Below are 41,451 nucleotides of genomic sequence, written 5' to 3'. Positions count from 1 at the left end.
TAAAATACAAAAGATAATCATTTAAATCTCTAATAAATACCCACCTTGCCACTACTGAATCGACATAGACAAAATGAGCACTTATGCAAATATTTGTCTATATTTTTAGTTATAGTTAATTACTCTCCTCCGAGAAGACCTTTCCATGGGTTAGACATTAAGTCATCTTGATCTTCAATAGTGACTTTAATTTCATCATTCAATAATTGTCTAATCAAATGAACCTTATCATCTGGGATGAGCATCAGTTGAGCATTTAGTCCTGCCGCAATAATTTCTAAGGTATCTAATCGAGGATTGCCTTGACTTTCCAGTTTTTGGTACTGCTGTCTTGAAATGCCTGTACGTGATTGCATATCAACTTGCTTTAAACCCAATAGGGTTCGTCTTTTTTTGACTTGCTGTAGTAAAGACTTATTTAGTATAGACATATTTATTGCTTTTTGGTGGTATAAGAAGCATATTAGTTGCTTTTTTATTAAGAAGCAATGACAGAAATTATTAACAGGCTCCGCGGCATCAATATTTAGGATCTAGGCAAGCTGATCTTGTTTAACATAAGCCACTTAGTAGTAGCTAATACTATCTTTTGTTTTGGAGTTTTTTTTATCTTGTATGATTGATACTTTGGAGCATCATCTACACGGTTTTTTGTTCACAGTTTTGAAAGAGCACTTTTGTAAACTTACTTTTTTAAGTATAAAAATTTCTTATGAAGTAAAATATTGAATAAAACAACAATAAAAAAGCCCCAGTCATTCAACTGAGGCTTTTAGAATCTGGAGCGGGAAACGAGACTCGAACTCGCGACCCCAACCTTGGCAAGGTTGTGCTCTACCAACTGAGCTATTCCCGCATGCGGTGTATAATACATTATGCAAAAATAGGGTCAATCCATTTATGCAAAAAATTAGCTTAATTGCATAAATAAACTACATTTTTCAGAACAACTGGCGATGAGATCGCCAAATTTAAGTAGAAAAACACGCTGTAACGGCACGAAGCACGAATGATTCTACCAAAGTGCTGAGAATTGTATAGAACGCAGTTATACTGCTAGGCAGCCTTTAAACCATTTTGGGAAATACAATCATGAGTTTAGAACAACAATTGTTGCAACGCTTAGCTGCTTTAAATCCAAGTCATTTAGACGTTGTGAATGAATCTGCAGGGCATGGCGGTTATTTCCCAGGAAAAGAATCCCATTTTAAGGTGGTGATGGTGAGTGATGTTTTTCAGGGCTTACGTTCGGTACAACGTCATCAAAAAATTTATGCCGCTGTGGGTGATTTACTTGCACCGAATAAAATTCATGCGCTTGCGATTCATGCCTTTGTTGCCTCTGAATGGCAAGGCCAAGATACGTCTAGCCCTGAATGTGCACATGCACCAAAAAATGCGTAAGGGAAGGCCATAGATGGAAAATTTATCATTGCTGAATAACATTCACGTTGCTGCAGTGGCTTTGTTGCTGTTGGTGATTGTGGTGCGTGCCATGACTTTATTTAAAGGTACATTGAATCACTCTCCAAACCCTAAAGCATGGAAAGTCTTTGTGGCTTTACAGCATTCGGCACTCACGTTGATTGTGGTGACAGGAGTCATTGCCTTATTTCTGAAGGATTTTCAGGTCGAAGCTTGGTTTTATGCCAAAATTATTTTATTTTTTGTGATGCTTTCTTCTTTGATTAAAGCGTATAAAAAAGATGAGCGTATTTTGCTGGTGCAGCGCCGTGTTGGTTGGGGACTGGCTCTGATTGCCTTCATTGCCATTTTAGGTTTGGTCATGCTTAAACCAAGTTTTGGCTAGGGCAAGTTTAAGGATTGTTAGACACTATGTACCAACAATCATAGCGGGTCGGTTAAACTGAACATATAACAAGAACTGAAGTCATTCAACGAGGGGCGACAATGCGCACACGTGTGGTGTTTAATCAGAAAGGTGGTGTTGGAAAATCCAGTATTACCGTGAATTTGGCAGCAATCAGTGCTCATCAGGGGCTAAAAACACTGGTGATTGATCTCGACCCGCAAGCCAACTCTAGCCAATATTTACTGGGCGATGATGCGACCTATTCTGCCGATAAACCTGCACTTGAACCCAATATTGAAAATTATTTTGAAGAGGTTTTGGGGGGCAATCAGTCCAAAGGTTTATTGGGCAATGCGCTAGGCTCGATTTTAAAAAACCGCAGCAAAGGTTTAGAAGCCTATGTGCATCAGTCACCGTTTAAGAATCTGGATGTGATTCCTGCAAGTCCGCAATTGGGTGGTTTGGCACATGCCTTAGAATCTAAACATAAAATTTACAAACTACGTGATGCCCTGCAGCAATTGTCTGATCAATATGACCGTGTATTTATTGATACTCCGCCTGCATTTAACTTTTTTACGCTCTCTGCCCTAATTGCGGCAGATCGGGTGCTCATTCCTTTTGACTGTGATGTGTTTTCTAAACGTGCCTTACAAAGCTTGATTGAAAATGTATTGGAAACCCAGGATGATCATAATCCGCATCTGGAAATTGAAGGGATTGTGGTGAATCAGTTTCAGGCACAAGCCAAGTTGCCGCGTGAAGTGGTTCAGCAACTTAAAGATGAGGGATTGCCTGTCTTGAACAGCATGTTGCCGCCTTCAGTGCTGATGAAAGAATCGCATCATAAAAATTTGCCATTAATTCATTTGGCAACAGATCATAAATTGACGCAGGCCTATCAATCGTTGTTCAATGAAATTGAGCAAGCGTGATACAGAGGTAGACATGAAAACATTTGCAATTGGTCTTGTCGCGGCAAGTAGTTTATTGCTAGGGGCTTGTGCGACCACAGTGAAACCTAGCTATGTGTCGCCTACACATTATCAGGCTTTGAATTGCCAACAATTACAAAGTGAATATAACCGCATTCAACAATATATTGAAAGTGGTGTGCAGGCACCCAAACGTACAGGCGTTGGTGTAGGTGTGGGCTTAGGTGGTGGCTGGGGTAGCCGAGGTGGTTGGGGCATTGGACCAAGTGTTTCGGTGAATATGGGACAGTCATCCAATACCAAAAATACCGAATTAGCACGTTTATTGGGTGAGCAAGAAGCAATTGTGCAGGCTGCAAAATTTAAAGCTTGCCCGATTATTGTTAAGCCCAAACCTGTAACATCTTAAATTTTAGGATTTGCGAATATTTTGTCTATGGTGCTGCCATTTGTGCAGCACCATTGCTTAAAAAATGTAGCAAGATAATTCAAGGTTGATTTCAATCTAATATTTTAAAAACAAAAACTTAATTTTATTTTCTGTTTTATTTACACCCTTGGGTCAGTCCTGCTAGATAGAAAAACTTGTCATTTTCAATGGCTTTCATATAAGGTGTGCTCCTATTTTTGATTTGCATGCTCTGGTGTTTATGATTGAAAGTTGGCTCTTTGTCCTAGCAATGATTGCGGTCTTGATGATTCCTGGCCCGACCAATGCGCTATTGGCAAGCTCAGCCCACCAACAAGGCATTGCCAAAACCAGTCTGCTGATTCCCGCAGAGTTTTTTGGTTATATGTATGCCATTAGTCTGTGGGCGTTATTCATTCATTTGAGTGCGCCAATTTGGCCTTATTTAATTGATATACTGCATGTTTTAAGCGCAGGCTATGTGTTTTGGATGGCTTTTCATTTATGGAAGCAGTCACATTTAGAGCAACATTGTCAAAAACACTCTGCCATTCGCCCTGCACAATTATTTTTTTCGACTTTTAAAAACCCAAAAGCCTTGTTATTTGCTGCAGGTATTTTTCCTACAGAAACGTGGGATAACCCGACCAACTTTGCTATGGTCTATGTCTTATTTGGTCTGATTTTATTGCCAACAGCGTTATTTTGGATGTCTTTTGGGCGAGCAGTTTTGGCGCGAGAAACCAATAAAGTGACTGCAGATCTGTTATATAAAGGCTCGGCTTTGCTGTTGGTGGTGTGTATGCTGCCTGTGGTGGCACGTTTTTTCTAAAGATTTAGAGATTTTTGGTGAGTTGAGCACTCATCTCACCTATTTTGAATGGATAAGGGCAGCACTGTTCAACAGGCATGCCCAAAAAATTTCACAACTTAAGCAGTTTTTTTCTTGAGTTTTTGGCGAATAAAACCAATCACCCCAGGCAAGACACTTAAAATAATAATGCCGAAAATTAAATGGGTGAAATTGTCTTTCACAATTGGCATATTGCCAAACAAATAACCGAGTGTAATAAACGACGCGATCCAGCAAAAAGCGCCAATTACGTTATAGGTTAGGAAGTATTTATAATTCATGCTGCCTGCACCCGCCACAAAGGGCGCAAAGGTACGCGCAAAAGGCACAAAACGCGCAAAAATAATGGTTTTTCCGCCGTGTCGCTCAAAAAACTTCTGGGTTTCGATCAAATGTTTTTTATTGATAAAACGTGATTCCAGTTCAAAAACCCGTGGACCAATATATTTACCAATGTGGTAATTCAGGGTGTCACCGAGTACCGCAGCAGTAAACAATAAAATACCCAAAATCCACGGATCCATCACTCCTGTCGATGCAGCCAATGCGCCTGCCGCGAACAGTAAACTATCGCCAGGTAAAAACGGCATGACCACCAAGCCCGTTTCTACAAAAATAATCAGGAATAAAATAGCGTAAATCCATACCCCATATTGGGTGATGAATTCGAGCAAATGTTCATCGACGTGTAATATAAAATCAATCAGTTCCATGGGAAAAAACAAGCGAAAGTGTGCTCAAATCCTAGCAGTCCACAGGCGGAAAGTCAGTATGAAAAGGTAAATAATTTTCACAGTGATTTTAGGGATGCTAGACCAGCCACATCGGTTCTTTTTCGTTGCATAGATGCAACAACATGTCTTTTAAATGCGTATTTATCCTGAATTTTGAAAAAACTAAGATGTATTTGTCTTCAAGAATGAATCAAAAATATAGGTGATCTGATGTTTAATCCAAATGTTGTGTTAAAAAGTGTGGTCGAAAAAGCAAGTGTGCAAGCCATTGTAAGTTTGTTTGCACGTGCTTTTTTAGCGTATTTATTTATTGTATCTGGTTGGGGAAAAATTGCAGGCTATGATGCAACAGTGGGCTATATGCAAGCTATGGGTGTTTCAGGTTCATTGCTACCTTTGGTGATTTTGCTAGAACTTGGTGGTGGTTTGGCAATTCTATTCGGTTTACAAGCACGTGTCGTGGGTTTGGGTTTAGGTGTTTTTAGTCTTTTAACTGCATTTTTATTCCATGCTGCACCAGAAGATGCGCTGAATTTTATGAAAAATATTGGTTTGGCTGGCGGTTTCTTCTACATCATGCTTTACGGTGCAGGCAAAATAAGTCTAGACCATCTTTTGGAAGCAAAAAAGTAAGTCATTGATTTCCACATCAGCTCAACAATTTAAGCAATCTTCAAGAAGGTTGCTTTTTTTATGCCATAGAAAATGCATAGTCTTTTAAAACTTAGAGTATGTGGTCACTGCAATATCACGAAGAAAAATAGCCATTTTTAGGATTGTCTGAATAGTGTGCGCAAGGCGTGGAAAAATGCTAGAATAGCGCGCTTAATTCGTTTGCCTTTCTATAGTTGTTTGTCATGACTACCAATACTCAAATTACTGAAGATCGTATCCTGATTCTGGATTTCGGTTCGCAATATAGCCAGCTGATCGCACGTCGTGTTCGTGAAGCGGGCGTATATTCTGAAATGTATGCCTACGATATGTCGGAAGAAGACATTCGTGCATTTAATCCAAACGGTATTATCTTATCGGGTGGACCTGAAAGTGTTCACCAAGCGGGTAGTCCACGCGCACCTGAAATTGTATTTAACTTAGGCGTACCTGTACTGGGTATCTGCTATGGTTTACAAACCATGTCAGAACAACTGGGCGGTAAAGTTGAAGCGGGTTCAGTACATGAATTCGGTTATGCCGAAGTCGATATTTTGGTACGTGACAAACTGATTGGTAACTTGCAAGACCGTGAAAACCAATTGCACGTTTGGATGAGCCATGGCGATAAAGTGGCACGCATTCCAGAAGGCTTCCAAATTACGGCTAGCACACCAAGCTGCCCTGTGGCGATGATTTCTGATGAAACACGCCGTTTCTATGGTATTCAATTCCACCCAGAAGTAACGCACACGGCTAAAGGTGCAGAATTACTGTCTAACTTCGTACATCAAATTTGTGGATGTCGTGGTTTGTGGACACCAGAACACATTATCGACTTGCGTGTAGAACAATTACGTCAGCAAATTGGCAATGAGAAAGTATTACTTGGCTTGTCTGGTGGTGTCGATTCATCTGTGGTTGCTGCGTTATTGCACCGTGCCATTGGCGATCAATTAACGTGTGTATTTGTAGACAATGGTTTGTTGCGCTTGAACGAAGGCGATCAAGTGATGCAAATGTTTGCAGAAAACATGGGGATTCGCGTGATTCGTGCCGATGCAGAACAACGCTTCTTGAGCGCGTTGGCAGGTGAAGTTGATCCTGAGAAAAAACGTAAAATCATTGGTCGTGAATTTATTGAAGTCTTTGCCGAAGAAGCGCGTAAATTAGATGGCGTGAAATTCTTGGCACAAGGTACGATTTACCCAGACGTGATTGAATCTGCAGCCAGCAAACAAGGCAAAGCGCATGTGATTAAATCACACCACAACGTGGGCGGTTTACCAGAAGATTTAGCTTTTGAATTGGTTGAACCATTACGTGACTTGTTTAAAGATGAAGTTCGTAAGCTTGGCACCACTTTAGGCTTGCCACACAGCATGATTTACCGCCATCCATTCCCAGGTCCAGGTTTGGGCGTGCGTATTTTGGGTGAAGTGAAAAAAGAATATGCAGACATTTTACGTCTAGCTGATGATATTTTCATGCAGGAATTACGTGCAAGTGGCTGGTATGACAAAACAGCTCAAGCATTTGCAGTATTCCAACCTGTAAAATCTGTTGGTGTAGTAGGTGATGGTCGTCGTTATGCATGGGTAATCGCACTACGTGCCGTAGAAACAGTGGACTTTATGACCGCACGTTTCGCACACTTGCCGTATGACTTGGTGGATCGTATTTCAACGCGCATCATGAATGAAATTGCAGAGGTTTCACGTGTGGTTTATGACGTATCGTCTAAACCACCTGCAACCATTGAATGGGAGTAATTCAGGGATTTCACGAAGCACTGCTTCGTGCCTGAATTACGCCAAGCGCTATACGCGCGGCAGTGAGGGATTTCACGAAGCACTGCTGCTTGCCAGTTTTACGACATGAGCCCATTTTAAAGCACAGCTTTTAAAATGGGTGCAAGATGCCCGCGGCATTGAGGGATTTCGGACAGCACTGCTTCGTGCCTGAATTACGCCATGAGTCTATTTAAAAGCACGGCTTTTAAGATAGGCGCAAGATGCTTGCGGCAACTAGTTTTTCTCTTGCACATAAAAAAGAGCACTTCATGTGCTCTTTTTTATGTCAGCTAAACAATCCAAGATTTAATTTCTTTTTTTACCGTAGATTTAGGGGGCTCAGGCATCCCCACATCAAAACTGATGACACAATTTCGTCCACGTTGTTTGGCTTGGTATAAGGCCAAATCGGCTTCTTTAATTAGGGTCTGTAAGTCGGTTTGTTGTGGTTTTAAACTGGATACTCCAATGGAGACAGTGAAATTAAAACATTTTTTATCAATGCACATTTCATGCTGAGCAATTTTTTGTCTTAAGCGTTCTGAAATCATCAGTGCTTCATCTAAGCTGGTTTCACTAAGCAGAGCGATAAACTCTTCACCGCCAAAGCGTGCCAAAATATCCTTGCGGCGCATTTCTTTACGAGCAATGTCTGCAATATTTTGTAAGACCCGATCTCCAATATCGTGCCCATAGGTATCGTTAATTTGTTTAAAAAAGTCGACATCAAACATTAGTAAGCAGACCGATTCAGATTTAGGCCATGCATGAATTTTGTGTTCTGCCATGTGTACAAACTGACGTCGGTTATTGAGTTGGGTCAGTTCATCGGTGTGTGCCAAGGCTTGCAAGGTATGAAAATTCCAGTCATCCAGCAAACTGCGTAAAAAGTGATGGCGGGCATTTAGGGTGTTGATCCAACTGATATACAAACTCAACAAACATACAGGGATATACACCACCATAAAAACTAAGGCATCCTGCAAATTGGTGAGGGAAATCACCCCCAAAAACATGAGTACGCTCATGACCAATGAATTGTAGACCGCAGGGCGGAAACGCACTTGAATACATAGGTTCGCCATGAGCACAAAAATGACCGAGGCATACACATAAGTGGAAATCCAAGGGCTTTGTGATTGCGACAGGATATAGAACCAAATACCGCAGCACAGTGTGGCGCTGACCGGTAAAATTAAATCTAGCAGGCGAATATCTTTGATCAATTTAAAGCAGAAATAATTGCCAATCAGCGCCAATACAACAGCACTGAGACGGAGTGTGGCCGAGAGTGTAGTGACATCTGGAATGATGAAATAATCGATAAAGAAATACAGCAGGAACGTCATTTGCCCAATGTAATTGACTTGGCGTAAATAACGACGCTGATGTAAATTCTGGTGTTGATAAAAATGTGTTTCAAATTGCGGCGGGAGTTGCGCAGCAGGGTGCTGCAATGCTTTTTCAATTGCTTGTCGGTTTTCAAGATCACACTCAGTTGTTTTTAAAAGTTTTTCTGAGGCTTCCTGATTGCTTAAAATCTTCGAACGGGTCTGTTCCCCCATTCGAGCTTTTACAGACATAGCGATATTTACTCAAATTGACAACTTATAGTGAGGATTATGCGCAAAATGCAGAAAAAATAACCTCCCTAAATTTGGGTATTTTCTCTATTTTTTTTAAATTTTGGTCAAAATTATGCCATATATTTTAAGGTGTAGTTCAAGTTTGAACCATAAAAATCAGAACAACAAATTTCATCTTGCTCTTCGTTAGTGATTTACTATATTTAATAGTCAAGGAATTTACAGAAATATAAGAGGTATAGGATGAGCAACAGCAATTATACCGAGCTTTCCAATTCAGACGATTGTGATAAGTACGTCAAGCAATTTATACAGGAATTTCCACTGCGTAGTGCTGAAATTGGGCAGGGAACTTTAATTAAACGTGCTTTACCGAGTCGGCATAAACGCATGATTGGGGCATGGTGTTTTCTAGATCACGCAGGTCCTGTTAATTTTCCACAAGGTGAAGGCTTAGATGTCGGGCCGCATCCACATATTGGTTTGCAAACATTCACCTGGATGATTGAAGGCAGCATTATGCATACCGACAGTTTGGGTACTAAGCAATTGATTCGTCCCAAACAGGTTAATTTAATGACCGCGGGTTATGGTATTTCACATACCGAAGTTGCTCCCGACACCGAAACACACATGCATACAGCGCAACTGTGGATTGCTTTACCTGATGATCAGCGCAATATGGCGCCACGTTTTGATCATTACCCTGACTTGCCTGTGGTTTTGCTAGATGGAGTGGAATTTACCATCTTAGTTGGTGAATTTTTAAATACCACTTCACCAGTATTAGTACATAGTGAGTTGCTAGGGGTAGATATTTATAGTGAAACCAGCACGACAACCCGTTTGCCGCTGAATCCTAAATTTGAATATGGTTTGATGATGCTGGAAGGCACAGCCACTGTGCATGGGCATGAATTAAACGATGAAAATATGCTGGTGCTTGAACCGGGCTTAACCGAAATTCAGCTAGATTTACATGCGGGTGCGCGTCTGTTGCTATTGGGCGGTTTACCTTTTGAGTCGCCAATTTTGTTGTGGTGGAATCTCGTCGGTCGTACCCAAGAGGAACTCAGCATTGCACGTGAGCAATGGGTCAATCATGATCCTCGTTTTGGCACAATACCAGACTACGATGGACCACGTTTAGAAGCGCCGACTTTCCCCGCAAAAATGCGTGCATCAAAATAAATGATGGAATATCAATCTATAGGGAGCATCTTATGGCCAAGATTGGCACAGCACAGGTACGCAGTTTAGACACGGCATGGCAAGGTCAGATCCAAAGTGGTCAGCACCAATGGAAGGTAGATGAGCCTGAAAAGTTAGGTGGTCAAGATGCAGGTCCTGCACCTTATGATCTGTTATGTAGCAGTTTGGTCGCTTGCACCATGATTACCTTGCGTATGTATGCACAGCATAAGGGTTTGGATTTTGGCAAAATTCATGTCGAGGCGGACTTCTTTACCAATCAGGAAGGGCAGGAGTGGATTGAACGCCGTGTGCAAACTGAAGCAGCGTTAGATGCAGAATTACAGCAAAAAGTACTGAATATCTGTCAAAAAACACCTGTGACGAAAACCTTGTTACGCAGTGTGGAAATTCGTACTGAATTGGGTTAAACCTAGAGTTGAATCCGTCTCTTATAAAAAGGCATGCAGGACATGCCTTTTTATAATGTTGCGTGAAACAGAAGATATAACAATCACTTAAAACAGATGTAATAAAAACAAAATAGGACGTTTATGATTACTTTACACCACCTTGATCAATCCCGCTCTTTCCGCATTTTGTGGGCGCTCGAAGAGCTGGGTTTGGACTATGAAATCAAGTTTTACCACCGTCAGCCCAATTTAAGTGCGCCCAATGAATTGAAGCTGATTCACCCATTGGGTAAAGCACCAATTTTGACGGATGCAGAGCAGACCATTGCAGAATCTGCAGTCATTTTGGAGTACTTGCAGCAGCATTATGATACGCAAAGGCAGTTTAAACCGCAGCAGGCTTCAGCACAGCAAGCATATCAATACTGGATGCATTATGCCGAAGGCTCGCTAATGCCATTGTTAGTGATGCAATTGGTGATAACCAATGTGCCGCAGCATGTGCCATGGTTAGTTCGACCAATGGCGCAAAAAATTACTGCAGGTGTTAAAGCAGGGTTTATTCAGCCTCGTTTAAAAGATCATATTGCTTATTTAGAAGATTATTTGGGCAAACATGATTATTTTGCAGGGGATTTTTCTTTTGCCGATATTCAAATGGGTTTCCCGCTCCAAGCATTGCAAAGCCGTACCGGGCATCATTATCCACAGATTGCGGCTTATTTGGCACGCGTGGAACAGCGTCTTGCATTTCAGCGTGCACGCGAACGTGAGCAGCAGTTAATGCAAATCTAGCGATGATTTTTGTGAGTACATCGTTCTATAGACCTAAAAAAAGATGCCGAGGCATCTTTTTTTAATTGATTTTGGTCGATTGATAACAATGAGGCTTAGCGTTTCACGACAATTGAATCAATTCCACTATGCTGCAAAGTTTGCTGAGCAATCACTGCAGCATCGGCTGAATCATAAGGGCCTGAAATCACCCGATACCAAGTTTCACCACCTTCTACACTTTTCACTACATCTGCCGATAAACCATTCAAAATAATTTCGGCACGACGTGCATCTGCAGCATCTGGGTCGGTATAGCTACGCACTTGTAGAATATAGCTGGCTTGTACCACAGGGGCAGGCATTTCTGTCAGACCAACATTGGCTTCGCTGGCCGCTGGCGCCTCTACAGCAGCAGGCGCTTCAACAATGACTACGGTATTTTGTTGCTGTGTTTCAGGCACCGCTTGCTCAGGAATTGGGGTAACCTGTTGCTGTGGCAGCAAATCATAAAAACGATAGTCTTTGTTGGTATCTTCCTGATAATGCTCAGAATTGATTTGCCCTTTAGGCTGTACAGGTGCCCACGGTTTCCATAGCATTAAGGCTACAGCAAAACACAACACGATTAAAATCACCACGAGTGTGCCTAACCACGTTGGAATTAGTGGTTTTTTGGGCTTATTCGGTCGTTCAGATACACCGCGTTGCGTTTTTCCAAACACGTGGACTTCCTCTTGTTATGCTTTTATTTGGCTTTTACATTGTTTCTGGTGCAGAGACACCTAATAATTCTAAACCATTACGCAAGACTTGTTGTACGTTTACTGAAAGCAATAAGCGTGCTTGAGTCAAGGCTGCATCATCATTCAGAACTTTATGCTCATTGTACCAACCGTGGAACAATGCTGCTAATTCTTTCAAATAGTTACCTACCTGATGCGGTTCGTGGCTGTTGGCAGCACGTACTAAAATTTCAGGATACGCAGCCAGTTTGGCTAAAATTTCAGTTTCAGCATCTAGCTCAAGTTTAGCGGCAAACTGACGTGCAGTTGTCGCATTAAAATTCAATTGCGTAGCAGCAGCTTTTTCGAGCATACGACAAATACGTGCATGAGCATATTGAATATAGTAGACCGCATTGTCTTTACTTTGTGAAACGGCCAAATCTAGGTCAAAGTCAATGTGCTGTTCAGATTTGCGCATGACGTAATAGAAACGTGCAGCATCGTTGCCGACTTCTTTACGCAAATCACGCAAGGTCACGTACTGACCTGAACGGGATGACATTTGTACCATTTCACCACCACGCCATAAGCTCACGAACTGCACTAACAGTACCGTTAATTTTTTCGAGTCGTAGCCTAGTGCATCAATGGCCGCTTTCACACGTGAAATATAACCGTGGTGATCTGAACCCCAAATATCAATTAGGTCTGTGTAGCCACGTTGTAATTTATTCAGGTGATAAGCAATGTCTGAAGCAAAGTAAGTGGTTTGACCATTGCGGCGTTTCACCACACGGTCTTTTTCATCGCCAAATGCGGTCGATTTAAACCAGATATTGCCGTCTTGTTCGTATAGATAACCACGTTGATCTAGTGTTTGCAGAGCTTCATCAATTTTTTCAGTCAATGACGCTTCGCTAAACCATTGGTTAAAGGTGACACCAAACTCGCCCAAGTCATCTTTAATGTCGGCCAAAATAGCATTCAGCGCAGCCTGATGGAACACGCGGTAATCATCACCCAAGAGCGTTTGTGAATTGAAAATCAAACCATCAATGTGTTTTTCTTTGTCGCCCGACAAGACCACTTTGTTGCCATCGGCATCGAGTTCTGCCGCATATTGCACATCTTCAGGCACATTGTTATATACATCTGCAACAGGGCGTACATGGCGTTCACCATCCTGTTTTAAAATGCTTTGTGCGATGTCTTTAACGTAGTCACCCTGATACGCATTTTTGGGGAACACCAGCGTTTGACCTGCCAGTTCCAAATAACGCAAGTAAGTTGAAGTCGCCAAAATATCCATTTGACGGCCAGCATCATTGACATAGTATTCACGGTCAACTTTAGCACCTGTGGCTTCAAGTAAATTGGCAACTGTCATACCATAAGCAGCACCACGACCATGACCCACGTGTAGGCTTGAGGTTGGGTTAGCAGAAACGAACTCGACCTGAATGCGTTTTTCTGCATTGATTTGGCTGCGTCCAAATTGTTGTTTTTGTGCTTGAATTTGATCTAAAACACTAAAACGCTGGTCGGCATTTAAAAAGAAGTTAATAAAACCAGGGCCTGCAATCTCTGCTTTGCTGATGTCTGCAACTTCAGGCAGAGCAGCAAGAATTTTTTCGGCTAAATCGCGTGGCTTCATGCCTGCGGCTTTAGAGGCAATCATGGCAATATTTGATGCGAAATCACCGTGGCTGCGGTCTTTGGTACGGGTTAAATTACTCGTATTGTTCCAGTCAGATGGGAGTACACCTTCAGCTTGAAGGGATTGCACTGCATGATCGAGCGCTGCTTGTATTGCCGTATTCATATTTAGTCGAAAAATAGATGTGCAGAAAAACGCTAAATATAGCAAATTTCAGGGGCTTTAGGGGAGTGCAATTGTATGCTTTATCGAATTTCAGAGATTGTAGCTAAGCATGAACAAATTGCCTGAAAAATCATCCTTTAAGCAAGCAATTCATGGCATAGTATGCGGCATTCAGTGAGGCGAAAAGGCTAGAGCATGAAACAACGTGCAATGATTTTTGGCAATGTACCCAAATTACCCATGAAATGGGCCACGGTGGTAATGCCTTTCTTTTTATCATGTTTGATGAGTGGCATCATTTCGTTGATTAATATGATCCGAAATTTGGGCTGGATTGAGGGATTTTTTACCCTGTGGTTGCATAACTGGATGATTTCTTGGGCGTTTGCTTTTCCAGTCGTATTATGTGTGCTGCCTTTGGTGCGTAAGTTCACTGGCTTAATTGTAGATATGACGCCACTGCAACCACCCAAATAAATTAGGTTCGATGCCTATATAACATGGGCTATCAGAAATAAAAATCATTCAGATTTGGTTATCAAACTTCTAAATGCCCTATTTGCTGCAATTCGGGCTAAGCTAGTCAGATGTCAGATGGTGCATCTCAATCCATGCGCCATCAGCAACCGATTAGAATGAGATGAACAATGACAACCGCAAATTTGCAGCAGAAACGTCCTTTATATATTCCCTATGCGGGCAACGGCCTTTTAGAATTGCCTTTATTAAATAAAGGTTCTGCATTTTCAGAAGAAGAACGCACCCGTTTTAACTTGCATGGCTTAATTCCACATGCAATTGAAAATATTGAAGAACAAAGCCAGCGTTCGTATCAGCAATATTCTGCTTTTAGCGATGCCATCAACAAGCATATTTATTTGCGCAACATTCAGGACACCAATGAAACCCTGTTTTATCACCTGATTGAACAGCATTTGAGTGAAATGATGCCTATTATTTACACCCCAACTGTAGGCGAGGCATGTCAGCGTTTTTCCGATATTTACCGCCGTCATCGGGGTATTTTTATTTCCTATCCAGACCGTGCCCATATTGATGATATTGTACAAAACATCAATAAAAAGAATGTCAAAGTGATTGTGATTACCGATGGTGAGCGTATTTTAGGCTTGGGTGATCAGGGCATTGGCGGCATGGGTATTCCAATTGGAAAACTGTCTTTATATACAGCATGTGGCGGTATTAGTCCTGCCTATACCTTACCCATTACCTTAGATGTAGGCACCAATAACCCACAATTACTGAATGATCCGATCTATATGGGCTGGAATCAGCCACGTATTAGTGGTGAGGAATACTATCAATTTGTCGATCAGGTGATTGATGCGGTGAAACGCCGTTGGCCAAAGGCATTGATTCAGTTTGAAGATTTTGCTCAGAAAAATGCCATGCCGTTATTAAACAAATATCGTGATCAAATTTGTTGTTTTAATGATGATATTCAAGGCACGGCAGCCGTTTCTGTGGGCAGCTTAATTGCAGCATCACGGGCTGCAGGCAAACAACTGAAAGATCAAACCATTGCCTTCTTGGGCGCAGGTTCGGCAGGTTGTGGTATTGCCGAGCAAATTGTGGCGCAAATGGTGGTGGAAGGCTTAAGCGATGCTGAAGCACGTGCTCGTGTGTATATGGTGGATCGTTTTGGCTTATTCACCAGCAATCAGCCAAACTTGCTCGATTTCCAACGTAAATTGGCACAAAGTCCTGACCGTGTTGCACATTGGGGCAATCCTGAAGGTGTGATTTCTCTGTTGGACGTCATTCAAAACGCCAAGCCAACGGTATTGATTGGGGTTTCGGGGCAACCGGGTTTATTTACTGAAGAGGTGATTAAAACCTTGGCTGCCAATTGCGAGCGTCCAATTGTGTTGCCATTGTCAAACCCAACCTCACAAGTTGAAGCATTTCCTGCCGATATTTTGGAGTGGACTGAAGGCAAGGCCTTAATTGCAACAGGTAGCCCATTTGAGCCAGTGAACTATCAGGGCAAACTTTATAATATTTCCCAATGCAATAACTCGTATATTTTCCCAGGTATTGGCTTAGGGGTAATCGCTGCAGGGGCAACACGTGTGACAGACAGTATGTTAATTGCATCCAGTAATGCGCTGGCGGACTGCTCACCATTGTTGCAGGATCCAAATGCAGATTTATTGCCTGATTTAAATGAAATTCAGCAGGTGTCTAAATTTATTGCATTTAGAGTCGCAAAAGCAGCAATGGATGCAGGCGTTGCAGCTGTCATGAGTGATGAGGCATTACGAGAGGCAATTGAGGCTAATTTCTGGAAGCCTGAATATCGTGATTATAAACGTGTGACGTTTTAAGCAAAATTCATTCGTGTATTGTTAATGAAATAAGCCACAAGGCGTGCTATTGCACGCCTTGTTTTTATTTGGAATAGGATGGGGTTTGCGATGTGATTACTTGGAATTTAAGTCTTCAACTCACACTAAGCAATATAGTTCTGTTTTGGATTTAAATCGGCACAATTCAAAGGATTTAAGGCACATTGCAATTCATCAATTTGCTGCTCACTGACATAGCCTTGTCCAATCAGGTATTTTGCAACGTGGTCATCTCTCAGGCTTATAAACGCAGCATCGTACACGCCTAAATCGACAAATAAGGCTGCCGTTTCAAGACTGTTAAAACGGTCTAAATACACGTCATTGCCATACAGTAGAAAAATATGTTCAGTGGGTGCATGCGCATCGACTTTTAAGCGTTCTGCCAGCTCAAAAGGTGAGGTTTTAATGAACAGCAAATCGGACAATTCATCAAATTGAGCTGTATCGAGTTGTGCCTCATCTGTTTTGACTTTGCCTAACCATGCTTTAAAGACCAGTACCGCACCACCACGTAATAACATACTCCAAATATGCTGGCGGGTGCTTTGATCTAAGCCTTGCGCTTCTTGTTCCAAAACATCCAGTAATTGCTCCTCCTGTGCTGAAAGTTTGTTGAACAGACCTAAACCTTGTGGTTGATACGCCGCAGGGCGAAACACATCAAAATTGAGTTCTTCAAAGACTTGTAGGGCTAAGGGTACTGCGGTTTGATACAGGGTATTCAGCGCTTGTAGATGAGGAGCTTTGAGTTTGCTGTTTTGAAACAGACGATCCCAGTGAATTTCGGGCAATAGCGCATTTACGCCATATTGACGCTGTAGCTGCTGTGTTTGTTCTGCGAGCTGCTGTTCATGGTTCACGGTATTCATGAGATTCTTCCTAAAACGTGGAAACAGGTCGATCAACGCTTAATAGGGCAGGAAATTTGTTTGGATGTGGCTTGAAGATGAATGCGCTGATCATTTCTTGTACTTAGTTATGCGCGCAGATAGTCAATAGATGTATAAGACTAAAGTCTAATGTATTGCAATGTGCTCAGAAAAGCCTTTACAAACTCGGCAATTAAAGAAATTGTAAGCAAGTTTGGGTGTATTTGCTTACGATCTTGTCAGACTTTGCCATAGCGAATCTGACCATGATATTTAATGTGAATTGTAGCGCATCAAAAGGCAGTGTTTTTGAAAAGTTTGGTCAATTGGTGTGCTGCATCAGGTCAATCGCTGTCAATATTGACAGCAAATGTGTTGGATTTTCATTGTAGCCATATTTCGCTATGTAAAGTGAAGCTTGGTCATCAGACTAACAAATGTAACCAAACCAGAAAATGTAACAAGGTCGGTGCGTTCATCTCAGCTTTATCTCTGTGGGATGAGCGCCCCAAATTAGCCAAAGTTAGGTATGTGAATCAAGTCTCCGAAATTTTCAGACCCGATAACCAAGAACGTAGCGATGCTGGTTTTAATGGTTTTTTCAGCAAGACGATGTTGAGTTCTTTTAAGCGTTGCGGTAGTTCTGGATCAGAGTCAGCAGTAATTAACGCCACAGGTACATCGGCTTGACGATGTTCCAGAATAAAATCTAAACCGATTTTATCGTCATTTAAGTGCTGATCGACCAACCAAACTTGAATGTGCTCACGTTGAATCAACTCAATTGCTTGTTCAGGTTCGGTGGCTTTAAATACGTGATAGCCCCATTTACTCAGCAGGGTCGCCATGCCTTCCAAAATGGTTTCATCATTGTCTAAACACAAAATTTTATAGGCTTTGGTTTTCAACGGCACCACTTGCACAGGTGCAGCCACTACTTTTGGAGCTTCGACAATCGGCACTTCAATCATAAAGCACGAGCCTTTGCCCAATTCCGAATAGACATGCACAGGGTAGTTCAGCAAACTGGTCATACGCTGCACAATCGCTAACCCAAGACCTAGACCTTGCTCACCCCAAGGCGACGTATGTCCGCAACGCTCAAATTCCTGAAACAGTTTAATACGTTGTTCTTCGGCAATACCCGGACCTGTATCCCACACCCCAATTCTAATATGTTGTGGATGTTCTGCAGAACGTAACACGCCCACGACCACACGCCCTTTGGCGGTATAGCGCAGCGCATTGCTGACAAAGTTTTGAATAATACGACGAATCCATTGTGGGTCGGTATCAATCCAGAACTGTACGTCATGCACACGGAATTCAATGCCACGTTGTGCCGCAATGGATTTAAATTGCAGGCTTAAATCGCTGAGTAAGTCATGCAGTGGATAAGCCTGACGTTTCGGCTGAATCGTACCGCCTTCCAAACGGGCAATATCCAACAAGGCCGAGAGCATACTTTCTGCACCATGCAGGGCACGATCCAGTTGTTGTAGGGTTTTACGGTCTTCATCGGACTGAATACTTTGCTCTAAAGCCGTACTGAATAAGCGCGCTGCATGCATTGGCTGTAATAAGTCATGACTGGCAGCGGCAATAAAGCGGCTTTTGGACATATTGGCTTTGTCGGCTTGTTCACGTGCCAATTGCTGTTCTGCCAAAGCATCGGCCAATTGTTGTGTGCGATCTTGTACCCGTGCTTCAAGTACGGCTTCGTTTTCACGGAAAGCGGTAATATCGGCAAAGGTGGTCACGAAACCACCGCCTTCAATTGGATTACCACGCATTTGAATTACACGACCATCTTTACGGATGCGTTCAAACTCGTGTGCACTGCCCATTTTCATCCAGTGAATACGTTTACGCACGTGTTCTTCAATTGAGCCCGGACCACATTCACCACGTTCTGCGTTATAGCGAATCAAATCGGCAATTGGGCACCCGACATAGACAATATCTTTAGGATAATCAAATAGTTTGAGATATTGATTATTCCATGCTACCAAACACATATTTTCATCTACCACACTCACGCCTTGGGTCATGTGGTCAATCATGGTCATGATTAGGTTTTGGTTAAAGCGTTGCCATTGTGAGGCTTGGTCAAGAATATTCGCAACTTGCCCTAAAGCGAGTCCGTTATTGACCATGGCAGTGGTGAGCAAAGTACGCGCAGATGCTGCACCAATGGTGCCTGCCAAATATTGTTCGGTAAAACGCCACCACATGCCGTTGGCATTGGCATTTTCATTCAGCACCACATTATTTTGCTGACTAAACTGCTCAAAGGCTTGTCGGGTTGGAGATTCGCCTGTAATGCGTTTTGCCAGTGTGATTAAATCGCCTACTTTTAAACGCGCTACATCCTGATGTGAATAGCTGACCTCGTTGCTCATGTTCTGAGTTGGCAAAGGCTTGGTTTCATAATAAAAGAAACTTTCGGCCTGAATCTGTTCTGCCACACTTGGGCGGAAAATACGTGACACCCAAACATATAACAAAATATTTAAACCGAGCGCCCAAACCACCCCATGTGTGAGCGGGGCAAAAGATTCAAAGCCAAGCAAGGCTTCAGGGCGTAACCAGTTGATGCCTAAAGGTCCCAGCAATAAAAATTCACGGGTAAACTCGCTGAACTGACTTGGCAGGCTGCGTAAAATAGTCGGAAGTAGCAGGGTATAGGCCCACATCGCAAATCCAACAATTAAGCCTGCATAAACGCCCTGTTTACTGCCACCGCGCCAATACAAACCACCAATCAGGGCAGGGGAGAACTGCGCCACTGCACTAAAGGCCAACAAGCCAAACACAGAAAGTTGATCAATATCGTTAAAGAAGTTGAAGAACAGGAAGCCGAGTAGCATTACCGCTAAAATACAAATGCGTCGGGTGAATTTCAGTACCAAAGGCAAGCGCTTGTCATGGCGTGAGAAAATGCCCATGCGCCACAAGGCAGGCATGATCAGGTCATTACTCAGCATGATCGACAGTGCTACTGAAGATACCAATAGCATACCTGTTGAGGCGGAGAATCCTCCCAAGAACGCCAACAGCGTCAACCAGTCTTGGTTATAACTGAGTGGCAAAGACAAAACCGCTACATCTGGGATGGCTAAATATTGCGGAGCTGCGTGCAAAGCCCAACTGGCAATTGGAACAATCGCGATGGTGGTTAAAATCAGATAAACGGCAAACCAGCGACGCGCGCCACGAATATGTTTTTCATCGCGCAGTTCGACCACGGCAACGTGGAACTGACGTGGCAAGCAAATAATTGCTAATGCCGCCAATAAGGTTTGCACCCAAAAGGTTTCAGGTACGCCAAATAGCTGTACTTCATGGAAGGTAATTGAAACATCATTGGCAATTTGATGAATATTGTCAGGCGCTTCAAATACAAAGAAGAAGGCCACAGCCAGCAAGGCAAATAGTTTGACAAAGGACTCAAAGGCAACCGCAAGCATTAAGCCGCCGTGTTGTTCGGTATTGGCAATTTGTCGAGTACCAAACAGCATCGCCAAAATAGCCAATAAACCTGTCAGGAATAACACCGCATTGGTGGTACTTTCAACATTGGTGCTTTGATCCAAAATCACTGCGGCACTCAGCGCAATTGCGCGTAATTGCAAAGCCAAATAGGGAATAATTGCAATCACCGCCAAAATTGTGACCAGTGATGCCAATGGCCCGCTTTTACCGTAACGTGCAGCAACAAAGTCAGCAATCGATGAAATGGCGTGGTGTTGTCGCACTCGACCTAAACGTCGCCAAATATCATAACCAACAGCGACAAACAGCAATGGCCCTAAATAAATGGGTAAAAAAATGATCCCTTCACGAACGGCTGCGCCCGTTGCACCATAAAAAGTCCATGATGAACAGTACACCCCTAAAGTTAAGCTGAACATGAGCATGCGCCCACGCGTGCTTAAACGACTGGCGTGTTTTTCCCCATAGAAAGCACAGATAAAAAGTAATGCGATATAGAGGGCTAAAACCCCCATAATGAGCCAGCTGTTCATGATGCCTTAAAAGTATCGACAATAGGGCTATGATAGCCTATTCCATTGCCTTTGCGCTGAGGTTGATCATTTTTTTAGCGACCAAAGTCTAAATTGCAAATCGGCTCCAACATTGTTAATTTTAAGTTCGAAATAATTCGAATTAAAAATTTGCGCCTAAGGCAGGGCGCTTGAAGGAGCAGGTTATGGATGAGGTACAAGTAGAACGCATTCTACAAAACCCAAAATTCAAAGAAATGGTTCGCAGAAAAAGTAACCTAAGTTGGACATTAACAGCAATCATGTTGTTTGTGTACGTAGGTTTCATGCTTTTAGTGGGCTATAACAAAGAATTCTTATTGAGTTCAATTTCTGGCGGTGTGACGACTTGGGGTATTCCATTAGGTCTGAGCATTATCGTTTTATCTTTCATTTTGTGTGCTGTTTATTCATCAATTGCGAATGGCAAACTTGACCAATTGAACGAAGAAGCGATGCGTGAAGTTGAAGCAATTACACATGAGAAAGGAACGCACTAAGATGAAATGGAATTCATTGAAAGCACTGGCTGCGTCTACTGTATTAATGTCAGGTATGGCATTTGCAGGACCAGATTTAGGTGCAGCAGAACAGCAGCCAACCAACTGGCCTGCAATTATTATGTTCTTGATTTTCGTGGGCGCAACTTTGTTCATTACTAAATGGGCAGCGAAGCAAACCACAAGCACTAAGGACTTCTACACCGCAGGTGGTGGTATTTCAGGTTTCCAAAATGGTCTCGCGATTGCAGGTGACTATATGTCAGCAGCGTCGTTCCTGGGTATTTCCGCAATGGTGTTTATGTCAGGCTTTGACGGCTTGCTATACTCACTGGGCTTCATGGTGGGCTGGCCAATCGTATTGTTCTTGATTGCTGAACGTTTACGTAACTTAGGGAAATATAACCTTTCTGACGTGGTCTCGTTCCGTTTATCTGAAAAGCCAGTACGTACCCTTGCAGCATTCAGTTCGCTTGTCGTAGTTGCATTCTACCTGATTGCACAAATGGTAGGTGCGGGTCAGTTAATCAAACTTCTCTTCGGTTTGAACTACAACCTTGCTGTAGTGATCGTGGGTCTACTCATGATGGCTTACGTAATGTTCGGTGGTATGTTGGCAACAACTTGGGTACAGATCATCAAAGCGGTGATGTTACTTTCAGGTGCAACTTTCATGGCCTTCATGGTAATGAAAGGTGTGGGCTTCAGCTTCACTAACATGTTCGAGCAATCGATCCAAGTTTTCTCTAAAGTACATGACTTGAGCTTGGCAGATGCTGCAAACATTATGGGTCCTGGTAAATTAGCATCTAACCCAATTGATGCAATCTCACTTGGTCTTGCGTTAATGTTCGGTACTGCAGGTTTACCACACATCTTGATGCGTTTCTTCACAGTAAAAGACGCGAAAGAAGCGCGTAAATCAGTTGTAGTTGCTACAGGTTTCATTGGTTACTTCTACCTATTAACGTTCATCATTGGTTTTGGTGCGATCCTTTATGTATCCAACAACCCACAATTCCTTGATGTTGCGAAAATGGCAGTTACTGGCAAGTTAGAACTTGTTGGTGGTAACAACATGGCTGCGGTGCACTTGTCTGACGCAGTTGGCGGTGACTTGTTCATGGGCTTCATTTCAGCGGTAGCATTCGCAACAATTCTTGCGGTTGTAGCTGGTTTGACATTGTCTGGTGCTTCAGCAATCTCTCACGACTTATACGCTAACGTATTCAAGAAAGGTCAAACGACTCCTGAATCTGAACTTCGCATGTCTAAAATTGCAACTTTAGGCTTAGCAATCTTCGCAATGATCTTGGGTATTCTTTTCGAGAAACAAAACGTTGCGTTCATGGTAGGTTTAGCATTCTCTGTAGCAGCATGTGCAAACTTCCCAGTACTTGTACTATCTATGTACTGGAGAGGCTTAACGACTCGCGGTGCAGTGATTGGTGGTGTAGCAGGCTTAGCTTCAGCAGTAACCTTGATTGTATTGTCTAAAGCAGTTTGGGTAGATACGCTTCAAATTTCTGACACACCAATCAACCCATTCAATGGTCCTGCGATCTTTGCAATGCCACTTTCATTCTTCTGCTGCTGGTTGTTCTCTATCACTGACAACTCTGCGCAAGCACAAGCTGAACGTAAAGCATTCGATGCACAGTTCGTACGCTCACAAACTGGTATTGGTATCTCTGGTGCATCTGACCACTAAGGTCTGAAACACCTCAAAAAAGTCCCAGCAATGGGACTTTTTTTATGGCTGAAATTTTGTGGATGATCTATCTAGCATCTAGGAGGGCTATTTCATCTAAAGCATAGAGAGAGGTTTTATATATGCAATTTTGATACAGAGTCCATGCATGCAGTGATCTGGCAGCATGTTATGTTAGAAATCAAAACAATAAAAAGGCAGCCGAGGCGTATGCAAGCACTACAAAATGTATGGAAAGGTTTTCGGATATTACCTTCGGCATGGCTGTTGTTCTTACAATTTGTGATTTTGCTGCTCTCACTTTTTGCACATCACAACATGCCCTATAAAGTCATAACATGGATGGTCGGCGTACTGGTCTTGTTATTGATTGCTAAAGTGATTCGACAAGCGCCAATGTTGAGTGTTTTGGGGCTCAGTTTTGTTTATGCGGCTTTGTTCTTTTCATTCTTTATTTTACTAGGTGTGCGGCATCCTCTTATTTTGGTGATGAGTCATGCTTGTGAAGCTGCAGCCTATTTTAGTGCAGCCTATGGCTTATTGCGCTATATGTTCCATGATCGTTATTTAACTAAAGATGAGCTGTTTGCTGCTGCAGCGGTGTTTACCTTAATCGCTTGGGGTTTTGCCTTTTTATATAGCATTTGCCAGATTCTGATTCCGCAAAGTTTTCAGAACCCAAATGCTGTAGGTTTGCAAAGTTGGCTAGATTTACTATTTTTAAGTTTTAGTTTGCAGTCTGCGACAGGCTTATCTGATCTTATACCGATCAGCCCAGAAGCACGGGTGATTGCCATGTTGCAAATGTTCTGTGGCGTGATGTATTTGGCATTGATCGTGTCACGTTTAATCGCATTGCAGTACATTCGCCACTTACCACATCATCACCATGATGATTCGGCTGAGTAAAACAGCGTGCAAATTTTTCATGACATATTTCAGGCATAAAAAAAGACGCTCAGATGAGCGTCTTTTTAACTTCGGTATCTAATGTGAAATTAGAAACGGAATTTAGCGTTTACACCAACAGTTTGAGTGTCAAGTACATCAGCGTCTTCTTCTGCTGCTTTAGCTGCTTCGAAGTTTGCATTTACATAGCTTGCACCTACTGAAACCGCAGGAGTGATGAAGTAGTTTACGTTCGCGCCCCAAGCTTTATTTGGAGAATCGTTGTAGCTTGACTCCATGTATGACGCACCAACGCTAAGTGCTGGTGTTAAATAAAGATCAGTTTTTAAGTTATAAGCAGTGCTTTCACCGTAAACTAGACCTGCTTCAAAACCAACAGCCATATTGGTGCCGTCAATTGCACCTACGTATTTTGTACGTGCAGTGATTGCATCTTGGTCTTCAGCAATTGTGCCTGACTCAAGCGCTGCTTTAGCAACACCATTAGAAAGGATGTTGAAAGCATCATAAGAAGTTTGGTCTGCAACGCTTGTATAACCTACAGCAACTAAGAAGTTAGGCGCTACTACTGCACCAAGTTCTAAGGCATAACGGTCGCCATTGTCATTATCTTGACCGCCTTTACCATCTGTGATGGTGTGGCTATATGCTGCACTTGCATAAACAGGAACCAATTGAGTTGGAATATACGCTTCAGCTTTAGCACCATAAACATGAGATACGAAATCTGCTTCGTCAGCATCTACATCGTATTCACCATAGTTGTATGCTAAAGAGAAGTTAGACGCTTGGTTTAAGAACGCAGCTTCAGCCAATGGACCTTTAGTCGCATCAACATTTTTGAAGTAGTAAGTACCTTGAACAGCACCAGTGAAATTCTTATCATTTACTGTATTGTCGATGTATTCAGATTGACCTTGAACTTCGAATTGGTACGCTTGAGCACCGGTCATGGCTAATAATAATGCAGTGGCTAAACCGAGTTTTTTCATGATAGTTACCAGTTTTGTTAAAAATGGATGAAACATTGATCATTTTAGTGTAACAAATTATTAAGTCAATGAACTAAAAGGACTTTATTTAAGAATTAAGTCCAATTGACTTTGTTGTTTAAAAAATATTCAAATAAAATTTTTGCTGTCAACCTAAAAACTGTATGGATAACAAGTCGATATGTTCGTTTTTGCAACAAAAGTAGAAATAATAAGCAAAGCATTAATTGGATTAATCGATCATTTTTATTGAAATTATCTTTAATAATAATTCTTGGAATGTGAAGAATAACGGAAAAATTCACCTGTTTTAGGGTGAAATCATGATATTTGGGTAAAAAACAAGCAATAAAGAAGGCTTGTTTAGACTGAATTTGAGTGGAATATTTGAATTAATGTGAGTTTAGTCACATTAAATTTTAATATTTGTATAAAAATAAATCAGACTGGTTGACTAGGCTTGACATAAACTGTGATTTATTTCATAATTCCACCATGAAGTCCTACTACTTAAGTCGGGTTTGTAAATTATGTGACTTATCTCATAATTTAACCATCAAATCCTAAGCTTGGTTCATCCAGTAGTGCGATCTGATTCTCCATAATTGTTTGCTTTTTATCTGCCCAACTTTCCCCAAGGTTGGGTTTTTTTTTGCATGTGAAAACGCAAATGGTTTTGCGAAAATTGCACTGATATGGTGCAGTTTGAGGGTGTGATATGATCAAAACCCATAAAAAAATCCCAGTTTTCTTTCAAAAACTGGGATTTTTCGCCAAAATTTGCGGGTAAATTTAGTTTACTGCTGAGGAAAAACTAAACTCGCCCTAATGAGGTGCATTATGCACCCAAATGTTGCATCTGTAAAATATTTTCTGCATGCTGAAACATTATTTTTTGTATTTGTTGTTTTAAGAAAATCGGCACAGGGTATGGTTTTGGACGTTTTCTTGAATAAGATGCTCTAGTTAGACAGGTTTAAAATATCAGATCCAATTTAGCTATTATGATTTGGTGATAAAAACTAAATAATTCAAAATATAAGTGAATTAATTATCTTTTTTGTAAGTAATTTAAAGATTGCTCATGTAATATAATCGCCGATTAAGTGATCAAGTCCACGATTTTGCACAGTTATAATGACGTAGGTGAAACTTAGCATGATGATGAAATTGCGCACAGAGCATATCAGTCAGCGACTGTTGATCTCGATGATCATTATTATCGTGTCATTGCTTTTTATTTGCGTTCCTCTGATGGTGAATAGTTATCAGAGTTATCAAAAAACAAAACGTGCTTTAATTGAAATTTCCGTATTAGGCAAAGTGGCTGAACTGACCAATAGTATTTCGCGTGAACGAGCGCCTGCGAATAAAGTCATGTCGAGTTCAGCAGCTGAATTTCAGCAAAATTTACAAGAATTGAAAGCGTACCGTGCTGGCGTGGATCAACAAGTAGAACAGACCATCAATATTTTAAGAAAAGAAGGTTTTATTATCCATGCGCATCATTTATCGCATCAATTAAAGACCGCTTTAGAACAAGGGCGTCAGGCGGTCGATGAATATGCAGCAACTCCACAGCATTTGCGTAGCTCTCAACAGATGGATCATGCGATTCAAAAAATGTTTGCGGCATGGGACAGTTCTCAGCATGTGCTGAAACACGTCATGCTCGATTCAGTGGCAAAAGACTCATCGGTATCGACCTATTATAGTGTGATTTTTGTTCTTTCAGATTTGCGTGATCAAGCGGGAAGGGTGGCATCCAATATTATTGCCGCGGTAACGTTTGCTGAAAAAATTCCTGAAACCAATTTGGCGAGCTCTTTGCAAACCCAACGCCAAGCTTATTATTTGTGGGATTTAATCCATACCATTTTGCCTGAAGCACATAAAATTCCTGAATATAATATTTTGCATAATCAATTAAAAAAGGAGTTTTTGGATGAGGGAATTCCTATCGTTAATCAATTGATTCAGCAAAGTATTCATGGACAACCTTATTCATTGACAGGTACTGAACTCACTCAAAAAATTGTGGATAAATTCAACACTGTGGTCAGTTTGCAGTCATTTATATTAGCGCACAGTTTGCAGGTTGCACACAAAGATTATCATCAGGCTCAGCGTACTTTTATTTTAACGCTAGTGGTGTCAATTATTTCGTTATTGGCTGCGATTTTCACTATGGTCTATGCGCGTTCGAAGGTCTTTATTCCCTTAATTCAGGCGCGCAGTCAAATTTTACGTTTGGCAGCTTATGAAGATGAAGCTCAAGGTACGCAAAATCCAGACAAGGTAACGCTCTTTGAGGCTATTCAAAAACTAAAACAACGCCTAGAGCAACGCGATATTTTAGAATTTCAGCTGCGTAATATTGCCAATACCGATGCCTTAACTGGTGTTTCCAACCGTTTGGCGCTTGAGGAATACATCAAATATTTAGAACATCGACCTGAAAAATTGAGCAAAACTGGTCTGATTATTATGGATGTGGATAAATTCAAACACATTAACGATACCTTCGGGCATGTGGTAGGTGACCAAGCTTTAAAATGTATTGCCGATACTCTCAAAGCGCATGTCCGTGCCTCAGACTTGGTGGTGCGTTATGGTGGCGATGAGTTTTTGGTTTTGATTGAGCAAATAGAATTTACTGAGGCGCTGTATTTGGCAGATAAATTGCGCTGCCATATTGTGAATCAAGAAATTTTTATTCCAGAACTGAATGATTATATTCAAGTGTCGGTCAGTGCTGGCGTGGCGGTGGGTGCTGCGTCATGGAGCAGATTGTTGGAAAAAGCCGATAAACAATTATTTAGAGCCAAAGCACGTGGGCGCAATGCCGTTGCTGGTGACTAAGTCACAGTAATTGATCCACGAGCATTTCCGAAGTGATAAAAAGCCTAGAGTGAAAGATTCAGCACAAGTTTGTGCTGAATCTGTATTTAAACTTGAATGGGCTTAAAAACTGAAATAATCTATTTTAGCCTTTTAACATCGGTTTTAAGAATTTTGCCGTATGTGAAATTTTAGATTTTGCGACAGTTTCAGGTGTGCCTTCGGCAATGATTTGTCCACCGCCTGCACCACCTTCAGGGCCTAAATCGACAATCCAGTCTGCAGTTTTAATCACATCTAGGTTGTGTTCAATCACCACAATGGTATTACCCTTGTTGCGTAGCTCATGCAGGATGTCGAGCAATTTGGCAATGTCATGGAAATGCAAACCAGTGGTCGGTTCATCCAGTACATACAGGGTTTTGCCTGTATCTCGTTTGGCCAGTTCACGCGCCAGTTTTACGCGCTGTGCTTCACCGCCAGATAAAGTTGTAGCTGATTGACCAAGGCGGATATAACCCAAGCCAACCTGATTTAACGTTTCCAACCGACGATGAATCACAGGAATGGCATCAAAGAAATGCATGGCATCTTCAACGGTCATTTCCAAAACATCAGAAATATTGCGACCTTTATAACTGACTTCCAAAGTTTCGCGGTTATAGCGTTTACCATGACAGGCATCGCAAGGCACGTACATATCTGGCAAGAAGTGCATGGCAACTTTAATCATGCCATCACCCTCACAAGCTTCGCAGCGTCCACCTTTAACGTTAAAGGAGAAGCGTCCTGCTGCATAGCCACGTGCTTTAGCTTCAGGGGTTTGCGCAAACAGCTCACGAATTGGAGTGAACAAGCCTGTATAGGTCGCGGGGTTCGAGCGTGGCGTTCGCCCAATCGGGCTTTGGTCAATATCCACCACTTTATCTAAATATTGCAAACCATCAATCGAGTCGAATTTTTCTGCGGTTAATGTAGTTGCGCCATTTAATTGTGTTGCAGCCAAAGGCAACAAAGTACGGTTAATTAGGGTGGATTTTCCTGAACCCGACACGCCTGTGACACAAGTCATTACCCCTAAAGGCAAAGTGAGATCCACTTTTTTCAGGTTATGTCCTGCTGCGCCCATTAGCTTAATTTGTTGTTCGGGATGTGGCGGTTGGGTGCGCGTTTTCGGCACTTCAATTTTTAATTTGCCCGATAAATACTGCCCTGTTAGGGAGTCTGCATGTTCGGCCAGTTCTGCATAGGTGCCTTCGGCAATAATATGTCCACCATGCACACCTGCACCTGGGCCAATATCAATAATATGGTCGGCAGCGCGAATCGCATCTTCATCGTGTTCTACCACCAACACCGTGTTACCCAAGTCACGTAAACGAATCAGGGTTTCCAACAGGCGATCATTGTCACGCTGGTGCAAGCCAATTGAAGGTTCATCTAGCACATACATCACGCCCATAAGCCCCGCACCAATTTGAGATGCCAAGCGGATACGTTGTGCTTCACCGCCTGAAAGAGTTTCGGCGGAGCGTGACAGACTTAAATAATTCAAACCCACCGACACTAAAAAGTGCAGACGTTCACGAATTTCTTTAAAGATTTTATCTGCGACTTCACCTTTAGCCCCTTCAAGATTTAAGCCTTGATAGTAGTCTTCGGCATCGCCAATCGACATTTGGGTAATTTGAGCAATGGTTTTGTCTTTCACGCGGACATTACGAGAGATTTCATTTAAACGTGAACCACCGCAGGCATCACAGGCAGCATTAGATAAATACTGCGCCAAATCATCACGTACATAATTACTTTCGGTTTCACGGTAACGACGTTCTAAATGCGGTAACACGCCTTCAAACGCAATCACACGTTTATGGTGGCGTCCACGTTCATCAGTATAGCTCAGGTCAATTTTGTCTTTGCCTGTACCGTACAGAAATTTCTTCTGGGTAGTGCTGTCAAGCTGATTCCACGCAGTTTCTAATGAAAGTTCATAATGTGCTGCGACTTTTTCTAGCATGCTGTAATAATACGGACGCTGTCTGTCCCAACCGCGAATTGCACCCTGACTGATTGAAAGTTCAGGGTTTGGAATTAGTTTTTCTGCGCTGAAATGGCTACGTGTCCCCAAACCATCACAGGTTTGGCAGGCGCCAAACGGATTATTAAACGAGAACAAACGTGGCTCAAGTTCAGCAACGGCACGATCACATTTTGGACATGAATGTTTGGCTGAAAAAATACGATCAGGCTGTTCGGCATTCATCCACGATAAAATGGCCAGATCGCCACCTAAACGCAGTGCCGTTTCAAAGCTTTCGGCAATACGGTTACCCAAATCATCTCGGACTTTAAAGCGGTCTACCACTACCTCAATCGTGTGTTTTTTCTTTTTGTCGAGTTCAGGCGGTGGGTCTATGTCCATGACTTCGCCATCCACTCGGGCACGTACAAAACCCTGACTTTGTAGCTGTTCAAACAGATGCACATATTCGCCTTTACGCTCACGAATCACTGGTGCAAGCAGCATCAAAGCAGTGCCTTCTTCCAGTCCTTTTACCGCATCAACCATTTCTGATACGGTTTGTGCCACCATCGGCAAGTCATGTTCAGGGCAGTACGGTGTACCGACACGGGCATACAGTAAACGCAAATAGTCGTAAATTTCGGTAATGGTACCCACCGTTGAGCGTGGGTTATGACTTGTCGATTTTTGCTCAATCGCAATTGCAGGGCTTAGGCCTTCAATTGAATCGACTTCAGGTTTTTCCATTTGTGATAAGAACTGGCGTGCGTAGGCAGAAAGTGATTCGACATAGCGACGTTGCCCTTCGGCATATAGGGTATCAAACGCCAGTGAGGATTTTCCTGAACCAGATAAGCCCGTAATCACCACAAATTTATCGCGTGGAATATCAAGGTTCACGTTTTTTAGGTTATGGGTACGTGCACCTCGAATACGGATATGACTTTGGCTCATAAAAAATTCTCGAAATTCTACAAATGAAAAACTTATATATGATAGCGCATGAAAATTGTTCAAGTGTTATTTTTCACGCTTTATCGGTCATGAGCTGTCGCACTGTATAGAGAAACGCCAATACAGTGCGCACTTAAAGCAGCTGAGGTTTAAACTTGGTCTAAGCCTAGCCATTGACGCTGATGGTAAGCACTGTCCCAGAATAGCCATTCCAGTTCTGCCGCTTTGGTATAGGCTTGATGCATTTTTTCAAGGGTGTCGGCATCACAGCGCGCAGCAACACGGTCTATGGTTTGAATCACATTATTGACTGCGGTGTGGAATTCCTCGCCCGAATAGGTATCGACCCATGCCTGATACGGATTATTCGGTGCAGAATTATTGACGATATCTTTACCAACTTCGGCATAAATCCAGAAACATGGCAGTAGTGATGCCAATACCACAGGATAGCTTTCTGACCATGCGGTTGCGACTAAATAAGAAGTGTAGTGATGACAGGCAAGGGTCAGCGGAGTACTTTCAAATTCCTGTTTGGAAATATCAAACTCCTGCATAAAGCTGTCATGTAAGGTACGTTCCACCACAATTGCGATTTTGGCGGCATCTGCGAACTGAATAATATCATCTGCATCAAAAGCTTTAGCCGCACAGACTGCCAGTGCACGCCCGTAGGCAATTAAGTAATGTGAATCTTGAATCACATAATGTGCAAAAGCAGCTGTACTTAAGGTGCCTTGTGCCAACTCCTGATTAAATGGTAAAGCGAGCGTCTTGTGATAAAGGGCAAGGTTACGTTGCCAAGCGTCTTGAGAAAAGCGCATCCTAAATTCCTAATATGTCGTTGCATTTCACTATAGCAGTTTGGGAATGAAAAACACGGTTTTCACGGTATCTGATCGGGAAACCAAAAATCATACGAAGAATTTTGCCGAAGTTGAGGAAAAAGCGTCATAATTGCAGCATAAAATTTTACATTCTCAGTTTTTGTCCGATTTAAAATTCGGGCAATTCAATTTTCAGAATTTTTGTATCTGTTAAAGCTTAATCAAAACTGTACTTTGCGTTGATGGTACAGATTCGGCAGATGAAAAGTTCAGATCAAAATATAGTGATAGGTCGTTTCTCATGATGAAACATTTTGGTTTCTCAATCGTATTTTCGATTGTGTGTCTTGCGCTATCTGCATACTGGGGCTATACCCATGGCCCAGAAGCAGGTGTGCAAACCATGCTTACCGCACTAACCATTACCGCAATTTTGGCGATTATGGAAGTGTCGTTGTCGTTTGATAACGCGGTGGTGAATGCGTCAGTGCTGCGCGGTTGGGATCATTTCTGGAAAATGCTGTTTTTAACCGTGGGGATTATCATTGCAGTTTTTGGTATGCGTTTAATTTTCCCTGTGGTCATTGTGGCGGTCACTGCTGATATGGGCATGATGGAAGTGGTGCAACTGGCATTGAATGATCCGAAGCAATATTCGGCTAAACTGATGGCACATCACCCTGAAATTGCTGCTTTTGGTGGCGCATTCTTGTTGATGGTTTTCCTAAACTTTTTCTTGGATGATGAAAAAGACACGCACTGGTTTAGATGGTTTGAGCGTCGTTTGAGCAATCTGGCAAGCGTGCCTGCCATGTCGGTATTTTTGGCCTTAGTGACTTTGTTAATCATGGCGGCCAATGTGGTGGAAGATAAGCGCCTTGTGGTGACGATGGCGGGTATTTGGGGCATCGTGATTTATATTGGCGTACAAGTGCTGAGTCACATGTTGGGCGGTGAACCAGAGGTCGATGAACAGGGCAATGCTGTGCGTCATGACGAAAATGGCGTACCGACAGGCGTGGTGAAAGCGGGTATTGGGGGCTTTTTATATCTGGAAGTGCTAGATGCCTCGTTCAGTTTTGATGGTGTCATTGGTGCATTTGCAATCACCTCTGATGTGGTGATCATCATGTTAGGCTTGGCGATTGGTGCAATTTTCGTGCGTTCGATGACGATTTATTTAGTCGAAAAAGGCACGTTGGATGCCTATATTTACCTTGAACACGGTGCGCACTATGCGATTGGTGCGTTGGCCTTTATTATGATTGCCAGCGGTACAGGCTTGCATGTGCCAGAAGTGGTGACAGGTTTAATTGGTGTTGCCTTTATTGTTTGGGCGGTGATTGCATCTATTCAATTTAAAAAACGTCAGGCAAAAGCGGGTTAATGCTATGGTGATGCCCGTTGCTGTATTGCCGCGAAATCACAGAGCAATACGGTGATGAAGACTGTATAAAATATAAATTTGGGTGCACAACGTTGCGCCCTTTTTTATTGAAAAAGTAGGGTCTGTTGAATAAACATCGGGAAAAATCAGCATCCTTAAGCTGAATGTTGTAGGATATCTGCAAATTCAAAATTATTTAGTTTTAGTCGATTGATATGATGAATGCCTTAGAACGCCGCTCGACCTTTGCTTTAAGCAGTATTTTTGCATTGCGCATGTTGGGTCTGTTCATGATTATTCCTGTATTTTCAGTAGCAGGGCAGTCATATCAATACTCAACTCCTGCACTGATTGGTCTTGCCGTTGGTGTTTATGGACTCACCCAAGCCATTTTACAAATTCCGTTTAGCTTAATTGCAGACCGTTATAGCCGTAAGCCATTGGTGGTTTTTGGCTTATTACTGTTTGCTTTGGGTGGTGCAATTGCAGCCATGTCTGACACCATTTATGGCGTGATTATTGGTCGTGCCATTGCAGGTGGTGGCGCAGTATCTGCCGTGGTGATGGCATTACTGGCCGATGTGACCCGCGAAGAAAACCGCATGAAAGCCATGGCGGTGATGGGGATGAGTATCGGTATGTCCTTTGTGGTGGCCTTTAGTTTAGGGCCATGGCTTACGGGCTGGGTTGGTATTTCAGGGTTATTTTGGGTCACCACAGTGATGGGACTAGCAGCGATTCTCATGTTGTTATTGGTGCCTAAAGTCACGCGTCATCATCGTAATTTTCAGCAAGGCTATATCACTCAGTTAAAGCAAGTCCTGAAAATGGGCGATTTAAACCGTCTGCATGTATCGGTATTTACCCTACATTTATTGCTGACTGCCATGTTTATTTATGTGCCTTCGCAATTAATCCAATTTGCCGATATTCCTTTGCAGCATCATGGTTGGGTGTATTTGCCATTGTTGTTGGTCAGTCTGTTCGTGGCATTTCCAAGCATTGTTTTGGCAGAAAAATATCGCAAAATGCGTGGCATTTTCCTGACCGCGATTGCAGGTATTATTTTAGGGCTGTTGGTGCTGATTTTCGGGTTTGAATCGAAATACATCCTTTTATTGGGTTTGGGTTTATTCTTTATTGCCTTTAACGTTATGGAAGCCTTATTACCTTCGTGGTTGTCAAAGGCTGCACCAATTCAATCTAAAGCCACCGCGATGGGTGTAAATGCCAGCAGTCAGTTTTTGGGTGCATTCTTTGGTGGGATGATTGGCGGACAATTATTGATGCTCAACCACACCGCAATCGGTTGGAGTATTTTGACCGCGATTGCTATAATTTGGCTATTCGTTAGTTTTGGATTGGCGCAGCCGCGCTATCTTTCGTCTTTGGTGTTGCGTTTGCCTGAGAACCGAGAAACAGATGAATGGACTTCTCAACTTTTGGCAATTCGTGGTATTGAAGAGGTCGTGGTGATGTCTGACCAGCAAGTGGCTTATGTGAAAGTGGATAAACAGCAAATTGATGATGCTGCGCGACAACAATTAACGCACTTGTTTGGGAAAGAGGTAGCCATTTAAGCATAACTCTTATAAAGTAAATAATAGAAACAAATAGGAAGAAAACGTCTAATGCGTGGTGTAAATAAAGTCATTTTAGTGGGTACTTTAGGTCGTGATCCTGAAACAAAAACTTTCCCAAATGGTGGTTCTCTCACTCAATTTTCTATCGCAACCAGTGATGTCTGGACAGACAAAAACACAGGTGAGCGTAAAGAGCAAACAGAGTGGCATCGCATTGTTTTACATAACCGTTTAGGCGAGATTGCACAGCAATATTTACGCAAAGGTTCTAAAGTATATATTGAAGGTTCATTGCGTACGCGTCAGTGGACAGACCAAAATGGTCAAGAGCGTTACACCACTGAAATTCGTGGCGATCAAATGCAAATGCTCGACTCTGCTAACCGTGGACAATCTGACCAGCAAGATGGTGGCTTTGCTCAACCACGTTTTAACAATAACCAAGGCGGTTATGGCAATCAGAACCAAGCTCCAGCCACAGGTTATGCGAATCAAAATCAAGGCGGTTTTAACCAAAATCAGGGTGGTGGCTATGCCAACAATAACCCAAGTGGTTTTGCACCGAAGCCACAAGCTGCGCCTGCAACCGCACCTGCAGATTTAGATGATGATTTGCCGTTCTAAGACATACTAGAGATAGCCATTTGATTCAAAATGGAAAATCATCATCCAAACCCTTTGTTTCGACAAAGGGTTTTTTATGCAGATATTTAGCAAATATCTATTTTCTCGATTAAATTTCAAACTATGATAGGATTTATAATTCATAAATCCGATTATTTTTATAAAAAAACACTGTTTTACCGATTCTTTCGATTTTCGTATTCTAGCTACACAAGATAAGCAATCCCCGAAACGAATTGAGGAGTCATCCATGAGTTTAATCAATACCCAAGTCAAAGCATTTAACGCAACCGCTTACCACAATGGTCAATTTATTGACGTATCTGAGCAAGACTTTATTGGTAAATGGTCAGTGGTGTTTTTCTACCCTGCAGATTTCACCTTTGTTTGCCCAACTGAACTTGCCGATTTAGCCGATCAATATGCTGAATTCCAAAAAATGGGTGTGGAAATTTACTCAGTATCTACAGACACACACTTTACCCATAAAGCATGGCACGACACCTCAGAAGAAATTAAAAAGATTCAATATCCAATGATTGGCGACCCAACTTGGACATTGTCTAAAAACTTTGAGGTGCTGATTGAAGCAGAAGGTTTGGCAGATCGTGGTACTTTCGTGATTGACCCTGAAGGTAAAATCCAAATTGTAGAAATCAATGCAGGCGGTATTGGTCGTGACGCGCAAGAGTTGTTGCGTAAAGTAAAAGCAGCGCAATATGTGCATGCACACCCTAGCGAAGTTTGCCCTGCCAAGTGGAAAGAAGGCGATGCAACCCTAGCACCATCTATTGATTTGGTGGGTAAAATCTAATCGAATCATCGCACTCAATTTTAAAAATCCAGAACCTCGCTTCTGGATTTTTTATGCTCATGATTTGTTTAACAATGTATAAGTTTCAGCAAGATTATTCCATTCTTGCAATGCTGTATGCCAAATTTGCACTAGGTTGTGGTGCGATGAGCGATTAAGATCAAAACATCTATTCTCCTAGCAATAGGTGTAACACATGAAAAAAATAATCGGTTTATATCGCAACCAAAACATGCATTGGGTGGGCGATGGTTTTCCAGTCAAAAATCTATTTTCTTATGACCGTTTAGGGCAGGCGATCAGTCCATTTTTACTCTTGGATTATGCAGCGCCGTATCATTTTGATGCGACTACCGCACAACATGGTGTTGGTTCGCATCCACATCGCGGTTTTGAAACGGTGACGCTTGCCTATCGGGGCGAAGTGACGCATAAAGATTCGGCAGGTGGTGGTGGCACCATCAAAACAGGCGATGTGCAGTGGATGACAGCAGGTGCGGGTGTGGTGCATGAGGAATTTCACTCCAAAGACTATGCAGCACAAGGCGGATTGTTTGAAATGGTGCAGCTTTGGGTGAATTTGCCTGCCGCAGACAAAATGACATCGCCACGTTATCAAGCCATTGAATCTCAAAATATTCCGAAAATTGAGTTTGAAAATCAGGCGGGGCATTTACGCATTATTGCAGGTCAGTACGCAGAGCAATCTGGGCCTGCCAGCACCTTTAGCCCTGTCAATGTTTGGGATGGACAATTGAAAGCTGCACAGACCCAAGCGCTGCATGTGCCGGTAGATCACAATACTTTATTGGTGGTGTTGGCAGGTGAAGTGCGGGTCAATGGCAGTCAACTTGTGCAAGATCACTCAGTGGTGTTATTTGCTCAAGATGGCGAAGCGTTAATTCAGCTTGAAGCACTGCAAGATACGCAATTTTTAGTGCTGACAGGCAAGCCATTAAATGAACCTATTCAAGGCTATGGTCCATTTGTCATGAATACCAAGCAGGAAATCATTCAAGCTTTTGAAGATTTTAATCAAGGCAAGTTTGGTGAAATTCCGATTCAACATCAAGCGGGTTAAGCTTTAAAAAATCTTAGCCAAGAAAAAAGCCTCATGTCGATGTCCCGACCGAGGCTTTTGTTGTTCTGGCGCTGTCAAATTTCTAGTTTTAGCGGATTGATCATATTCCTTATGATAATTATATGTGATGTAGCTATCATTTTTGTGCTTGGTATCATAGCGTTTAGAGATTTATTTGTAAAACGAAAATTATAAAATTGGTGAATTTATCTACATGGTTTAGAACACTATTTATAGTATTAAAGAAATAATATGAATAAATTCTAAGGCTTATTTAAGCACTTTCTGATTGTTAAAAAATGTAATCATATTGCCAATGTACTTTGTGTTGTTTCTCTGTGAAAAGTACACAATCTGGTAGTTTTTAATAGCTCATTTTCCTTAGGCATGGTTCATAATTTCATAAAGTATGTAAAAAGATGGATGATCGGTTTGGATATCGCAGTGATCGGTAGTGGTATGGCTGGACTGGCTACCGCAAGAATTCTTAAAGATGCAGGGCATAACATTACAATTTTTGAGGCGCTGCCTGGTCGTGGAATGGACAGTCATAGCATCGAATTTGAGGATGGTTTAATTGATGCGCCGTTACGGGTCATGAACCCACATTTGTGGAAAAACACCCTCAGCTTGGCCACACATTTAGGCATTAAAACTTATCCTGTGCGTACTTATATGGCGTGCAGTTGGTTATTTGAAGATCGTACCGAAACTTGGCTGACCACAAGCCGTACCCGTATTGGTAATTTCCCAATCATTAACAACCGTAAAGGCATACAACAATACGGCTGGCGTTTGGTAAAAGGCATGTTGCAGTTAAAAACAGCCATCGCTAAATTTTTCAAATCTAAAAACCAAGACATTACCCTTGCGGAATTTATCAACCGTAACGAAATTGAAGAAGTGTTTTGGCATGGTGCAGTGATGCCAGTGCTTTACACCATTTGTACTTGTGACCCTAAAACCATTGGTGAATGGCCAGCAAAACCATTGTTGGTATTTTTACGCCAATTGACTGATGGTGATGCATTATTGCGTTTACAAGGTGGCACGCCTGCATTGGTTGATAAGTTGATTGAAGGTATTAATATTCAAAGTGGTGCAGCGATTACTCGTGTTCATCAACAAGAAGATGGTGTAATTGTTGAAAATTCTGAGGGTCAGTCGCAAACATTTGACCGTGTGGTAATTGCAACGCCAACCACGAAAGTTCAAGACTTCCTAGATAATGAACAATTTTCTGAAGATATTGAATTGCTTAAACAATTCAAATTCGAGCAGGGTGATTTGGTGATTCACACCGATCAAACGGTGATGCCGCCAAAACGTAAAGACTGGTCAGTTTTAAGTTATATGATGGATCGTAAATTTACCCGTCAGCAATTTACGGTATGGCTTAACTCGATTGAACCAACGTTGGTCGGCAAATCTCCAGTGTTCCAAACATGGCGTCCAGTCACACCAATTGATCCGAAAAAGATCATTTCAACGGTAACTTTAACCCGCGCTGTAGTGGATTCAAAGACGGTGGCATTAAACAAAGAATTGCAGCAACGGCATCATCAAGACAATCGTAAAGTGTTCTTCTGTGGTTCATGGTCGTGCGATGGTTTGCCTATTTTAGAATCTGCAGTGACCTCAGCCATGCATATTGCAGAAATTTTTGGTGCACCATTACCGTTTATTGATTTGAAACCACAAGTTGAGGTTGCGCCACAATTAGGTTATTAAGTTTAGGGTCTGTTGATATTTCATAAATGGTTTGTGCTGTAGGCTAAAACTGAGCAGATCAGGCATGAAACGCAGGGAATAGCGAGACTATTGCCAAGTTTCATAACGCAATCTGAGAAAGTTTTAGCCACAGCCTTTCAGGACAAGCATATTTTTTGCTGCTATTGCGTTATGAGTCAGTCATTTAGAATGACTAAATTTCCTGCCTCATGCCTTATATCAGCTAAAAAATATGCGTTGTCGCAAACATAGATGAATTATCAACAGCCCCTCTTTTTTGAATTAGACTGAGTCAGTATGAAATGGCAACAGGCGATACGACAGCATTTTCCAAAACATAAATATGCCATTCAAGCGGCATATTTGGGAGATACTTCCGCACTGCCGTGGAGCAATTTAGGTTATTGGTCAGATGCAGTGGGATCTGATTATCCCGCTGCATGTCAAAATTTAGCAGCGCATTTGGCCGCAGCAGTGCATTTAAATTCAAAAGATGTTGTACTGGATTTAGGCTGTGGGCAAGGTGCCAGTCTTAAATATTGGTTGGAACACTATCAAATACAACGACTTGAAGCTGTTGAGCTACAAGATCATCATGTGCAGTCGATTCGACAACATTTAAATTCAAATATTAAAATTCACGCTGCTTCATTTTTAAATTTAAAAGCACTTTTTCCACAACCACGTTTTGATGTGGTGTTCTGTATCGATGCAGCATATCACAGTCATTTGAATTCATTTTTAAGTCAGGTCAGTGCGGTTTTGAATTCAAATGGACGTTTGGGCTTTCATTATTTAATTTGGGCAGAACAAGCGCCAACGCATGCGTTCAAACAGCTGCAATATCGTGCCTTATTAAAATCTGCCGCTGTCAATTTTAAAGATCTGATGTCTGAAAGTCAGCTTCGAGCGGTTTTAGAACAGTTTGAATTTAAACAGATTCAGGTGGAAGATTTGTCGGCACAAGTTTTGGCGGGTTTTGCTGACTATGTGAATCAGCATCTCAAGCATCGAGTACAAACGCGAGATACAGACTGGTTTAAAATTGCCATGACCGCACGTTTATGTGCCAAGCTCTATGCGGATGGCTGGATTAAATATGTGCAGGTGAGTGCGGAAAAAGCTTAATCTATCGTAATCAGCTGCTAGATAATGAAGTTTTTCGGTGTTTGGATGTTCATAATTGGCTTTAAATCCCACCCACCACATGAAACTGTTTCGGTAAAATTTTTGCGCCACACGTCAATTGATCCCCGACATAACCCACGGCTTTGTCATCAAAAAGAATATGATCGTGACTTTTTATAATTGTGGACCAACGCTGGCACTTAGGGCAGAAATGTCCATTACCCGCCACTAAAAATAAATTTCCCATTTGAGAAACACGCATTTGATTGGCAAGGATGATTCCACCATGATTGGTCATGGAATGATGCGTTGCAAAGCTTTGAGCCATGAGGTATTCCTTAAACTAGAAAACTTTAGAGAAGCATTGTTTTTTATACTAAATTTTCTAAGACTTATAATTTTAAATTTTTATTTTAATTCACAAAAATATTTTTAAATGTCAGTCTATATGGATGAAACATCAACAAAATAGACCATCAATATAAAAATAAGCTCTGAAATATGTGTATTGCATTCTAAAGTATAAAATACATTTAACAAGCTAAAAATCACAATCCCGTATTGCGGTTAAAGTTTTGCAGATAGATAGACGCCCTGAATAAATTGGAGATTCGGGCAGCATGAGTAAGATAAAAATATACGTTTATAAAAACAAAAAACCTCATAAATTTTTAATTTATGAGGTTTAATATGGTGCCGGCACACGGATTCGAACTGTGGACCTACTGATTACAAGTCAGTTGCTCTACCAACTGAGCTATGCCGGCGTTGTGTAGAGAATTTTACAGAATTTTTACGTGTGCGCAAGCCAAAAAGTAACCGTTTAATGCATGGCATAGATTTTTTGCAGATTTTGTATGCAGGGTTTTGGCGCGTTACAAACGAGGAAATCACACAGAAGATTTTGTAGGAAATGAGCCCAGCGGGTGGGCTCATTGAAGAAAACAACCTGAAATGAGGTGTGAAAAAGCGATTATTTATTTCTTAAGATACGATCTAAATCCTGTGCACATTCTTCTAAGGTAAAGGCCATATCAAGTTGCATTTGTGGTTTGAGTTCATTTGCGAGCGTTCTCCATTGTTCAATTAGGCGAATGGCTTTTTGAATCTTATGTTTGTTGATGTCTTTGGCGATGGTAGGCGTGTATCCTCCACGTTTAGCATTTTTAATTTGTTTGACATAATTTTGGCTGTTATTCATGTTCGCTGTTCCTTAAAATGTAGTCAAACATAGTCAAGGACTAATTCGCACTCTGTTAATGTCTTGTTGCCAAGCGTGTAACTAGAGCCTGAGTCGGTCAGTTCCGACTTGTAGCGGTCAGTCCGTTCTTGCAATATACGCTTTACAGTT

The 41,451-nt window shown here is 42.0% G+C and carries 34 protein-coding genes, 2 tRNA genes and 1 pseudogene; 23 read left to right on the top strand and 14 right to left on the bottom strand.

The features are described 5' to 3' along the window. Positions 1-119: 119 nt before the first annotated feature. Complete coding sequence (locus FTV28_RS11865; RefSeq protein ID WP_179990567.1) at positions 120-431, bottom strand: helix-turn-helix domain-containing protein; 312 nt, start codon at positions 429-431, stop codon at positions 120-122. 349 nt (positions 432-780) lie between these two features. Further along, positions 781-856, bottom strand: a tRNA-Gly gene (locus FTV28_RS11860). 236 nt (positions 857-1,092) lie between these two features. Between FTV28_RS11860 and FTV28_RS11855 the strand changes: the two genes are divergently transcribed. The 5 genes from FTV28_RS11855 to FTV28_RS11835 all read left to right on the top strand — a co-directional run bounded on the left by FTV28_RS11855 (position 1,093) and on the right by FTV28_RS11835 (position 3,989). Continuing rightward, a complete protein-coding gene (locus FTV28_RS11855; protein WP_179990565.1) occupies positions 1,093-1,404 on the top strand; it encodes a BolA family transcriptional regulator in 312 nt (103 codons plus the stop codon). Positions 1,405-1,417: 13 nt separating this feature from the next. Next, positions 1,418-1,810, top strand: coding sequence for a SirB2 family protein (locus tag FTV28_RS11850; protein WP_179990563.1), 393 nt, complete (start codon positions 1,418-1,420; stop codon positions 1,808-1,810). A 101-nt stretch (positions 1,811-1,911) separates the two neighbouring features. Continuing rightward, positions 1,912-2,748, top strand: coding sequence for a ParA family protein (locus tag FTV28_RS11845; RefSeq protein ID WP_168460980.1), 837 nt, complete (start codon positions 1,912-1,914; stop codon positions 2,746-2,748). Between the two features lie 13 nt (positions 2,749-2,761). Next, positions 2,762-3,157: a hypothetical protein gene (locus tag FTV28_RS11840; protein WP_179990560.1), complete on the top strand. Its 396-nt coding sequence runs from the start codon at positions 2,762-2,764 to the stop codon at positions 3,155-3,157. Between the two features lie 241 nt (positions 3,158-3,398). Beyond that, on the top strand, positions 3,399-3,989 hold the full coding sequence (locus FTV28_RS11835; RefSeq protein ID WP_004970239.1) for a LysE family translocator: 591 nt from the start codon (positions 3,399-3,401) through the stop codon (positions 3,987-3,989). A gap of 98 nt (positions 3,990-4,087) precedes the next feature. Here the strand turns inward: FTV28_RS11835 and FTV28_RS11830 are convergent, their stop codons facing one another. Next, on the bottom strand, positions 4,088-4,723 hold the full coding sequence (locus FTV28_RS11830) for a DedA family protein (RefSeq protein WP_096902210.1): 636 nt from the start codon (positions 4,721-4,723) through the stop codon (positions 4,088-4,090). A 231-nt stretch (positions 4,724-4,954) separates the two neighbouring features. On the opposite strand from FTV28_RS11830, the gene FTV28_RS11825 reads away from it, so the two are divergent. Both FTV28_RS11825 and guaA read left to right on the top strand, forming a co-directional pair. Then, the gene (locus FTV28_RS11825; protein ID WP_004970234.1) at positions 4,955-5,377 is read left to right on the top strand and encodes a DoxX family protein; all 423 of its coding nucleotides are present in this window, start codon (positions 4,955-4,957) and stop codon (positions 5,375-5,377) included. Between the two features lie 224 nt (positions 5,378-5,601). After that, a complete protein-coding gene (gene guaA, locus FTV28_RS11820; RefSeq protein WP_179990558.1) occupies positions 5,602-7,170 on the top strand; it encodes a glutamine-hydrolyzing GMP synthase in 1,569 nt (522 codons plus the stop codon). Between the two features lie 311 nt (positions 7,171-7,481). On the opposite strand, the gene FTV28_RS11815 is transcribed toward guaA, so the two are convergent. Continuing rightward, a complete protein-coding gene (locus FTV28_RS11815; protein ID WP_004970230.1) occupies positions 7,482-8,774 on the bottom strand; it encodes a GGDEF domain-containing protein in 1,293 nt (430 codons plus the stop codon). 246 nt (positions 8,775-9,020) lie between these two features. Between FTV28_RS11815 and FTV28_RS11810 the strand changes: the two genes are divergently transcribed. The 3 genes from FTV28_RS11810 (at position 9,021) to FTV28_RS11800 (ending at position 11,176) form a co-directional block, all read left to right on the top strand. Further along, positions 9,021-9,968, top strand: coding sequence for a pirin family protein (locus FTV28_RS11810; RefSeq protein WP_004970229.1), 948 nt, complete (start codon positions 9,021-9,023; stop codon positions 9,966-9,968). Positions 9,969-10,000: 32 nt separating this feature from the next. Continuing rightward, positions 10,001-10,399, top strand: coding sequence for an OsmC family protein (locus FTV28_RS11805; protein WP_179990556.1), 399 nt, complete (start codon positions 10,001-10,003; stop codon positions 10,397-10,399). 123 nt (positions 10,400-10,522) lie between these two features. After that, positions 10,523-11,176, top strand: a complete 654-nt coding sequence (locus tag FTV28_RS11800; RefSeq protein ID WP_154321182.1) for a glutathione S-transferase family protein — start codon at positions 10,523-10,525, stop codon at positions 11,174-11,176. Positions 11,177-11,271: 95 nt separating this feature from the next. Here FTV28_RS11800 and FTV28_RS11795 read toward each other — a convergent pair whose 3' ends face one another. Next, positions 11,272-11,880, bottom strand: coding sequence for an SPOR domain-containing protein (locus FTV28_RS11795; RefSeq protein WP_004970222.1), 609 nt, complete (start codon positions 11,878-11,880; stop codon positions 11,272-11,274). A gap of 34 nt (positions 11,881-11,914) precedes the next feature. Next, positions 11,915-13,705, bottom strand: coding sequence for an arginine--tRNA ligase (argS, locus tag FTV28_RS11790; protein ID WP_104852866.1), 1,791 nt, complete (start codon positions 13,703-13,705; stop codon positions 11,915-11,917). Positions 13,706-13,900: 195 nt separating this feature from the next. Here argS and FTV28_RS11785 point away from each other — a divergent pair, with 195 nt between their 5' ends. Both FTV28_RS11785 and FTV28_RS11780 read left to right on the top strand, forming a co-directional pair. Continuing rightward, entirely contained in the window at positions 13,901-14,182 is a 282-nt protein-coding gene (locus FTV28_RS11785) for a DUF2798 domain-containing protein (RefSeq protein ID WP_004970219.1), read from the top strand. A 170-nt stretch (positions 14,183-14,352) separates the two neighbouring features. Beyond that, on the top strand, positions 14,353-16,053 hold the full coding sequence (locus FTV28_RS11780; protein ID WP_004970216.1) for an NAD-dependent malic enzyme: 1,701 nt from the start codon (positions 14,353-14,355) through the stop codon (positions 16,051-16,053). Positions 16,054-16,178: 125 nt separating this feature from the next. Here the strand turns inward: FTV28_RS11780 and FTV28_RS11775 are convergent, their stop codons facing one another. Both FTV28_RS11775 and FTV28_RS11770 read right to left on the bottom strand, forming a co-directional pair. Then, a complete protein-coding gene (locus tag FTV28_RS11775) occupies positions 16,179-16,946 on the bottom strand; it encodes a hypothetical protein (protein WP_096902222.1) in 768 nt (255 codons plus the stop codon). A 536-nt stretch (positions 16,947-17,482) separates the two neighbouring features. Further along, the gene (locus tag FTV28_RS11770) at positions 17,483-20,974 is read right to left on the bottom strand and encodes a PAS domain-containing hybrid sensor histidine kinase/response regulator (RefSeq protein WP_004970213.1); all 3,492 of its coding nucleotides are present in this window, start codon (positions 20,972-20,974) and stop codon (positions 17,483-17,485) included. 185 nt (positions 20,975-21,159) lie between these two features. On the opposite strand from FTV28_RS11770, the gene FTV28_RS11765 reads away from it, so the two are divergent. The 3 genes from FTV28_RS11765 to FTV28_RS11755 all read left to right on the top strand — a co-directional run bounded on the left by FTV28_RS11765 (position 21,160) and on the right by FTV28_RS11755 (position 24,112). After that, positions 21,160-21,492, top strand: a complete 333-nt coding sequence (locus FTV28_RS11765) for a DUF485 domain-containing protein (RefSeq protein WP_167845675.1) — start codon at positions 21,160-21,162, stop codon at positions 21,490-21,492. 1 nt (position 21,493) lies between these two features. After that, entirely contained in the window at positions 21,494-23,203 is a 1,710-nt protein-coding gene (locus FTV28_RS11760) for a cation acetate symporter (RefSeq protein ID WP_179990554.1), read from the top strand. A gap of 210 nt (positions 23,204-23,413) precedes the next feature. Continuing rightward, entirely contained in the window at positions 23,414-24,112 is a 699-nt protein-coding gene (locus tag FTV28_RS11755) for an ion channel (RefSeq protein WP_179990552.1), read from the top strand. 89 nt (positions 24,113-24,201) lie between these two features. Here FTV28_RS11755 and omp33-36 read toward each other — a convergent pair whose 3' ends face one another. Beyond that, entirely contained in the window at positions 24,202-25,140 is a 939-nt protein-coding gene (omp33-36, locus tag FTV28_RS11750; protein ID WP_257222843.1) for a porin Omp33-36, read from the bottom strand. A 1,125-nt stretch (positions 25,141-26,265) separates the two neighbouring features. Here omp33-36 and FTV28_RS11745 point away from each other — a divergent pair. Beyond that, complete coding sequence (locus FTV28_RS11745; protein ID WP_179990569.1) at positions 26,266-27,966, top strand: GGDEF domain-containing protein; 1,701 nt, start codon at positions 26,266-26,268, stop codon at positions 27,964-27,966. Positions 27,967-28,090: 124 nt separating this feature from the next. Here the strand turns inward: FTV28_RS11745 and uvrA are convergent, their stop codons facing one another. Further along, positions 28,091-30,925: an excinuclease ABC subunit UvrA gene (gene uvrA / locus FTV28_RS11740; RefSeq protein ID WP_179990548.1), complete on the bottom strand. Its 2,835-nt coding sequence runs from the start codon at positions 30,923-30,925 to the stop codon at positions 28,091-28,093. A gap of 149 nt (positions 30,926-31,074) precedes the next feature. Next, a complete protein-coding gene (tenA, locus tag FTV28_RS11735; protein WP_179990546.1) occupies positions 31,075-31,749 on the bottom strand; it encodes a thiaminase II in 675 nt (224 codons plus the stop codon). Positions 31,750-32,053: 304 nt separating this feature from the next. Between tenA and FTV28_RS11730 the strand changes: the two genes are divergently transcribed. From FTV28_RS11730 to FTV28_RS11700, 7 genes are all read left to right on the top strand, one after another. After that, positions 32,054-33,139 carry a DUF475 domain-containing protein gene (locus tag FTV28_RS11730; protein WP_004970195.1) on the top strand — a complete coding sequence of 362 codons (1,086 nt, stop codon included), beginning with the start codon at positions 32,054-32,056 and terminating at the stop codon, positions 33,137-33,139. 215 nt (positions 33,140-33,354) lie between these two features. Beyond that, the gene (locus FTV28_RS11725; protein ID WP_136144259.1) at positions 33,355-34,719 is read left to right on the top strand and encodes an MFS transporter; all 1,365 of its coding nucleotides are present in this window, start codon (positions 33,355-33,357) and stop codon (positions 34,717-34,719) included. A 51-nt stretch (positions 34,720-34,770) separates the two neighbouring features. Beyond that, positions 34,771-35,346 carry a single-stranded DNA-binding protein gene (gene ssb / locus FTV28_RS11720; protein ID WP_096902231.1) on the top strand — a complete coding sequence of 192 codons (576 nt, stop codon included), beginning with the start codon at positions 34,771-34,773 and terminating at the stop codon, positions 35,344-35,346. Positions 35,347-35,596: 250 nt separating this feature from the next. After that, positions 35,597-36,160 (top strand): alkyl hydroperoxide reductase subunit C, encoded by a 564-nt coding sequence (gene ahpC / locus FTV28_RS11715; RefSeq protein WP_004970191.1) that lies wholly within the window; start codon positions 35,597-35,599, stop codon positions 36,158-36,160. 196 nt (positions 36,161-36,356) lie between these two features. Beyond that, positions 36,357-37,241, top strand: a complete 885-nt coding sequence (locus tag FTV28_RS11710) for a pirin family protein (RefSeq protein WP_154321175.1) — start codon at positions 36,357-36,359, stop codon at positions 37,239-37,241. Between the two features lie 423 nt (positions 37,242-37,664). After that, complete coding sequence (locus tag FTV28_RS11705; protein WP_179990544.1) at positions 37,665-38,972, top strand: FAD-dependent oxidoreductase; 1,308 nt, start codon at positions 37,665-37,667, stop codon at positions 38,970-38,972. A 297-nt stretch (positions 38,973-39,269) separates the two neighbouring features. After that, positions 39,270-40,100: a cyclopropane-fatty-acyl-phospholipid synthase family protein gene (locus FTV28_RS11700; RefSeq protein WP_154321174.1), complete on the top strand. Its 831-nt coding sequence runs from the start codon at positions 39,270-39,272 to the stop codon at positions 40,098-40,100. A 70-nt stretch (positions 40,101-40,170) separates the two neighbouring features. Here FTV28_RS11700 and FTV28_RS11695 read toward each other — a convergent pair. The 3 genes and pseudogenes from FTV28_RS11695 to FTV28_RS11685 form a co-directional block, all read right to left on the bottom strand. Continuing rightward, a pseudogene (locus FTV28_RS11695) lies at positions 40,171-40,428 on the bottom strand (PAAR domain-containing protein); the annotation flags it as partial. A 363-nt stretch (positions 40,429-40,791) separates the two neighbouring features. Continuing rightward, positions 40,792-40,867: transfer RNA gene (locus FTV28_RS11690), tRNA-Thr, on the bottom strand. Between the two features lie 206 nt (positions 40,868-41,073). Beyond that, complete coding sequence (locus tag FTV28_RS11685; RefSeq protein ID WP_004970172.1) at positions 41,074-41,301, bottom strand: hypothetical protein; 228 nt, start codon at positions 41,299-41,301, stop codon at positions 41,074-41,076. Between the last annotated feature and the right edge of the window lie 150 nt (positions 41,302-41,451).

The sequence above is a fragment of the Acinetobacter sp. YH12252 genome (assembly GCF_013417365.1).
Lineage (GTDB): Bacteria > Pseudomonadota > Gammaproteobacteria > Pseudomonadales > Moraxellaceae > Acinetobacter > Acinetobacter towneri.
The sequence above is the reverse complement of the archived record's forward strand: the minus strand, read 5'-3'. Positions and strand labels throughout refer to the sequence as shown.

What these genes read in the sequence shown, in the direction of transcription:
- FTV28_RS11865 (WP_179990567.1), bottom strand. Translation starts at nt 431, where the DNA reads ATGTCTATACTAAATAAGTCTTTACTACAGCAAGTCAAAAAAAGACGA.
- FTV28_RS11855 (WP_179990565.1), top strand. Translation starts at nt 1,093, where the DNA reads ATGAGTTTAGAACAACAATTGTTGCAACGCTTAGCTGCTTTAAATCCA.
- FTV28_RS11850 (WP_179990563.1), top strand. Translation starts at nt 1,418, where the DNA reads ATGGAAAATTTATCATTGCTGAATAACATTCACGTTGCTGCAGTGGCT.
- FTV28_RS11845 (WP_168460980.1), top strand. Translation starts at nt 1,912, where the DNA reads ATGCGCACACGTGTGGTGTTTAATCAGAAAGGTGGTGTTGGAAAATCC.
- FTV28_RS11840 (WP_179990560.1), top strand. Translation starts at nt 2,762, where the DNA reads ATGAAAACATTTGCAATTGGTCTTGTCGCGGCAAGTAGTTTATTGCTA.
- FTV28_RS11835 (WP_004970239.1), top strand. Translation starts at nt 3,399, where the DNA reads ATGATTGAAAGTTGGCTCTTTGTCCTAGCAATGATTGCGGTCTTGATG.
- FTV28_RS11830 (WP_096902210.1), bottom strand. Translation starts at nt 4,723, where the DNA reads ATGGAACTGATTGATTTTATATTACACGTCGATGAACATTTGCTCGAA.
- FTV28_RS11825 (WP_004970234.1), top strand. Translation starts at nt 4,955, where the DNA reads ATGTTTAATCCAAATGTTGTGTTAAAAAGTGTGGTCGAAAAAGCAAGT.
- guaA (WP_179990558.1), top strand. Translation starts at nt 5,602, where the DNA reads ATGACTACCAATACTCAAATTACTGAAGATCGTATCCTGATTCTGGAT.
- FTV28_RS11815 (WP_004970230.1), bottom strand. Translation starts at nt 8,774, where the DNA reads ATGTCTGTAAAAGCTCGAATGGGGGAACAGACCCGTTCGAAGATTTTA.
- FTV28_RS11810 (WP_004970229.1), top strand. Translation starts at nt 9,021, where the DNA reads ATGAGCAACAGCAATTATACCGAGCTTTCCAATTCAGACGATTGTGAT.
- FTV28_RS11805 (WP_179990556.1), top strand. Translation starts at nt 10,001, where the DNA reads ATGGCCAAGATTGGCACAGCACAGGTACGCAGTTTAGACACGGCATGG.
- FTV28_RS11800 (WP_154321182.1), top strand. Translation starts at nt 10,523, where the DNA reads ATGATTACTTTACACCACCTTGATCAATCCCGCTCTTTCCGCATTTTG.
- argS (WP_104852866.1), bottom strand. Translation starts at nt 13,705, where the DNA reads ATGAATACGGCAATACAAGCAGCGCTCGATCATGCAGTGCAATCCCTT.
- FTV28_RS11785 (WP_004970219.1), top strand. Translation starts at nt 13,901, where the DNA reads ATGAAACAACGTGCAATGATTTTTGGCAATGTACCCAAATTACCCATG.
- FTV28_RS11780 (WP_004970216.1), top strand. Translation starts at nt 14,353, where the DNA reads ATGACAACCGCAAATTTGCAGCAGAAACGTCCTTTATATATTCCCTAT.
- FTV28_RS11775 (WP_096902222.1), bottom strand. Translation starts at nt 16,946, where the DNA reads ATGAATACCGTGAACCATGAACAGCAGCTCGCAGAACAAACACAGCAG.
- FTV28_RS11770 (WP_004970213.1), bottom strand. Translation starts at nt 20,974, where the DNA reads ATGAACAGCTGGCTCATTATGGGGGTTTTAGCCCTCTATATCGCATTA.
- FTV28_RS11765 (WP_167845675.1), top strand. Translation starts at nt 21,160, where the DNA reads ATGGATGAGGTACAAGTAGAACGCATTCTACAAAACCCAAAATTCAAA.
- FTV28_RS11760 (WP_179990554.1), top strand. Translation starts at nt 21,494, where the DNA reads ATGAAATGGAATTCATTGAAAGCACTGGCTGCGTCTACTGTATTAATG.
- FTV28_RS11755 (WP_179990552.1), top strand. Translation starts at nt 23,414, where the DNA reads ATGCAAGCACTACAAAATGTATGGAAAGGTTTTCGGATATTACCTTCG.
- omp33-36 (WP_257222843.1), bottom strand. Translation starts at nt 25,140, where the DNA reads ATGTTTCATCCATTTTTAACAAAACTGGTAACTATCATGAAAAAACTC.
- FTV28_RS11745 (WP_179990569.1), top strand. Translation starts at nt 26,266, where the DNA reads ATGATGAAATTGCGCACAGAGCATATCAGTCAGCGACTGTTGATCTCG.
- uvrA (WP_179990548.1), bottom strand. Translation starts at nt 30,925, where the DNA reads ATGAGCCAAAGTCATATCCGTATTCGAGGTGCACGTACCCATAACCTA.
- tenA (WP_179990546.1), bottom strand. Translation starts at nt 31,749, where the DNA reads ATGCGCTTTTCTCAAGACGCTTGGCAACGTAACCTTGCCCTTTATCAC.
- FTV28_RS11730 (WP_004970195.1), top strand. Translation starts at nt 32,054, where the DNA reads ATGATGAAACATTTTGGTTTCTCAATCGTATTTTCGATTGTGTGTCTT.
- FTV28_RS11725 (WP_136144259.1), top strand. Translation starts at nt 33,355, where the DNA reads ATGATGAATGCCTTAGAACGCCGCTCGACCTTTGCTTTAAGCAGTATT.
- ssb (WP_096902231.1), top strand. Translation starts at nt 34,771, where the DNA reads ATGCGTGGTGTAAATAAAGTCATTTTAGTGGGTACTTTAGGTCGTGAT.
- ahpC (WP_004970191.1), top strand. Translation starts at nt 35,597, where the DNA reads ATGAGTTTAATCAATACCCAAGTCAAAGCATTTAACGCAACCGCTTAC.
- FTV28_RS11710 (WP_154321175.1), top strand. Translation starts at nt 36,357, where the DNA reads ATGAAAAAAATAATCGGTTTATATCGCAACCAAAACATGCATTGGGTG.
- FTV28_RS11705 (WP_179990544.1), top strand. Translation starts at nt 37,665, where the DNA reads ATGATCGGTTTGGATATCGCAGTGATCGGTAGTGGTATGGCTGGACTG.
- FTV28_RS11700 (WP_154321174.1), top strand. Translation starts at nt 39,270, where the DNA reads ATGAAATGGCAACAGGCGATACGACAGCATTTTCCAAAACATAAATAT.
- FTV28_RS11685 (WP_004970172.1), bottom strand. Translation starts at nt 41,301, where the DNA reads ATGAATAACAGCCAAAATTATGTCAAACAAATTAAAAATGCTAAACGT.